General features: G+C 43.0%; 57 protein-coding genes and 1 riboswitch (1 of these 58 cut by a window edge). Of the genes, 25 read left to right on the plus strand and 32 right to left on the minus strand.

Annotation, left to right across the window (positions count from 1 at the left end; all coding sequences use genetic code 11):
• The 8 genes from KOLE_RS10685 to KOLE_RS10720 all read right to left on the minus strand — a co-directional run.
• Positions 1-614, minus strand: partial view of a formate--tetrahydrofolate ligase gene (locus KOLE_RS10685; protein ID WP_015869432.1) — the beginning only. It extends 1,057 nt beyond the left edge of the window; the window shows 614 of its 1,671 coding nt (coding positions 1-614); the start codon lies at positions 612-614; its stop codon lies off the left edge, out of view.
• 13 nt (positions 615-627) lie between these two features.
• Positions 628-1,074: a transcription antitermination factor NusB gene (gene nusB, locus KOLE_RS10690; protein WP_015869433.1), complete on the minus strand. Its 447-nt coding sequence runs from the start codon at positions 1,072-1,074 to the stop codon at positions 628-630.
• Positions 1,075-1,095: 21 nt separating this feature from the next.
• Complete coding sequence (locus KOLE_RS11275) at positions 1,096-1,506, minus strand: Asp23/Gls24 family envelope stress response protein (RefSeq protein ID WP_015869434.1); 411 nt, start codon at positions 1,504-1,506, stop codon at positions 1,096-1,098.
• 32 nt (positions 1,507-1,538) lie between these two features.
• Positions 1,539-2,096, minus strand: a complete 558-nt coding sequence (gene efp, locus KOLE_RS10700) for an elongation factor P (RefSeq protein ID WP_015869435.1) — start codon at positions 2,094-2,096, stop codon at positions 1,539-1,541.
• Between the two features lie 16 nt (positions 2,097-2,112).
• On the minus strand, positions 2,113-3,207 hold the full coding sequence (locus tag KOLE_RS10705) for a M24 family metallopeptidase (protein ID WP_015869436.1): 1,095 nt from the start codon (positions 3,205-3,207) through the stop codon (positions 2,113-2,115).
• A gap of 52 nt (positions 3,208-3,259) precedes the next feature.
• Positions 3,260-5,731 carry a DNA mismatch repair protein MutS gene (mutS, locus tag KOLE_RS10710; RefSeq protein ID WP_015869437.1) on the minus strand — a complete coding sequence of 824 codons (2,472 nt, stop codon included), beginning with the start codon at positions 5,729-5,731 and terminating at the stop codon, positions 3,260-3,262.
• Between the two features lie 66 nt (positions 5,732-5,797).
• Positions 5,798-6,406 carry an ATP-dependent Clp endopeptidase proteolytic subunit ClpP gene (gene clpP / locus KOLE_RS10715; RefSeq protein WP_041289054.1) on the minus strand — a complete coding sequence of 203 codons (609 nt, stop codon included), beginning with the start codon at positions 6,404-6,406 and terminating at the stop codon, positions 5,798-5,800.
• 31 nt (positions 6,407-6,437) lie between these two features.
• Entirely contained in the window at positions 6,438-6,689 is a 252-nt protein-coding gene (locus KOLE_RS10720) for a DUF370 domain-containing protein (RefSeq protein WP_015869439.1), read from the minus strand.
• A 61-nt stretch (positions 6,690-6,750) separates the two neighbouring features.
• Here KOLE_RS10720 and obgE point away from each other — a divergent pair, with 61 nt between their 5' ends.
• The 6 genes from obgE (at position 6,751) to KOLE_RS10750 (ending at position 12,933) form a co-directional block, all read left to right on the plus strand.
• Positions 6,751-8,064, plus strand: coding sequence for a GTPase ObgE (gene obgE, locus KOLE_RS10725; RefSeq protein ID WP_015869440.1), 1,314 nt, complete (start codon positions 6,751-6,753; stop codon positions 8,062-8,064).
• Positions 8,048-8,644 (plus strand): nicotinate (nicotinamide) nucleotide adenylyltransferase, encoded by a 597-nt coding sequence (gene nadD / locus KOLE_RS10730; protein ID WP_015869441.1) that lies wholly within the window; start codon positions 8,048-8,050, stop codon positions 8,642-8,644. Before obgE ends, nadD begins: the two co-directional genes overlap by 17 nt.
• The gene (locus tag KOLE_RS10735) at positions 8,631-9,575 is read left to right on the plus strand and encodes a tRNA dihydrouridine synthase (RefSeq protein ID WP_015869442.1); all 945 of its coding nucleotides are present in this window, start codon (positions 8,631-8,633) and stop codon (positions 9,573-9,575) included. Before nadD ends, KOLE_RS10735 begins: the two co-directional genes overlap by 14 nt.
• A gap of 113 nt (positions 9,576-9,688) precedes the next feature.
• Positions 9,689-10,732 carry an L-threonine 3-dehydrogenase gene (gene tdh, locus KOLE_RS10740; protein ID WP_041289055.1) on the plus strand — a complete coding sequence of 348 codons (1,044 nt, stop codon included), beginning with the start codon at positions 9,689-9,691 and terminating at the stop codon, positions 10,730-10,732.
• 2 nt (positions 10,733-10,734) lie between these two features.
• Entirely contained in the window at positions 10,735-11,916 is a 1,182-nt protein-coding gene (locus tag KOLE_RS10745; RefSeq protein ID WP_015869444.1) for a glycine C-acetyltransferase, read from the plus strand.
• A 66-nt stretch (positions 11,917-11,982) separates the two neighbouring features.
• Positions 11,983-12,933: a calcium/sodium antiporter gene (locus KOLE_RS10750; RefSeq protein WP_015869445.1), complete on the plus strand. Its 951-nt coding sequence runs from the start codon at positions 11,983-11,985 to the stop codon at positions 12,931-12,933.
• A gap of 94 nt (positions 12,934-13,027) precedes the next feature.
• Here the strand turns inward: KOLE_RS10750 and KOLE_RS10755 are convergent, their stop codons facing one another.
• Complete coding sequence (locus KOLE_RS10755) at positions 13,028-13,480, minus strand: ferritin-like domain-containing protein (protein WP_015869446.1); 453 nt, start codon at positions 13,478-13,480, stop codon at positions 13,028-13,030.
• A 448-nt stretch (positions 13,481-13,928) separates the two neighbouring features.
• On the opposite strand from KOLE_RS10755, the gene KOLE_RS10760 reads away from it, so the two are divergent.
• The 7 genes from KOLE_RS10760 to KOLE_RS10790 all read left to right on the plus strand — a co-directional run bounded on the left by KOLE_RS10760 (position 13,929) and on the right by KOLE_RS10790 (position 18,193).
• Complete coding sequence (locus tag KOLE_RS10760) at positions 13,929-14,273, plus strand: DUF1292 domain-containing protein (protein ID WP_015869447.1); 345 nt, start codon at positions 13,929-13,931, stop codon at positions 14,271-14,273.
• A 76-nt stretch (positions 14,274-14,349) separates the two neighbouring features.
• The gene (locus KOLE_RS10765) at positions 14,350-15,015 is read left to right on the plus strand and encodes a 5'-methylthioadenosine/S-adenosylhomocysteine nucleosidase (RefSeq protein WP_015869448.1); all 666 of its coding nucleotides are present in this window, start codon (positions 14,350-14,352) and stop codon (positions 15,013-15,015) included.
• 27 nt (positions 15,016-15,042) lie between these two features.
• Positions 15,043-15,381 (plus strand): histidine triad nucleotide-binding protein, encoded by a 339-nt coding sequence (locus KOLE_RS10770; protein ID WP_015869449.1) that lies wholly within the window; start codon positions 15,043-15,045, stop codon positions 15,379-15,381.
• A 4-nt stretch (positions 15,382-15,385) separates the two neighbouring features.
• Positions 15,386-16,000: a class I SAM-dependent methyltransferase gene (locus KOLE_RS10775; RefSeq protein ID WP_015869450.1), complete on the plus strand. Its 615-nt coding sequence runs from the start codon at positions 15,386-15,388 to the stop codon at positions 15,998-16,000.
• Positions 15,981-16,691: an energy-coupling factor ABC transporter ATP-binding protein gene (locus tag KOLE_RS10780; RefSeq protein WP_015869451.1), complete on the plus strand. Its 711-nt coding sequence runs from the start codon at positions 15,981-15,983 to the stop codon at positions 16,689-16,691. The genes KOLE_RS10775 and KOLE_RS10780 overlap by 20 nt, the downstream gene beginning before the upstream one ends.
• A gap of 2 nt (positions 16,692-16,693) precedes the next feature.
• Positions 16,694-17,515 (plus strand): energy-coupling factor ABC transporter ATP-binding protein, encoded by an 822-nt coding sequence (locus KOLE_RS10785; protein WP_049753284.1) that lies wholly within the window; start codon positions 16,694-16,696, stop codon positions 17,513-17,515.
• A 3-nt stretch (positions 17,516-17,518) separates the two neighbouring features.
• Complete coding sequence (locus KOLE_RS10790; protein ID WP_015869453.1) at positions 17,519-18,193, plus strand: DUF554 domain-containing protein; 675 nt, start codon at positions 17,519-17,521, stop codon at positions 18,191-18,193.
• On the opposite strand, the gene KOLE_RS10795 is transcribed toward KOLE_RS10790, so the two are convergent.
• From KOLE_RS10795 to KOLE_RS10815, 5 genes are all read right to left on the minus strand, one after another.
• Positions 18,186-19,037 carry a thiamine pyrophosphate-dependent enzyme gene (locus KOLE_RS10795; protein WP_015869454.1) on the minus strand — a complete coding sequence of 284 codons (852 nt, stop codon included), beginning with the start codon at positions 19,035-19,037 and terminating at the stop codon, positions 18,186-18,188. The two genes, KOLE_RS10790 and KOLE_RS10795, sit on opposite strands and share 8 nt — an antisense overlap.
• On the minus strand, positions 19,034-20,689 hold the full coding sequence (locus KOLE_RS10800) for a 2-oxoacid:acceptor oxidoreductase subunit alpha (protein WP_015869455.1): 1,656 nt from the start codon (positions 20,687-20,689) through the stop codon (positions 19,034-19,036). Before KOLE_RS10800 ends, KOLE_RS10795 begins: the two co-directional genes overlap by 4 nt.
• Before the next feature lie 61 nt (positions 20,690-20,750).
• A complete protein-coding gene (gene rd, locus KOLE_RS10805) occupies positions 20,751-20,912 on the minus strand; it encodes a rubredoxin (protein WP_015869456.1) in 162 nt (53 codons plus the stop codon).
• Between the two features lie 14 nt (positions 20,913-20,926).
• Positions 20,927-21,283, minus strand: coding sequence for a class II SORL domain-containing protein (locus KOLE_RS10810; protein WP_015869457.1), 357 nt, complete (start codon positions 21,281-21,283; stop codon positions 20,927-20,929).
• A gap of 119 nt (positions 21,284-21,402) precedes the next feature.
• The gene (locus KOLE_RS10815; protein ID WP_015869458.1) at positions 21,403-22,242 is read right to left on the minus strand and encodes a PHP domain-containing protein; all 840 of its coding nucleotides are present in this window, start codon (positions 22,240-22,242) and stop codon (positions 21,403-21,405) included.
• Positions 22,243-22,453: 211 nt separating this feature from the next.
• Between KOLE_RS10815 and KOLE_RS10820 the strand changes: the two genes are divergently transcribed.
• Genes KOLE_RS10820 through lnt form a run of 3 tightly spaced genes read left to right on the plus strand, consistent with a single transcriptional unit; the run spans position 22,454 to position 25,751 of the window.
• On the plus strand, positions 22,454-23,413 hold the full coding sequence (locus KOLE_RS10820) for an adenine nucleotide alpha-hydrolase family protein (RefSeq protein WP_015869459.1): 960 nt from the start codon (positions 22,454-22,456) through the stop codon (positions 23,411-23,413).
• 2 nt (positions 23,414-23,415) lie between these two features.
• A complete protein-coding gene (locus KOLE_RS10825) occupies positions 23,416-24,258 on the plus strand; it encodes a Cof-type HAD-IIB family hydrolase (protein ID WP_015869460.1) in 843 nt (280 codons plus the stop codon).
• Positions 24,255-25,751, plus strand: coding sequence for an apolipoprotein N-acyltransferase (gene lnt / locus KOLE_RS10830; RefSeq protein WP_015869461.1), 1,497 nt, complete (start codon positions 24,255-24,257; stop codon positions 25,749-25,751). Before KOLE_RS10825 ends, lnt begins: the two co-directional genes overlap by 4 nt.
• Positions 25,752-25,756: 5 nt before the next feature.
• On the opposite strand, the gene KOLE_RS10835 is transcribed toward lnt, so the two are convergent.
• The 7 genes from KOLE_RS10835 to KOLE_RS10865 all read right to left on the minus strand — a co-directional run bounded on the left by KOLE_RS10835 (position 25,757) and on the right by KOLE_RS10865 (position 32,481).
• Complete coding sequence (locus KOLE_RS10835) at positions 25,757-26,539, minus strand: inositol monophosphatase family protein (protein ID WP_015869462.1); 783 nt, start codon at positions 26,537-26,539, stop codon at positions 25,757-25,759.
• Entirely contained in the window at positions 26,532-28,892 is a 2,361-nt protein-coding gene (pheT, locus tag KOLE_RS10840) for a phenylalanine--tRNA ligase subunit beta (RefSeq protein ID WP_015869463.1), read from the minus strand. Before pheT ends, KOLE_RS10835 begins: the two co-directional genes overlap by 8 nt.
• A complete protein-coding gene (gene pheS, locus KOLE_RS10845) occupies positions 28,889-29,926 on the minus strand; it encodes a phenylalanine--tRNA ligase subunit alpha (protein ID WP_015869464.1) in 1,038 nt (345 codons plus the stop codon). Before pheS ends, pheT begins: the two co-directional genes overlap by 4 nt.
• A 32-nt stretch (positions 29,927-29,958) precedes the next feature.
• Positions 29,959-30,393, minus strand: a complete 435-nt coding sequence (locus tag KOLE_RS10850) for a Fur family transcriptional regulator (RefSeq protein WP_015869465.1) — start codon at positions 30,391-30,393, stop codon at positions 29,959-29,961.
• Positions 30,394-30,491: 98 nt separating this feature from the next.
• Complete coding sequence (locus KOLE_RS10855) at positions 30,492-31,379, minus strand: hypothetical protein (RefSeq protein ID WP_015869466.1); 888 nt, start codon at positions 31,377-31,379, stop codon at positions 30,492-30,494.
• Positions 31,380-31,394: 15 nt separating this feature from the next.
• Entirely contained in the window at positions 31,395-31,928 is a 534-nt protein-coding gene (locus tag KOLE_RS10860) for a hypothetical protein (protein WP_015869467.1), read from the minus strand.
• Positions 31,921-32,481, minus strand: a complete 561-nt coding sequence (locus KOLE_RS10865) for an RNA polymerase sigma factor (protein ID WP_015869468.1) — start codon at positions 32,479-32,481, stop codon at positions 31,921-31,923. The genes KOLE_RS10860 and KOLE_RS10865 overlap by 8 nt, the downstream gene beginning before the upstream one ends.
• Positions 32,482-32,586: 105 nt before the next feature.
• On the opposite strand from KOLE_RS10865, the gene KOLE_RS10870 reads away from it, so the two are divergent.
• Together KOLE_RS10870 and nth are read left to right on the plus strand one after the other, a co-directional pair.
• Entirely contained in the window at positions 32,587-33,993 is a 1,407-nt protein-coding gene (locus KOLE_RS10870) for an aminopeptidase (RefSeq protein WP_015869469.1), read from the plus strand.
• Entirely contained in the window at positions 33,986-34,618 is a 633-nt protein-coding gene (gene nth, locus KOLE_RS10875) for an endonuclease III (RefSeq protein ID WP_015869470.1), read from the plus strand. The genes KOLE_RS10870 and nth overlap by 8 nt, the downstream gene beginning before the upstream one ends.
• On the opposite strand, the gene KOLE_RS10880 is transcribed toward nth, so the two are convergent.
• The gene (locus KOLE_RS10880; protein WP_148208043.1) at positions 34,572-36,062 is read right to left on the minus strand and encodes an ABC transporter permease; all 1,491 of its coding nucleotides are present in this window, start codon (positions 36,060-36,062) and stop codon (positions 34,572-34,574) included. The two genes, nth and KOLE_RS10880, sit on opposite strands and share 47 nt — an antisense overlap.
• 97 nt (positions 36,063-36,159) lie before the next feature.
• Positions 36,160-37,146, minus strand: a complete 987-nt coding sequence (locus tag KOLE_RS10885; RefSeq protein ID WP_015869472.1) for a thiamine ABC transporter substrate-binding protein — start codon at positions 37,144-37,146, stop codon at positions 36,160-36,162.
• A gap of 37 nt (positions 37,147-37,183) precedes the next feature.
• A riboswitch (TPP riboswitch) is annotated at positions 37,184-37,286 on the minus strand.
• Positions 37,287-37,365: 79 nt separating this feature from the next.
• Here KOLE_RS10885 and mfd point away from each other — a divergent pair.
• The 3 genes from mfd to KOLE_RS10900 are packed head-to-tail and all read left to right on the plus strand — an operon-like array spanning position 37,366 to position 42,447.
• Positions 37,366-40,422 carry a transcription-repair coupling factor gene (gene mfd, locus KOLE_RS10890; protein WP_015869473.1) on the plus strand — a complete coding sequence of 1,019 codons (3,057 nt, stop codon included), beginning with the start codon at positions 37,366-37,368 and terminating at the stop codon, positions 40,420-40,422.
• The gene (mnmE, locus tag KOLE_RS10895; RefSeq protein WP_015869474.1) at positions 40,412-41,734 is read left to right on the plus strand and encodes a tRNA uridine-5-carboxymethylaminomethyl(34) synthesis GTPase MnmE; all 1,323 of its coding nucleotides are present in this window, start codon (positions 40,412-40,414) and stop codon (positions 41,732-41,734) included. The genes mfd and mnmE overlap by 11 nt, the downstream gene beginning before the upstream one ends.
• Positions 41,735-41,742: 8 nt before the next feature.
• Positions 41,743-42,447, plus strand: coding sequence for a hypothetical protein (locus KOLE_RS10900; protein WP_015869475.1), 705 nt, complete (start codon positions 41,743-41,745; stop codon positions 42,445-42,447).
• A 33-nt stretch (positions 42,448-42,480) separates the two neighbouring features.
• Here KOLE_RS10900 and KOLE_RS10905 read toward each other — a convergent pair whose 3' ends face one another.
• Genes KOLE_RS10905 through KOLE_RS10945 form a run of 9 tightly spaced genes read right to left on the minus strand, consistent with a single transcriptional unit; the run spans position 42,481 to position 50,053 of the window.
• The gene (locus KOLE_RS10905) at positions 42,481-43,023 is read right to left on the minus strand and encodes a 2-oxoacid:acceptor oxidoreductase family protein (RefSeq protein ID WP_015869476.1); all 543 of its coding nucleotides are present in this window, start codon (positions 43,021-43,023) and stop codon (positions 42,481-42,483) included.
• The gene (locus KOLE_RS10910) at positions 43,020-43,781 is read right to left on the minus strand and encodes a thiamine pyrophosphate-dependent enzyme (protein ID WP_041288748.1); all 762 of its coding nucleotides are present in this window, start codon (positions 43,779-43,781) and stop codon (positions 43,020-43,022) included. Before KOLE_RS10910 ends, KOLE_RS10905 begins: the two co-directional genes overlap by 4 nt.
• Positions 43,778-44,845: a 3-methyl-2-oxobutanoate dehydrogenase subunit VorB gene (locus KOLE_RS10915; protein ID WP_015869478.1), complete on the minus strand. Its 1,068-nt coding sequence runs from the start codon at positions 44,843-44,845 to the stop codon at positions 43,778-43,780. The genes KOLE_RS10910 and KOLE_RS10915 overlap by 4 nt, the downstream gene beginning before the upstream one ends.
• 13 nt (positions 44,846-44,858) lie before the next feature.
• Positions 44,859-45,086 carry a 4Fe-4S dicluster domain-containing protein gene (locus KOLE_RS10920; protein WP_041289064.1) on the minus strand — a complete coding sequence of 76 codons (228 nt, stop codon included), beginning with the start codon at positions 45,084-45,086 and terminating at the stop codon, positions 44,859-44,861.
• A gap of 4 nt (positions 45,087-45,090) precedes the next feature.
• Positions 45,091-45,768, minus strand: coding sequence for a cobyric acid synthase CobQ (locus tag KOLE_RS10925; RefSeq protein ID WP_015869480.1), 678 nt, complete (start codon positions 45,766-45,768; stop codon positions 45,091-45,093).
• Positions 45,746-46,837: a butyrate kinase gene (gene buk / locus KOLE_RS10930; protein ID WP_015869481.1), complete on the minus strand. Its 1,092-nt coding sequence runs from the start codon at positions 46,835-46,837 to the stop codon at positions 45,746-45,748. Before buk (KOLE_RS10930) ends, KOLE_RS10925 begins: the two co-directional genes overlap by 23 nt.
• A 2-nt stretch (positions 46,838-46,839) precedes the next feature.
• Positions 46,840-47,742: a bifunctional enoyl-CoA hydratase/phosphate acetyltransferase gene (locus KOLE_RS10935; RefSeq protein WP_015869482.1), complete on the minus strand. Its 903-nt coding sequence runs from the start codon at positions 47,740-47,742 to the stop codon at positions 46,840-46,842.
• Positions 47,739-48,809, minus strand: a complete 1,071-nt coding sequence (gene buk / locus KOLE_RS10940; protein ID WP_015869483.1) for a butyrate kinase — start codon at positions 48,807-48,809, stop codon at positions 47,739-47,741. Before buk (KOLE_RS10940) ends, KOLE_RS10935 begins: the two co-directional genes overlap by 4 nt.
• Before the next feature lie 11 nt (positions 48,810-48,820).
• Positions 48,821-50,053 carry an aminotransferase-like domain-containing protein gene (locus KOLE_RS10945; protein ID WP_015869484.1) on the minus strand — a complete coding sequence of 411 codons (1,233 nt, stop codon included), beginning with the start codon at positions 50,051-50,053 and terminating at the stop codon, positions 48,821-48,823.
• A gap of 343 nt (positions 50,054-50,396) precedes the next feature.
• On the opposite strand from KOLE_RS10945, the gene KOLE_RS10950 reads away from it, so the two are divergent.
• From KOLE_RS10950 to KOLE_RS10965, 4 genes are read left to right on the plus strand one after another with little or no spacing between them, the layout of a single operon-like run.
• On the plus strand, positions 50,397-51,767 hold the full coding sequence (locus tag KOLE_RS10950; RefSeq protein WP_015869485.1) for an ArsB/NhaD family transporter: 1,371 nt from the start codon (positions 50,397-50,399) through the stop codon (positions 51,765-51,767).
• Between the two features lie 13 nt (positions 51,768-51,780).
• Positions 51,781-52,923 (plus strand): pyridoxal-phosphate-dependent aminotransferase family protein, encoded by a 1,143-nt coding sequence (locus KOLE_RS10955; RefSeq protein ID WP_015869486.1) that lies wholly within the window; start codon positions 51,781-51,783, stop codon positions 52,921-52,923.
• Positions 52,923-53,846, plus strand: coding sequence for a D-2-hydroxyacid dehydrogenase (locus KOLE_RS10960; RefSeq protein WP_015869487.1), 924 nt, complete (start codon positions 52,923-52,925; stop codon positions 53,844-53,846). The genes KOLE_RS10955 and KOLE_RS10960 overlap by 1 nt, the downstream gene beginning before the upstream one ends.
• A 36-nt stretch (positions 53,847-53,882) precedes the next feature.
• Positions 53,883-54,062 carry a ferredoxin gene (locus KOLE_RS10965; RefSeq protein ID WP_015869488.1) on the plus strand — a complete coding sequence of 60 codons (180 nt, stop codon included), beginning with the start codon at positions 53,883-53,885 and terminating at the stop codon, positions 54,060-54,062.
• The last annotated feature ends 155 nt before the right edge of the window (positions 54,063-54,217 follow it).

Consider the following 54,217-nt stretch of genomic DNA (forward strand, 5'->3'; position numbering starts at 1 on the left):
ATCGCCATTATTTCAGACGCTGCGGTTATTATAAATTTATCTTCACGGGGATAGCCGTTGGCTTTTCCACCGAGGCCGACAACAATCTTTCTGAGAGCACGATCGTTCATATCCATGGCTCTTGGCCAGTATATCTGGGTAGAATCGATTTCTAGTTCGTTATCAAACTTCAAATGTGCATCTATTGCAGCAGAAAGCAAATTATGTGCTAGTGACACCGCATGAATATCCCCTGTGAAATGAAGGTTTATGTCCTCCATTGGAAGAACCTGCGAATAACCCCCACCAGCTGCCCCGCCTTTTATTCCCATAACGGGGCCAATTGAAGGCTCCCTGAGGGTGACGAATGATTTTTTCCCCAGGCGGTTTAACGCCATCGACAGCCCTATCGAAGTGGTCGTCTTTCCCTCGCCAGCGCTTGTTGGGGTTATCGCGGTAACCAGAATAAGGTTCCCATCTTCGCGTTGGGCCAGTTCTTCATAGATTCTGTGGGATACTTTTGCAATGTAATTCCCATAAGGCTTCAAATATTTACGTTCAATGCCCGCAAATTCTGCTATTTCATCAATGGGCTTTAATTTTGTGGCCTGAGCGATTGCTAGATCATCATTCATAACCTTCCACCTCTTAAAGGGCTCTCTTTTCTTCTGAAACCCTCTCTTTAGCTATCTTGTCCAGGACACCGTTGACGAACTTCCCCTCTTCTTGTGAACCGTATTTTTTTGTTATCTCTATAGCTTCGTTCAGTGTCACCTCGATAGGAACGTCATCTACATAAAGAAGCTCATAAGTTGCAAGCCTGAGAACACTCCTATCTATGGAAGCAAGTCGATCAAAGGTCCAATTCTTCAGATATGCGGTTATTATACTGTCAATTTCATCGAGGTGCTCGATTATTCCCATAAGATAACCTTTAGCTCTGTTTTTGCTTTCTTTGTCCAGGGAATAAAAGGCTGTTTCCCGCTCAAGATACTCCATAGCAGCAGGAAAATCCTTATGAAAATCGTACTGGAAAATCGACCTGAAAACAATTTCTCTTATTTTCCTTCTCTGACCGGTTCCGGGATTAGGCATTTTTTCAATCAATCCCTCGCATCAAGTATCGTTCTCTTCTTCCGGTTTTTCCAGTTCTTCTAGATGTTCTTCTTTTACCTCAGGAACTGGCTCTTCTTCGACAACTTCTACAACGTCTTCTATCGTGATCGATACTTCTTCGACCTTCAAACCGCTGAGATTTTCAACATCATTTTTGAGCTTCTCCTGAAGCTTCCTTGCGTAAGTAGGAATTGGTTCGCCGTATTTAACCTTGATTCTCGCAAATATTCTCACCAGCTTTTCGTCGCCTTCCTCTTCAACCTGGATGTTCACCATAGATTTTGCTTCTTTTTTTGCTTTCGGATCCTTTGGAGACATGTTCAAGAATTCAATTAGTGAATGTATAGCTATATCCCTGATGACAATATCAGATATTTCTATTTTGCCGAGATCAGATTCACCGTAATTCATTACGCTCCCTCCTTCCAAGGAAAAACAATTTTTTAGGCCCTTTCAATATATTCGCCTGTTCGTGTGTCCACTTTGATTTTCTGACCGGTTTCAACAAAGAATGGTACGATAACTTTCAGGCCGGTTTCACAGACGGCTGGTTTTCCACCGCCGGATACCGTATCGCCTTTGTAACTGGGGGCCGTTTCAACAACCTCAAGGATCACAGTATTTGGCAGTACTACACCAATTGGAGTACTATCATGGAACTGAAGGTCGAGTTCCATGTTCTCCTTCAAATAGTAGACAGCCTCACCAATAATGTCTTTATCTAAAGCATATTGTTCGTAAGTTTCCAGATCCATAAAATAGAAAAGGTCGCCGTCACGATATAGATACTGAACATGTCTCAGGCTTAGGCTGGCCTCTTCCACTTTTTCACCACTATTGAACTTGAATTCTCTAACATAACCTGTCCTTATATTCTTCATTTTTGTTCTGATAATTCCGCTCCCTCTTGCGGTAAAGTGCTTGTTTACATCAAGCACTATATAAATATCATTATCAATGATCAACGCCATTCCCTTTCTTATATCTCCTACCTCTACCACAAACCACACCTCCAGATTAAAGTGTTTTCAATTTTCTATCTAGAGTTGTTAGAATTACTGCTCCGTTATCCGTTAATAAAACATCATCCTCTATGCGAACACCAAATTTCTCCGGAATATATATGCCAGGCTCTATAGTAACGACAGCACCTGAAGGCAACGGATTCTCGTTTTTAAGACCCACTGCTGGAGCTTCGTGAACCTCCATTCCCAGGCCATGCCCCAATCCATGTCCAAAATATTCTCCGTAACCTGCATTGGTAATCATATCAACCGCCATCAGATGAAGTTCTTTTCCAACCATTCCTGCTTTTGCGGCTTCACGGCAGGTTTTTTGTGTATTATAAACAATTTCATACACCTTTACCATCTCATCTGAAGGCGTTCCAAGACAGAAAGTCCTCGTGATATCGGAACAATAACCATTCACCATGGCTCCATAATCGATAAGAATAAACTCTCCTTCTTTGACTTTTTTTTCTGAGGATCTACCGTGAACTATCGCACTACGATAACCTGAAGCTACTATAGTTTCGAATGCCGGGATACCGCCGCGCTTTCTCATCTCATATTCAAGAACGGCCGCGATTTTCTGTTCAGTTATTCCTGGTTTTATAATATTGAGAGTTTCCAGAAGGGCTTTCTCAGCTACGTCTATGGCTACTTTTATTTTTTCAATTTCTTCAGGGGATTTTACCGAACGAAGTCCCTTAATAGTTTCGTCTATCGAAAGGATCTCCACATTTTCAAGCCTGGAAAAAAGATCCTTATAATGTGCAAGAGTTATTCTCTCCTCTTCGATACCGAGTCGCTTGATGTTTTCCTCTTCCACAAATTTGATTATAGTTTCTTCCACTGTCTCCATGCCGTTTTTCAACGGAATAAGCTCAAAAGATGTTTGCATAGCAGCCTGTGTGTAATAACGTGAATCGGTTAGAATATACTCTTTCTTTTGACTTATAAGAAGTACAGCAAAAGAACCCGAAAAACCTGAAACGTACCACGTTGTGGCACGATTTCTATCTTCAAAGTTAAGAAGTATAACTCCATCTACATCATCTTTTACCATTTTTTCTCTCAACTTTGCCAGATTGTTTGCTCCCGCCATCATAAATGAACCTCCATAAAGAAAATTATAGCATTTCAAAATATTATAACTGATATTAGAATAGGGACATCTGATTCTTATGCATTTTTCCTTTCTTTTTCTTTCGTATTTCTTTAATTTCATCAGAGGAGAGAACTTTCACCGTCTTATCCAACGCACTGGTTTTAACTATAATCTTCAAAATCTCCCGTGCCCTTTGCAAAACTATGTCAGGCAATCCTGCCAATTTAGCTACATCGATTCCATGCGATTGGCTGGCAACTCCATCGACAACCTTATGTAGAAAGATAACGCCATCCTCGATCTCACGAACCTCGATAGTCTTATTATTTATCCCTTCGTACATCTGCGATAACTCCGTCAATTCAGTAAAATGTGTTGCAAAAATCGTATGACAGCCTATAGCTTCGTAAATATATTCAGAAACAGCCCACGCTATACTGATACCGTCAAAAGTGCTCGTCCCTCGCCCAACTTCATCTAAAACCACCAAACTATCCTCTGTAGCCTGAGATAAGATAGTCGCCGTTTCCATCATCTCCACAAGAAAAGTAGATTTTCCACCAGCCACATCATCCCGGGCACCTATACGGGTAAATATTCTGTCATAAACGGGGAGAATCGCACGTTTTGCAGGTACAAACGACCCAACCTGTGCCATCAAAGAAATTAAGGCGACCTGCCTTATGTAGGTGGATTTTCCGCTCATGTTAGGTCCGGTCAATATATAGAAAGAGTGTTTTTCATCGAATTGAATATCGTTAGGAACAAAATCTTTCACATAATGCTCCACAACAGGATGCCTCGCGGCTTCCACATACGAGGTGTGATTGCTTGAAAAAACCGGTCGGGTGTAACCACATTTTTTTGCCACGGTTGCAAAGGACTGAAGTACGTCCAACTCAGCAAGAAGCCCACCGGCTTTTCTGAATCTCTGCACGGAATTAGAGAGTTTTTGACAGATATCTTCGTACAACGCTCTTTCGAGAACGGCGACACGTTCACTGGCACTCAAAACCTTATCTTCAAACTCTTTTAGTTCGGGCGTAATATATCTTTCCGAGTTAACCAGCGTTTGTTTTCTTATGTAATCGTCAGGTACCCGTGAGACCTGGCCTTTCGATACTTCGATGAAGTAACCAAAGACCTTGTTATATTTGACCTTTAGATTGTTTATTCCCGTCTTTTGACGTTCTCTGAGTTCAAACTCTTTCATTTTGTCCTGTGAATGCTCAAGAAGATCCATCAGTTCGTCGAGCTCTTCACTATAACCCCTGCGTATTACCTTTCCCTCACCGGGTGCAGCAGCAGGTTCATCACTTATTGAAGCTTCTAAAAGTTTTCTTTCCTCTTCAAACAATTCTATATCTTCAGCGATTACAGAAAGAACGTCATTGGAATACAAGAGTTCTTTTATCAGGGGTAAAACCTGCAAGGTAGTTCTCAAAGCTTGAAGATCACGTGGAATCGCTCGACCGGTAGCCAGTCTCGATGATATTCTCTCAATATCGAATGCTTGACGGAGATACTCCCGGAGCTCTTCGAGCAGCAACGGATCAGAATAGAAAGCCTCAACGATATCAAGCCTTCTCTCAATTTTCCCCAAATCCTTCAAGGGATTAAGAAGCCATTCCTTCAGCTTCCTTCCACCCATAGAAGTTACAGTAGCTTTTAAGGTTTGATAGAGGGATCCTCTTCTTTCTGAAGGCAAAATAGAGAGATTCTCTATTGTTGAAGCATCAAGATACATGTACCCGGATCTTCTCAGTACTCGGGGAAGAGAAAGATGCTTCATGGGTTTGAATTGGGTCATCTCTATATATTTGAAAAGCGCACCAAGCACAATGATCTCAGCGGAAGAGATTTCAAGCGCATCGATAGAGGCAAGTTCGTAAAAACGTTTTACATATTCGACACTGGAAGAATACGCAAAATGCCACTCCTCAAGAAATTCCAAGAAAACATTGGAAAGTTCCCCCGTTATTTCCTTCTTCAACGGCTTTAACTTCTCGTTCATTATCAATTGAGAAGGTGCCGTTCTGTACAAAACATCTTTAAGATCTGAAAGGCTTTCGCAACTGGTTACCGCAACATCACCAGTGGATATATCTGCAATCACAAAGGGAAAAACTCCCTTTTCTTCAGATACTGCCGCTATGAAGTTATTTTCTTCAGACGATAAAAGATCATCTTCGATCAATGTACCAGGCGTGATCACTCTTGTTACTTCTCTTTTGACGAGTCCTTTAGCGGTTGCAGGATCCTCCACCTGGTCACAAATAGCAACCTTATATCCTGCAGAAATTAGCTTTTTCACGTACTGATCCAGTGCATGATATGGGACGCCGGCCATAGGATGGCCGTTTCGTGAAGTCAGGACAAGTTGAAGCTCTTCTGAAATAACCCTGGCATCTTCAAAAAATGTTTCATAAAAATCTCCGAGCCTAAAAAGAAGGATACAATCTTTATATTTCTCTTTTATTTCAAGATACTGTCTCATCATTGGTGTCAGACTTTTGTTCTTCATTGCTATCACTCCATATAAGCCTAAAAACCGGCGCTTAGCGCCGGCGATTTTTCAAAAAATGGATCGTCAAGCCTTCTTAGCAACCTTCAATTTTCTCGGCTCTATAACCTTATCTACCAGTCCATATTTCACGGCCTCTGCGGGGCTCATATAGAAATCTCTATCTGTGTCCTCTTCTATCTTTTCCTTCGGTTGATTGGTGTGATGACTGAGAATCTCGTTTATCTGATCCCTTATAAAGAGCAGTTCACGAGTTCTTATCTCAATATCTTTTGCTGTTCCTTCGGCTCCGCCCCATGGCTGATGAATCATTATTCTGGAATGTGGTAACGCAAATCGCTTTCCTTTGCTTCCGCCAGCGAGTATCACCGCAGCCATTGAAGCAGCCATACCAATACATATCGTGCTGACATCTGGTTTTATATACTGCATTGTGTCATAGATCGCCAGTCCTGAAGTTACAGAACCACCCGGGCTATTGATATAGATACTTATATCCTTATCCGGGTCTTGAGATTCTAAGAACAACAATTGGGCCACAACGATATTTGATATTTCATCGTCAAGTGGCCAGCCAAGAAATATTATCCTTTCGCTCAAAAGCTTTGTGAATATGTCGTATATCCTTTCACCTCTGCCTTTGTTTTCAACAACATAAGGTACAACAGGCATCATTTTAAAGTCCACGGTTATTTGCCCTCCTGTCTTATCTTTCTTCGCCATCAAAAAGTTTTTCGATAAGTTTCTCAACCGGAACAAATGAGAATATCAAATGGCCACTGTCCGTTATAATCACGGACCTGGTACACTTTCCAAAAGTCAGATTTATCGTCCTTCCGATTTCAACACTCATCTGCTTTAGCCTTTTAACTACTGAATTTTGCGCCGGCAAAACAGCCATAATCCTATCGGTTACCACAAAGGAGTCAAACCCTATGTTCACTATTCTTTCCATCATCACTTCCTCCTTTTGCTTAACAGTGTTATTATAACATATGAGAAGAATGCGGAGGTGTACCATGATACCCACAGGCGAGAGTTTAGTAGACACGGGAAAAATATTTGTAAAAGCCGGAAAAGGCGGCGATGGTGCTGTTTCTTTCCGACGTGAGAAGTACATACCTTTCGGCGGCCCAGATGGTGGCGATGGTGGCAACGGTGGTAATGTTTTCATTCGAGCGACCACAAGCAAGAATACATTGCTTGAATTCCAGAGCAAAAAGAAGTTCGAGGCAGAAGACGGTGAAAACGGGTCAGGAGGAAAAAAATACGGGAAAAAGGGAAAAGATGTCATAATCGAAGTTCCCGTAGGAACACTTGTTTACGACGCGGAAACCGGAGAATTACTCGCCGATCTATCTTCACCGGGAGACATTGTTTGTGTTGCAAGAGGCGGCAAAGGTGGACGTGGAAATGTTCACTTCGCAACCTCAGTTAATCAAGCACCAAGAGTAGCAGAAGCAGGAGAACCGGGCGAAGAACGCAAAATATATCTAGAGTTAAAACTTCTGGCAGACGTTGGCTTGATAGGTTTTCCAAATACGGGAAAATCCACGATCATTTCAAAGATCTCCAATTCGAAGCCAAAGATTGCTAACTACCATTTCACGACCCTTGTGCCAAACCTCGGGGTTGTGAAACTGTCTCCAGAACACGGGTTCATAGTCGCTGATGTTCCTGGACTCGTGAAAGGTGCCCACAAAGGAGCTGGCCTCGGGCACAATTTTTTGAAACATGTGGAGCGTTGCTACCTTCTCGTCCATGTGCTGGATATAGCAGAAACTGAAGATAGAGACTTCATTCAGGATTATTATGATATCCGCAAGGAACTGGAACTTCACAATGAGGAGCTGGCCAAAAAACCGGAAATTGTTGTCGGAAACAAAATCGATGTCCTCAGCGATGAAGAGATTGAAAAACGCGTAAAGCGGTTTTATGATCAAACCGGGAAAAAAATTCTACCTATATCGGCTATTCAGGGCAGAAATATAGACAAACTAAAATGGGAGATGTGGGAAAAGATAAAAACACAAAAAACATTTCTTAAAAAAACGGGTGTCGCTTCACAGAAAAAAACGCCAAAAGTAAAACCGGTATCGCGTGAAGCTCCGGATCCTTCCGAATTCTTCATACACAAAGATTCAAAAGGAAGGTATGTTGTCGAAGGACCTGCGGTTGATTACTACGCAGAAAAATTCAAGGTGGAAAATCAAGATAAATTCTTACTGGATAAGCTCGAAGCCGGAGGTCTTTCGGAGAGACTGAGAAAGATGGGAGCTCAGGAAGGTGATATCGTTGTGATCAGAGGGCGTGAATATGAATACATGGAATAAAAGATACGGCATCTTTGGGGGATCATTCGATCCGATACACGTTGGACACGTCATTATTGCGACGAGGGCCATTGAAGCCCTCTCGCTTGATAGATTATACATCGTTCCCGCGTATATTCCACCACATAAAACTTCATGTAATGCAGATTTCCAGACGCGTTTTAATTGGATAAAACGCGTTTTTAAAGGTGAGAATAAAATCTTCGTATCGGATTTTGAAGCCAGACGGGGCGATACCTCCTATTCCATCTTCACCATAAGGCATTTTGCAGCTCTTTATGGCGATAAACCTTTCTTTCTCATCGGTGAAGATAGTTTTTATGAGCTAGATGAATGGTACAGCTATCAGGCTATCCTGGAAGAAGCCATTCTCGTGGTTTATCCTCGGGTAAGGAAAAACGTCCCTGAAGGGAAACCTCCAATATCTCCTTCAGAAAGAAATGTGCATTTTCTCAAAGCACCTCTCATCGAGATTTCTTCAACTGAAATAAGAGAAAGGATCAAAGAAGGCAAAAGCATTCTGGGAATGGTTCCGTGTTCTATATCTGAGGAGGTAAGAGCATTTTATGCCAGAAAATGAAGTCGGTCTTGCACCCATGGCGGGCTATACGGATGAAGCAATGAGGGCCATCTCTCTCGAATGGGGAGCAGATTTTGTTTTCAGTGAAATGTTGAGCGTTGAAGGAGTTTTGAGAAATGATCGAACCACACAAAAAATCATTCCGGAAACCCCGTGCAGGATCCAGCTGTTCGGAAATGACATCGCGCGTCTTGCCATGGCTGCAAAAGCCGTTCTTGATAAAGCCACATGGTTTGACATTAACGCCGGTTGTCCAGTGAAGAAAGTTGTAAAACGGGGAGCGGGAGCTGCGCTTTTAAGAGAACCAGAAAAATTAAACGCCATGATTCAGACATTGAAAGGCATTTCAGATTTGCCAGTATCTGTGAAGATCAGGCTTGGGTGGGATAAAAACGAGGTGGTAAAGATCGTCGAAAGACTTGTTGAATCCAGACCTTTCGCGATAATGGTTCACGGCCGTACCGTCGTTCAAGGATATTCTGGTGTTGCAGATTGGGAATCAATCGGTAAAGTGGTAAAAATCTGCAAACCTCATGGAATAAAAGTTTATGGTTCGGGTGATGTCTTTTCTCCAGAAAAAATTGTAGAAGCTTTCGAAAAGTACGGAGTCGATGGAGTTTTAGTGGCACGCGGGGCAATTGGAAACCCGTGGATCTTCAGCCAATACAAAGAACTGAAGCAAAAGGGAAGTTACACAGTCCCGGATCCTCATGAACGCTTGAAGGTCTTTGCAAAACATCTCAAGAAGCTGATCGAATTAAAGGGAGAAGAAAGAGCGATAATCGAGTCGAGAAAACACTTTGTGGGTTATTGCAAGGGATTACTAAATGCAACAAAGATGCGAAGAGAATACATGAAATTGAAAAACAAAACGGATGTCGAGAATTTTCTTATGCAGTATGGATTAGATATAAAGAGCTTAAAACTATGAATCGCTCAAATAAGCAATTAGGGTGCTCTATTTGTTTTTTGAAAAGAATATTTCATAAGATAAACTAAAAATGAGAGATTATGAATAAGGAGGCTGGGGGCTTGAAAAAAACAATGAAAGCTATTGTCAAAGAAACATGTGGTCCCGGTTTTTCATTGAAAGAGGTTCCTGTTCCAGAGGAACTAGGGCCAAATGAGGTTCTTGTAAAAGTGGATAAAGCATCGATCTGCGGAACGGATGTTCACATCTATGAATGGAACGAGTGGTCTCAGCAAAGAATAAAACCGCCGCAAATAGCAGGGCATGAATTCACAGGAGAGGTTATAGAGGTTGGCGAAAATGTTTCCATGGTATCTGTTGGAGACAGAGTTGTTTCCGAAACGCACATCCCTTGTATGAAATGCTTACAGTGCAAAACCGGGAAAATGCACATCTGCAGAGACATGGAAATTCTCGGAGTTGACAGGGATGGTGTCTTTGCCAAATACGTAAAGGTACCTGAAATTGTTCTCTGGAAAGTGGATAAAGGGATTCCCGCAGAGTACGCTTCGATAATGGAACCCTTTGGAAATGCTGTACACACAGCTCTTGTAACAGATCTGACCGGTAAAAACGTTTTAATTACGGGTGCCGGGCCAATCGGCGTAATGGCTGCCGCCGTTGCGAAAGCCTCAGGAGCAGCCCGGGTCATAGTTACCGAACTAAAAGACTTCCGCAAATCACTTGCGAAAAAAATGGGAGCAGATGTCGTGCTCGATCCCAGGGAAATAGATGTTCCTTCAAAAGTAAAAGAACTAACTGAAGGTAACGGTGTGGATGTACTTCTCGAAATGTCCGGAAATGTCAACGCTCTTGTTCAGGGGCTTCAAAGCATAACCAACGGTGGAGTAGTTTCGCTCCTTGGAGTGTTCCCTGGCAGTATCAGCTTCGATATCAATTCCCTGATTATCTTCAAAGGCCTCACAGTTTTTGGAATCACTGGTCGTAAGATGTTTGAAACCTGGCAAATAGCAACCCAATTATTAAAAAACAACGTTGTGGATCTATCTCCTATTGTCACTCACATTGTAAAGATGGAAGACTGGGAAAAAGGCTTTGAAGCTATGATGAGTGGTAGTTCTGGTAAGGTAATAATAGATATTTCCGAGGGGGTGTAAGGATGTTCGATTATAACGAATTCTCAAAAGAGCTAAAAGAGCTCGAAGAAAAAGGTCTTCTCGTTAGAATTAGAACATTACAAAGTCCTCAGGGAGCCTGGTTAACGATCGACGGGAAAAAGGTTTTGAATCTTTGTTCCAACAACTATCTGGGTTTAGCGTTCAATGAAGAGCTTAAAAAGGCTGCCATTGAAGCAATAGAAAAATGGGGTGTCGGTCCTGGAGCAGTTAGAACGATAGCTGGAACACTCGAAATTCACGAGCTTCTTGAAAAGGAACTTGCTGAATTCAAGAAAGTAGAAGCAACCCTTGTACTTCAGTCAGGTTTCAACGCGAATCAAGCAGTTATTCCGGCAATAACCACAGCTGAAGATGCTATTCTCTCAGATGAACTGAACCATGCGAGTATAATCGACGGAGTCAGGCTTTCCAAAGCGAAACGCTACGTCTGGAAACACAGAGACGCTGAAGACCTTGAAGAGAAACTGAAGCAAGCCAAAGCTGAAGGTTCAAGAAGACTATTGGTAATCACTGATGGAGTCTTCTCAATGGATGGAGACCTCGCCCCGCTTCCCGAGATCGTCGAAAAATGTGAAAAATATGATGCTCTGCTCATGGTAGATGACGCTCACGGAGAAGGGGTACTCGGAAGTCATGGTCGTGGAATCGTCGATCATTTTGATCTTCATGGAAGAGTCGATATTGAAGTTGGAACCCTTTCCAAAGCCTTCGGAGTAGTTGGCGGATTTGTTGCCGGTAAAAAAGATCTCATAGATTATCTAAAACAAAAAGCACGTCCTTTCCTGTTCAGTAGTTCGCTATCACCAGCAGAAACTGGTGCCGCTCTTGCTGCCGTGAGAATGCTCAAAGCTTCCGATGAACTGGTTAAAAAGCTCTGGGATAATGCCAGTTATTTCAAAACGGAAATGCAGAAACTGGGATTCGATACAGGTCACAGTGAAACCCCAATAACTCCTGTCATGCTTTACGACGCCAAATTGTCATCTCAGTTCAGTAAAAAACTATTTGAAGAAGGAATATTCGCCCAATCTATCGGTTATCCAACCGTTCCAAAGGGTAAGGCAAGAATAAGAGTTATGATAAGTGCCGTCCACACGAAAGAAGATCTCGATTTTGCCCTTGGAAAATTCAAAAAAGTCGGTAAAGAACTTGGTGTGATATAATAATTACCAGTCGATACCATGGCGATGGTGGGATTTCCACCATCGCTTTTTATGGAGGCGAGCGTATTGCTAAACCTCTTGTTACTCGCGATTGGTATTTTTCTTCTATTAAAAGGAGCAAATTACCTCATAGATGGTTCGATTGCCCTGGCTAAAAGGCTTGGCGTCTCAGAACTGTTTATAGGTCTTACAATAGTAGCTTTTGGAACGAGCGCACCAGAGCTGGCCGTTAGCATACAGGCAGCCGTTAAAGGGTCAGGAATAGCCATTGGAAATGTTCTTGGCTCTAATATAGCAAATGTCGCTCTGGTTCTTGGAGCCAGCGCCCTGATCCGGAACATAAAAGTCTCGAAATCCACCATGCGCTCTGAGATTCCCTTTGTCATCCTCATATCTCTGGCCACGGGTGTGCTGCTGTTGAACGACGGATTCGTGATCAGCAGGTATGAAGGTATCGTTTTACTGTGTTTCTTCATCATCTTTATTGATTATGTATACGGTATGGCAAAAAAAGACATCTTCAACAAAGAAACCGTCGTTGAATCGAAAGTCGAAAATATCCTGGAGAAAAACATCGCGCTTGCGTGGCTCGCTACTCTTGGTGGGATGGCAGGTGTTGTTTTCGGTGGTGAGATGGTGGTCAAGTCAGGAATTGTACTCGCGAAAACTTTTGGTGTCAGCGAAACTTTGATTGGCGTTACCGTTGTTGCCGTGGGGACCTCTTTGCCCGAACTCGTTACCTCGATTGTTGCCGGTATCAAAAAACAGGCAGATTTAGCCGTTGGAAACATCGTTGGTTCAAATATTTTCAACCTTCTTGTGGTACTGGGCATATCCTCGCTCGTATCTCCAATAAAAGCGGACAGACCCGTAACACAGGACATAATTTTCACCATCGCAACGGTTACGATCCTTCCATTTCTTGCAGGAAAAAAGAGGACTCTGGGAAGATTCTCGGGAGTAATATTGCTCGCTATCTACGTTCTGTATCTTTGCATGAGCGTTATAGCAAAATAATATGTTCTGTCCAGCCCGGTCTTCACAGCAAAATCTGCTATTCCAACAACATCATAACAACATCATACTGATGTTATAGATGAAGAGCAAAACCTTACACATAATTACGGAATGCTTTCGAAAGTTCTTCCAGATGCCTTTCTTCCTCTCTGATTATCCTTTCCAAGAGTCTCTTTTTTGGAATGTATTCTACCAATCTCTTGTAAAATTCGATAGTGTCTTTTTCAATTTGCACGGCAGCTTTCACCGCTTTTTCCAGATCATCTATAACCTTTTCAGCGTCTTCAAAAGAGAAAATGGAAATCTCTGCGAGACTTTTTAAAAAATCAGCATTTTCAATCTCATAAGGCACAGCGTCCGTTTGTTCATCTTTGTATTCCTTCATCAAATCTCGGAACCATTCCACATGCTCCTTTTCCTGCCTGGCAAGACTTTCAAATAAGACTTTATTGTAACCAGGTGACCTATCCGCTAGCTTAGAATAGTAGGAATAACCTTTCTCTTCAATTTCAATTGCAATCTCCAGTAGTTCTGTAATACCTATCATAAAATCCCCCTTTTTTAGCCAGAATTATAACTACTTCCATTATACAAACTATGCTCATCACAACCAAAGCCTATGTACACCGCGGAACATTCAATCTAGAAGAAGAAAGCGAGATTGGATGTTGGAGATTGGAGAAAACTGCTTCGAAGCGGAAGTGCTGAGCTGCGCTCAGGAGGCTCACGACGTTGACGCTCACGAGGTTGAGGCTTGCGGACGCTGATAAAAGTCGAGATTCGAGAAGTTAAGTACTGTAGATCCTGAGTCAAGTTCAGGATGACGTATCAGCCTTTGCAAGCGTCGCTCCATCAATTGACAGCGTTGCAAGCCTCAACCTTGTGAGCGTCAACCGTGCAGCGGTTCTTTCTGTAACACATTCTTAATAGTCAATAATTGAACATCGTGTTAGTATCTCTTGGTCGGTATTTTTTGATTTACGGAGGTATTTAACATGGTTGATGGAACAAATGATTTTCAGGATTTTGTTGCGGGACACGATTCTAATGGTCACGAGCATCTTGAGATGTTCGCTATAACGGATGAGGCTGGTCAGGAGCACAATTTTGCCCTTATCGAACAGTTTGAGCACAATGGCGGCCTGTATTGGGTATGTCAGGAAGCTTTCTTTGAGGATGATGACAAGATAAGATTCGACGAAGAATCCTTTGTGGTATTCAAAGCCGAACAGGACGACGATGGGAATCTTTACCTGAACTCCCTGGAAGATGAGGAATTCGAGTCATTCCAAAAAGCCTGGGAAGCTAGCTTCGAAGAAGAAGAAGAAGAAGAGAACTAAATTTCAAAAAAAGATAATTGAGGGAGCGTAGCTCCCTCTTTTTTGTGGCGTTGTATAATTTAATAGGGGTGTTATTATGATTTTAGTGATGAGCGTTTTTAATCCTGAGGTCAAACCACTGCTTGAGGTAATGTTGAAAATCGAAGAAGGTGAGCTCCTTGGAAGGTCTTACACCAGAGGTCTCATCGGAAAAAATGAGGTAGTTGTGGCGAGCGGGTTCGTAGGAAAAGTGGAAACCGCAGCTCTGGCGCAGAAGTTCATCGATGAATTTTCACCAAGGTTGATCGTGATGACATCCGGTGCGGGCGCGATAGACAGTTCCATCGAACCGGGAACGGTTGTAATAGGGAGTGAATTTCTTGAGTATGACCTTTATTTGCCACTGCGTTCCGGACATATAAGCGTTCCCACAACTGCTTCGGTTGCCCTGGATCATATAAAACAGTTGATGCCCGATGCAACCTATGGAAGGATCATCACGGGGGATCAAATTCTGGCGGATACTAAAAAGCGCGATGAGTTGTTCAAACAGTATCACGCATGTTGCCTCGATATGGATTCAGCGGCTCTCGCGCGTGTTGCCAAAATGAACAGAGTACCCTTTCTGGTTATAAAGGTTATTCTGGACAAGTGCGATGAGAACAGTGAGAATGACTTCGGTATCAATTTCGAAAGATACGGGCAGAAACCGGCGAAGATTCTTGCTGAATTGCTGAGGACCCACGTTCTCGAAATTAAATGAATTTTCGATTTCGCAGGGAGGGATAAGATGAATTGTATTTTCTGTAAGATAATCGCTGGCGAGATACCAGCTGGCAAAGTTGCGGAAACGGAAAACTTCCTTGCTTTCAGAGACATCAATCCCGTTGCTCCTGCACACATTCTGGTTGTTCCAAAGAAACACATGGAAAAACCTGGTGAATTGGCTCTCCTAGACGGGGATATTCTCAAGGAACTTTTCAAACTCTTCCAGGATATAGCCGAAAAGGAAGGTATAGCGGAATCCGGGTTCCGCACTCTCGTGAATACCGGGCCTGATTCCGGCCAGGAGGTTAAGCACCTCCATTTTCATATAATTGGTGGAAGAAAACTCGGAAAGATAGGGTGAATAGATGAGTTTGGATAAGGATTTTGAGCATTATTATACATCGAAACCGACTTCACCTTTTAAGGTGAAGAAGGTTGTTCTTTCTTTGAAAAACGGGAGAATGTATAAATTCAAGACACCATCGGGAGTTTTTTCTTTTGGGCAGATTGACAAGGCGAGCAAGCTGCTTATTGAACATGCCATTATTGGTGAGACTGACAGGCTCCTTGATCTCGGCTGTGGTTACGGTGTTATTGGGATCACCCTGAAAAAAGAAAATCCTGATATCTCCCTTTGCATGAGCGATGTAAATGAAAGGGCTTTGGAGTTCGCAAAGATCAACGCTAAGAATAACAATATCGTTGCGGATATAAGGCTTGGAAATCTCTATGAACCGTGGAAAGACGAGATTTTTGACAACATTGTCTGTAATCCCCCTATCGCTGCGGGAAAGAAGGTCTGGGAAAAGATTATAGTTGAAGCACCGGATCATCTTTCAGCAAAGGGAAAACTCCAGTTGGTAGCTTATCATAACAAAGGCGGAGAAAGGCTCAAAAAAATCATGAAGTCCGTCTTTGGTAATGTGAGGGAAACGGTGAAATCAGGAGGAATAAGGGTTTATGTGTCCATCAAGCTCTGAGATTTTGCTAGAACTGGAAGATATTTCTTATGAAATAAATGGAAAAAAGGTACTCAATGGAATAGATTTGAGAATTTTTAAAGGGGAGTTCTTTGGGATTTTGGGATCAAACGGTTCGGGCAAGACGACTTTGCTCAGGGTTGTTCTCGACCTTATAAAATCTACAAAAGGTGAAGTTCGAAAAGCTAATACAGTTGATATTATCGGTTACATCTTTCAGAATCCTGATAATCAAATTGTTGGATCCAGTGTCGAGGAAGACATAATCTTTGGACTTGAGAATCTCGGGCTTACTGTTGAAGAGATTAAAACCCGTGTAGATGAGACACTCAAAACTATGGGATTGGAAGATTTAAGAGATGTTGATACCATCAGTCTTTCAGGAGGACAAAAACAGCTATTGTGCATCGCTTCCATCGTCGCTATGCGACCTGAAGTTATCCTGATGGATGAACCTTACAGTATGCTCGGCAGGGGAGAGCGGAGAAAGGTTAAGCCAGTTGTTGAAGGTCTGATAAATAAGGGAACTGCGATTGTTATGGCTTCGACCAGGCTGGAGGAACTCTGTAATTGTCATCGTGTTGCGCTTTTGGAATCAGGCCGTTTGGTTTTTCTTGGCCCTCCTGAAGAGCTCAGGAAAAAAACAGAACTTCTTGAAAGAACTGGAATCTACATTCCACTGGTGTGTTAGTTATGTTGAGATTTGAAGTGGTAACGCACATATACAATTTTGGAAGCCCTTACGAACGAAAAGCTCTCGAGGTTTTATCTTTTGAAATACCCAAAGGTGGTTTTTTGCTGGTTCTAGGGGGAAATGGATCCGGAAAGACCACCCTTCTCATGCTCGCTTCCGGACTTATGAAGCCAACTTTTGGGGAGATTTATGCTTTCAATGAAAAGTTAGAGAATGGGGGAAGCAAGAATCTCAGGAAAAGGATAGGGATACTGTTTCAGTTTCCTGAAAACCAGTTTTTTGCCGAAACCGTTGAAGAGGAAGTTAAATACGCGGGAAAGAACTTTGAAATACCTTCTCTAGAGAAACGCTTCGATGAAGTTATGCAAATGGTTGGGTTGCCTGCTGAAAAAATTGCCAACCTTTCCCCTTTCAAACTTTCCGGTGGGGAGATGCGAAGAGTTGCCTTTGCCAGCGTGTTGATATATTCACCGGAACTGCTGATTCTGGATGAGCCAACCGCATCGCTGGATTATATGGGAATAATTCAAATTAGAAAAATCCTTTCTAAGATTCATGAAAACAACGGAACGGTGGTTGTTTCAACACATTGGCCTGAATATTTTCTTGATATGGCTTCCCATGTTTTAGTCTTGAAAGAGGGGAGGAAAGTGTTTTTCGGAGGCGTGCGCGAATTTCTTTTGCATTCTGAGAAAAAACTGTTAGAATATGGATTAACACTCGACGGCGAGTTGGGGTTATTGAAGCATTTTTTTGAAAAGCATGGAAGATTGCCTGAAAAAAGGTCTGAGTTGACTAAATTCAATGGAGGGGAAAGGTGATACATGTTCAACATCTCTGTTTTAGTCAATACCGCAGCTATCATAATTGGTTCAATCCTCGGAATCTTCTCGGGTAAAAATCTCAGCGACAGATACAAAGATGTTCTTTTCAAGATTATAGGTTTGCTTACCCTTGGACTGGGGGTAAAGATGTTCCTTGATTACCATAATGCAATGGTTGTTCTTGGAAGCATGGTTATCGGCGGTTTGATTGGTGAAAAGTTTGATATAGAAACAAAGATAGGGCGTTTAACAGGGAATAAAAACAACCAACTTTACGTGAAAGGATTCATAACCGCAACGGTGCTTTTTCTTGCGGGCCCTATGACCGTTATAGGTTCGATACAGGCGGGGGTACAGGGAAACAATGAGATTATATTTATAAAATCCCTTATGGACGGTATATCTTCAGTGATGCTAGCGGCCTCTTTCGGTACGGGAGTTCTTCTCTCTGCGGTTTCTGTGTTTGTCGTACAGGGGACCCTGGTTTCCCTTGCAGGGTTTCTCGAATTTTTGCAACAACCCGCTTACATGGGGGATTTCTCCGGAGTCGGCGGCCTCATGCTCCTTGGCCTGGGGATTCGATTGCTGGAGATAAAAGAAATCAAGGTTGGAAACTTCTTACTGGCTCTGATCATATCCCCTCTTTTGACTTATCTCACACAGTTGTTCATTTGAAGCTTTCAAGCTCTTCAAGCACTTCTTCACTTTCCCTGATCTCAATGAGTTTCGTTCCGGATCTCAAAACCGGATGTAATTCGTGAAATGTGAGCTTTTTGTTGAGATAGATGATCCCCGTGGGGATTTTACCACCAAATTCAAGTGCCTTTTCAAAGGCTTTTAATCTATCGGTCGGGTCGTATGAAGGGTCTTTTTCGTTGACGTCATAAAGTCTTGATTTGTACCACGCAAAGGTATTCACTTTATTGAAGGAAACACAGGGATGCATAACGTCCACGATAGAGAATCCTTTATGTTCAATAGCCGCGGAAAGGGTCTTTTTGAAGTGGTCTTTATCACCAGACCATGTTCGTGCGACAAAGCTGGCGTTAAGGGCTATTCCCATAGCTATGGGATTTAAGGGTTCGTTTATTACTCCCCAGGGTTGAGCACTGGTGATCTGGTTTAATTCGGTGGTGGGCGATCCCTGCCCCTTTGTGAGACCGTAGATTCTATTGTCGTGAACGATAACCGTTATATCCACGTTCCTCCTGATTCCATGAATCATATGATTTCCACCCTCACCATACATGCACCCGTCACCGGATTCAGCGATGACCACAAGATCCGGGTTGGCAACCTTTGCAGCGAAGGCAACGGGAATACTCCTTCCATGAAGACCGTTGAAGAAGTTGACGTTCAGGTAATGGGGCATCTTTGCAGCCTGGCCGATTCCCGTTACCATAAGAACCTGATCTGGTTCGAGCCCCATATCCTCAAAGGTTTCAGCAAGGAATTGCCTTATCGGAAAATTACCACATCCCGGGCACCAGGCTGGAGAGCTGTCTTTCAGGAATTTCATATTTTGCCCACCTCCTCGAGTTTTTTGTCAAGCCAGTTTGCGGTAATTGGTCTGCCATCGTAGCGACCAATGTGTTCCACTTTACGGTAGAGCTTTGAGGCGAGCAATTCAGCGAATTGGCCGGTATAATTTCCTTCAACGGTTATAAGACGCTTGTTTTTGAGCTGGTCAAAAATATTTAAATTCAACGGGTAAAGTTCATTGTAATGGACATAACCCAGATTGCGTTTCCTTGCGAATTCATCGATGGCTCCCCAGGAGTCTCCCCATCCTACAAGAATCGTATCCGCCTCCAGGTTATACGTAAGGGGTGAAGCGATTTCCTTTTGCAGACTTTCAAGTTTTTTATTTCTTTTCTCTACCATTCCGGCGCGTATCTCCAGGTCTTCTGTGATGAATCCGTATTCATCGTGCTCATCGCTGTCAGCTCTAACTATGGCGTCACCACCCGGAATAGCTCTGGGAGAAACCCCATTTTTTGTTAGTTGATAGCGCTTGTATTCAAGACCCTCATCACTTTTAATGAGAAATCTCTTTGAATACTCAGACCTGTGGACAGGAGGTTCGATGGTAGCCTGAGAATCGACCAGCTGCTGGGAGAGAAGCACAAAGGCAGGTATTTGATATTTATCAGCAAGGTAGAAAGCTTTTTCAGTTAATTCAAAGGCTTCTTTGGAAGTTCGAGGAGCGCAAATATATCTTGGAAACTCACCGTGACCAGATTTAAGCACAAAATACAGGTCTTCCTGAGCCGTTCTTGTCGGCAAGCCGGTAGCAGGTGCCGGTCGTTGAGCATCAACAATTACCACCGGTGTTTCTGTCATTCCAGCGAGGCTTACTCCCTCCTGCATCAGAGCAAACCCACCACCGGAAGTGGTTACCATGGAACGTACACCCGCAAATGAAGCACCTATAGCCATGTTTATTGCTGCTATCTCATCTTCGGCTTGTTCCACTACGATAGAATATTTTTCCGCACGTTTTGCAAGAAAGAGCATGACACCTGTTCCGGGTGTCATTGGGTAAGCCGAGATGAATCTACAACCGGCAGCAATGGCTCCCAGACCGGTTCCTTCCGTCCCGTTGAGCAACAGCCTTTCATTTTCTCGATTCTTTGGAATTTTTTTAAAAGATAGATCGAGTGATATCTCGTAGCCATTTTTAAGAGCTTTGATGTTTGATTCCAAAAGCTGTTCGCTGCTGGTGAAATAATCCGTTATAAGTTGAATGGGGATTTCAACCGGAACGTCCAAAGCTTTAAGGATTGCCCCAACTATCACAGTATTCAAAGTTCTTGGATTTCCCGCTCCCTTCGCTCTCTCTTTGAATTTTATCCGAATAGGTTCGAACTTGTGCCCAACATCCTCTTTATCAGCCACAACGACTGTGTTCGAATGGATGTAACGCTCTAAGGTGTTTGTAGTGACTGAACTTAATGAAGCAACAAGATCAACTTCCTCACGCATAGCATAAACAGGGTATTCTGAAACACGGATTCTGTAAATGTATTCACCACCACGTATTCTTGAATGGTAACTTTTATCTGTAAATACATTATATCCGGCTCTAAAAAGAGCTTTAGCAGCTAAGTTGCCCGCGGTTTGAATACCTTGTCCCGCTTCGCCAGAAATGGCTATCACAAGCTCTTTCATGAGGGTTCACCTCCAAATAACCAACAAAAAAGGCGGGGAACAATCCCCGCCTTTTTTAAATTCAATCGACTGGTTCAAAATCATCTTTACCTGCGCCACAAAGTGGACACACCCAATCCTCGGGAATTTCTTCAAAAGGAGTTCCGGGTTCAACTCCGTTGTCGGGATCACCGGTTTCAGGATCGTAAATATACCCGCATATGAGACATCTGTACTTCTTCACGATGCTCTCTCCTTTCACTTAACCTCAATTTTTTTAGAACTTTCCCATAAACCATGAAGATTACAATAACTAGTTGCTATCAGCGTGCCGGATTTCTCCAGTTTGATTGTAAGCGTAGCTTTTGGTTCGGAAAGCACGGGAGTTAGTTCAATGTGGCCAAGGTGTACAAGGAATTGGCTGTCATCGTACTTAACATAAAGGTCCATCCATTTAATATGGTGTTCAACTGTGTTAGGGTGAGGAATTTCCTTTCCCACAGAGAGTTCAACGGTAAAAGCTTTTGCAGTTTCAACCTGTTCCGGTGCCTCAATGAGTGGTGCATGTTTTTCATTCTTCCAATCGGCTGTCTTCACAAATTCACCAATCTTCATTTTTTTACCCTCCTTAATAAACGGTCTGCTATTACATCAGACCATTTTTTCGAGCTACATTACAATCTTACACCACTCTATTATTCTGAAGAAAGCCAAGCAGAGACACTTATTGTATTTTAAAGTACCCTGCAAAGGAAATCTGAGACAAATCTATATGGTACGTACATTCCCAATTCAAACGGAACGTCCGTTTCTCCATTGAGTTTGAGCTCGTTATACCCATGATAATCGCTTCCGGCAGTGACAACAAGTTCATATTTTTTCGCGATGTTCAAATAAAACTCGATCTTTTCATCGGTGTGATAAGGATAAAAAACCTCGATACCAGCAAGGCCATGTCCTTTCAGTTCTTTGATTAGCCCCTCAAACTCTTCGTCCGGTAACCCTGTTTGATACGGATGAGCTATCACGGGGATCCCATCAGCTTCAAGAATCATTTCTATAGATTCTTTTGGAGAAAGCCGCTTTTTGTCCACGTAAAAAAGAGCACCCTTTTTGAGATATTTTTCGAAAGCTTCGTCGTAGGAATCAACATAGCCTTTCTTGATCATAAGGGAAGCGAAGTGAGGACGGCCGATTAAATCATCATTCCCGACTTCTTTTAGTTCTTCAAGGGTTATATCGAAGCCGTGGGATTTCATTTTTTCTATCATTATAAGGTTTCTTTTAAGCCTGTAATCCTGAAGCTCGGTTAATGTCTGATCTATCCTTTCGTTGTTTGGGTCCACACCATAACCGAGTATGTGGAGTACTCCGTTAAATTCGGCACTTATCTCAACACCTTTTATCACAATGACATCTTTGAAAACATTCGGAAGCTCTTTAACCCCATTTATTGTATCGTGATCTGTAATGGCAAGAACTTCAATCCCCTTATCGGCCGCTTCTTCCAATAATTCTTCCGGGGTACATGTTCCGTCTGACGCTGTGCTATGTACATGCAGGTCTATTAACATATATATATCTCACCTCTTTCTGCGTGTATTTAATTAATGATACAACAGATTTGACTTGCTTGAAATAACCGGATAAATCTACTTCGTTTCAAAAGGAAGACAAAATGAAGATTTAGCGTAAATACAGCTATGCTATACTATATATGCGGAAAAAATAACCCTGTAAAGAGCTTGCCTTCAGGGCTGCTCGCACGGTGGATGGGAGATTATAATGCGCAATCCAGGGGAACTGATTGATAAATCTATAGCTGAAATAAGGACTTTTGCGAACAAACTTGTTGTTGCTTTTTCTGGTGGCGAGGATAGTACGCTTGTAGCTCTTCTGGCACGTGAGGCTCTTGGAAAAGACAACGTGAAACTGATCAACGTTTGTTTCGGGCCGTACAGTTACAGCGCCGGACTTGAAATCGTTGCATCGTTAGCAGCTAAGCTGGGTCTCAGACTTGAGTTTACTCCTGGATACGAGGAACAGGAAAAGATATGGAGGCATGGGCCTTCATGTAATCGTTGTACGCGTTTCGCAAAATTCAATTCCGTACGGAAGGCAACGACAGCGTTGATTGCCACCGGTGCTAATCAATCTGACACGTGGGGACAGACTGGTATCGCTTTGAGCAAAGGGCTTTATTCACCGATAAGAGACTGGACAAAGGAAGAGATAAAAAAAGCTCTCAATTTTTTCGGTGTAGAGGTTCCAAGGATAGGTGAGGCCCCCGTTCGCGAAGGCTGTAAGCTCAAGCATCTGCTGAAGATGATGACCAATCCGGGATACCACGGCTACGCGGTTGCAGTGGCGAATGAGATACTGCTCGATAATTTAGGTGGTAGAAAACATGAACTCGCTAATGTGAAGATAATCGGGCCTCTTTCAAAAAATATTGCGCTGGTGAATGTTAGGCCTTTGCCACCTGAAAATGTCATTCAAAGGATCACAGAGAGGTTGACATCTGTAAATGCAATAGATGAGGTTCATTGGGTACAGAGACCAATAACACTTATAGTGACTGCCAATCCCGGAATATTTGGGGCAGAAAACTCTCGAAGGTGGATCTTAGAAGGTAGGTTACAGCCGGAAATAGCTGAAAAAATAGAAATTAAATGGATTAAATCTAAGAACAGAAGGCTGGCAACATTCCAGGTTGTCGGTTTTGAAGAGACGGAGGTGCACTAGATTTGATAAAGCTAATAGCTATTGACCTCGACGGGACATTATTGAATAACAAAAAAGAGATTTCCCTTGAGAATACAGCTGCTCTAACGGAAGCAATGGAGAAAGGACTACATGTATCTATCTTTACGGGAAGAAGCTACATCTCGGGAAGCGAATATGCGAAAAAGCTTGGTCTGCGTGTTCCGGTGGTCTATCAAAACGGTGCTTTGATAATAAACTCAGATGATGGAAACAAAGGCGTGATAAGGAAGGTCATACTTTCCGCAAAACGTGCCCGGGAAATAGTCGAAGCTGCTAAGAAATATGGGTTGACATACATTGTATTTACGAATTTTTTCGACCTGCCGGATATGTTCATGGAAAGGATACCTGAAAATTCTCCCTTTAAGGGATACTTTCGCGCCAATCTTTACAGAATCACTATTGTGAATGATCCCGCTGATTTCATCCGTGATGAAGGAATCGCAGAGGTGGCCGTTGAAGGTCCCGAAAATCGTATCCTCTCTATGGTTGAGGAGCTTGGTCAACCCATGAATGATCTTTCTATTGTAAAAAATAACAGGATTAATGAACACACTTTCTACGAGTTCTTCGGCCCGAATGTTGGGAAAAATCAGGCTTTAGATTATGTGATGCATCATTTAGCATTGACCCCGGATGAGATCGCCTATATCGGGGATAACTACAACGATGTTGAAATAATGAAGGTAGTGGGTCTTCCCATTGCCATGGCTAATGCACCGAAAGAGGTCAAAGATTTTGCGAGATATGTTACCACAAGAACGAACAATGAACATGGTGTTGCGGAAGCTGTTAGAAAGATAATAAGGGAGGAGATAAGGTGATAAATGTACTACTATCTGCAGTTTTAACTGCTCTATCTATGCCGGGAATGCTGTGGGGTGGTTTGATCTGGATAGCTTTAGTGCCTCTGTTTTTAGAACTCAATAGATCAAATCTTGTTTCAGGAACCTTGAAATCCTTTCTCTTTGGATATATCTATTTGCTTCTTGCTCATTACTGGGTTTTTCCGGTTTTATCTGTGAATGTTCCCGAAGTCCTGAATAGCTTTCCTCCTTTTGTAGGCGGTATGACCTTCTTTCTTATGGGATTGATAATGGCGGTTTCCTTTCTTGGCTTTGGATTTATTTACTCATTGTACAGTAAAAAGTTTCAGGATTCGCTTTTGCTGAAATCAGTTTTTGTGGCAACACTCTACACGATCTTCGAGTACTTGAGAGGACTTGGACCTCTCGGTTTCACAGGTGGGAGACTCTCGGATGCCCTGGTCGATCAAAAAGGCTTATTACAGCTTTCTTCTCTTGGCGGACCGCTTCTACTTATTTTCATTGTGGCTTTTGTAAATGCATTGATAGCAGCCAGAGTAGGCGAACGACGCAGGGGAAGGCCCATGTTTGTGGTTACATTGCTCCTCGCAATTTTTGTTATCAACGGAGCTGTTGAAAGGTTTATACCTGTGGTAGATTTTGATCCCGAATATTCAAAGGAGATAGTCGCTATCCAGACGAATTTTCCTCAATCCATAAAATACAACGGTTCTATTCAAGAAACGCTCAAGGTAGTTGAAGAGGCTCTTGAAGAGGTTCCCGATGGTTCTATTGTGGTGCTACCTGAGGCAACGTTTATGAATGATATCAGGCATAATTATGTTGGCAAAGAATTAATAGATATATGTGAAAGGAAGCAGATTGAACTCTTCATAGGGTTCCCGACTTTTAATGAAGGCACCCACAACCAGATACGCGTTGTTTCGGGTGATGGATTTTCTTCCGAATCTTACGCAAAAATCAAATTGACTCCATTTGCAGAGTTTCTACCCTGGCCAAGGCTTTTCGGCGTTTTTGGTTTTTTGCGTTTTCTTGATTTCTTTACCCCGGGTAATGAATACACTGTTTTCACTCTGAATGACCAGCGTATAGGGACACAGATATGTTTCGATTCATATTACTCATCGATTTCACGTGGTCTTACCAAAAATGGGAGTTTCATTCTGATTACCTCTACAAACGACGGCTGGTTTTCCTTTGATTCTGGCCTGAATTATCATCTATCGAAAAGCGTTATCCGAGCTGTGGAAAACAGAAGATTCGTGCTTCAGGTATCGAATACAGGAATAACGGCTTTAATAGATCCTTATGGGAGAATCATAAAAAGCTTGCCAACTGCCAAAGAAAAGAATGTGGATTTTCTGGTATCCACCTTTGAATATTTACCTCTTGCAGGCCAGAGTTTCTATACCAGGCACGGAGATTGGTTGTTCTATATCTTGCTTATAGTCGCACTGATAATGATTGTCTTCGGTGGTATATTGTTCTGAGATTTTTATAGTATTTTGTCCGTAAACTCCATGATTAGCTTTTTGTTTCCGTTATAAGCAAGAATGTCTGGCGCGAAGATATCAAATGTCTCTCCAGTGCAACTTTGTATATCTCCGCCTGCTTCTTTTACAAGCAGTATACCAGCGGCAACATCCCAGGGGTTTAACGCTTCCTCCCAGAATACATCTGCTCTGCCACTTGCAACGTAGCAAAGATCCAGGGCGGCGCTGCCAGTTATCCTCAGGGCTCTGCTGTGTTTTACCGCTTTTGATATTCTTTCAACAACTCTGGTATATGCGGTGTCTGAGGAATACTGAAGACCTGTATGAATGGAAGCTTCTTTCAATTCCGAAGTGCTGCTTACCTTCAATTTTTTTCCGTTAAGGTAAGAGCCTTTTCCGTTGACGGCCCAGAAGGTTTCCCGGGTATTCGGATCATATACAACCCCAAGAATGACGCTGTCTTTCTTCATAAGCGCCACCGAGGTACAAAAGTGAGGTGTCCCCCGGGAGAAATTCGTGGTTCCATCTATGGGATCAACAACCCACATCATCTCTTTGTTTGTAATACCGACAGTTTCCTCTCCAAGATAACCTGCATCAGAAAGGAGCTTACCGAGAAACTCTTTGAGTTCCTCTTCTATTTCTATGTCTATTGTTGTAACAATATCTCTAAAACTGGATTTTCTGTCGACTTTGAAACGGCGGGAAAACAACTTTTCCCGCCATATTTCGTACAACTTCTTTTTAACTTCGTCAACGATTTTCTCCAGAGAACCATTATCCACGTAACTTCACTCCAATTTCTTCCAGGGAGCTAATAATATTGTTTATCGCTGAATTGATCTCATCTTCCTTCAGCGTTTCTGTAAAAGACTCGAAGGTAAGAGAGATTGTAATGCTCCTAAATCCCTTGGGGATTCCTTTTCCACGATATATGTCGGTAACCCTGATATCCGTCAGATATTTGCTGCCGGCTTTCTGAATTGTCTCTTTTATTTTTTCATAGGTGATTTCAGGGCTTATGAGGATCGAAAGATCTCTGAATACCCTCGGGAACGGAGACATATTTACATTAATACACCTTTTCGTTTCTTTTTCCAGTAGGCTTTCAAGGTCGAGTTCAGCGATGAAGACCTCAGCGTTCTTTATTTCGTAGAGCCTATCAGCTAGACTGCTATCGAAGACTCCGAAAAAGCCTATTTTCTTTTCGCCTATATAAATATCCGCAGAAGCGCGTTTTTCCAGCCAGCTCTCTTCTGGTTCTTTGAAGGTAACGGAAACGCCGTAAGATTCAAGGACATCTTCAACAACTCCTTTGAAGGTGTAGAAAGAAACCATGCGTTTGTCTGTGTAATCCTCCTTGTTCTCTTTCCCCATGGCCAAAAATCCGAGAGACAGCGATTCAGGCTTTTTTGGATCCACCGAGAAAATCTTTCCCACTTCAAATATTTTGAGATCTCTATTTTGCCTGCGATAGTTGTATGAAGCCACCTCAAGAAGCCCAAAAAGGAGAGAGGGTCTTAGCGCACTCATCTCGATTGAAAGAGGATTTTTCAGTAAGGTGTATTTGAGATTCTTGTCCAGCGAGGTGATACTATCCGGATTAATAAAACTGTATGTGATAACTTCGTCATATCCCAGGGAAGTCATGATATTTTTTACCCTTTTTATGGTTTTTACCTCTGAAGATTGTGAGCAGCCACCTGGAGTAATTCGCGGAAGCTCGCTTTCAATCTTGTCGTAACCATAGATACGGCCGATTTCTTCCACAAGATCGATCTCCTGATCGATATCGTGCCTGTGAGATGGTGGGGTAACATTCCAGCCATCACCGGATTCTTTGAGCGAAAATCCTAGAGATAGCAATATTTCTTCTACGTCTTTTATAGGAACCACAGTTCCAAGAACCTTATCCACAAACCATTTTCGCAGATGAATGGTTCCTGGTTCTGAAGATTGCCCAACGTCGATTATTCCGCTGGCTATCTCGGCAGAAGCGAGTTGTTGCAACAGGGTGGCAAGCCTTTTGATGACATACAGCGAATCCTTTGCGTCTATCCCTCTTTCGAAGCGGTAAGAGCTATCAGTAGATATACCCAATCTCCTGGCCGTTTTTCTTATTCTGACAGGATCAAAGACTGCTACCTCTAATAGGACATCGGTGGTCTCTTCTGAGATCCCCGAATTCGCTCCTCCCATAATACCGGCCAGCGCAAGCGGTGTTTCTCCATCCGTTATCAGCAGATCCGTGTCAAGAAGCTCGATAACCTTACCATCAAGCAGTGTCATTTTTTCTCCCTGCGAAGCATTCCTAACCACGATTTTTTTGTTCGGGATTTTGGCCAGATCAAAAGCGTGAACCGGGTGGCCAGTTTCTAATAAGACATAGTTGGTGATGTCAACAACGTTGTTTAAGGGTCTCAATCCTGCAGCGATGAGGCGTCTCTTCAACCACAGTGGTGATTCTTTAACCCTGACGTTTTTCATCACAAGTGCTGTGTATCTTTGACATCCCTCATCTTCAATTCTTATTTCTACCGGTTTATCTGTTCCTTTGACTTCGTTAATCTCCGGGATTTTGAGAGGACGTTTGTATATAGCCCGCAACTCTCGCGCAATACCGATCATTGACAGACAATCACCTCTATTGGGTGTCAACTCCACCTCTATTACAGGATAGTTCAGTTTCAGGATATCTTTAACGTCTTTTCCCAGTGGTACCGCTTCGGAGAATCTGAGGATGTGTGTTGATTTTTCCTCGAGCCTTAACTCTTCAAATGAAAGGAACATCCCTTCAGACATCACTCCGCGAAAGTTCCTCTTTCTTATCTCCAGATCCCATAGCCTGCCACCTTCAGGAAGCACAGCCACGTATTCTTCAGGTTTGACGCTGAGATCAGCAGTAACTACCGTTAAAAGTTTGTCCCCTATATTCACCTCGGTGACAACGAGCTTATCTGCATTCGGATGGGGGATAACCTTTTCAATTTTTCCCGTTACCGCTCCTTCAAGATAATCCCAGGGATATTCAACACCTTCAACCGCTGTACCGCTGAGTGAAAGCGCACTGGTTAACTCCTGAACATCTTTATCTGATAGATCTATTATCTCATTCAACCATTCGACGGGTATTCTCATGCATTCACCCCCATGAACTTTTTGAGGAATCTTCGATCATTTCTGAGAAGGTCTCTGATATCCCCGAGGTTGTATTTGAGCATCGCGATCCTTTCGACACCCGTACCGAGTGCGAATCCAGACCAGATCTCGGGATCGTAACCAACATTTCTGAAAACATTGGGATGAACCATTCCTGATCCGAGGATTTCCAGCCAGCCGGTACCACCGCAGCTACGGCAACCGGTACCACCACAAATTCCGCAAGACACGTCAACCTCAAAGCTCGGTTCAGTAAAGGGGAAGAAACTTGGTCCCAATCGGATTTTTCTGTTTTCACCAAACATCCTTTTCACGAAAACCTCAAGAACACCTTTCAAATGCGCCACTGAGACGTGCCTATCGACATACAAAACCTCAAATTGATGGAACATTGGCAGATGAGTACTGTCCGGGGTATCCTTGCGGTAACATTTCCCGGGTGAAAAGATCGCCAGAGGCGGCTTTCGCGACTCCATAACCCTTATTTGAACTGGAGAGGTATGGGTTCTGAGGAGCCAACGTTCATCGAGGTAAAAAGTATCATGCATATCTCTTGCAGGATGCCATTCCGGAGTATTCAATGCTTCGAAGTTGTAGTAAACCTCCTCAATTTCCGGACCAAGCACAACCTCAAATCCCATGCTGCTCCAGATTTCCTGAACCTCTTCCATAACCTGCGTGAGAAGATGTAATGCACCTCTGTCGCGTCTAGCTCCAGGCAAGGAAACATCGTACCTGTCCTCAAGTTCCCTGATTTTTCGCGCTTCCATTTCGAGAACTCTTCGTTTTTCAGAGATTTTCTCTTCAAGGGTCCTTTTGAACTGGTTAACCATCTTCCCGTAGCCCTTTCGCTCCTCTGGAGGGAGTTCCCGAATCTTTTTAAGCATGGAAGTCACGAGCCCTTGTTTTCCTAAATAGCGAGCTTTGATTACCTGAAGCTCGGCTGAGTTCGTAGCTTCAGAAATCTCTTTTAAGGCCTTTTCTAAATCAAATTCTCTGATATCTGACACCATAAGCACCCCCAGAAACGGCAAGTTGTTTATCTTCACGATGTTTGTTGTTGTGCACAGCGTTTACATATACCAAAAAAAGAGATATTGATTTGTTTAACTTCTGAACTATCCTCAGGTACAAAGAAAAGAAGTCCCTTAGAAAGGTTTTGAGAAAGTTCAACATCGAAAATTCTATTGCATCTTTCACATACGAAATGAGCGTGGAGTTCAGTGTTTGGATCGTATCTCCGTGTTCCATCCGGTGTCTGGAGCACCACTATGAATCCCTCTTTTTCTAGCATCTCCAGGACATTGTAAACGGTTGCTATCGAAACATTGGATTGCAGCTTCATGGTTTTTCTATGGATCTCTTCAGCGGTAGGGTGTTCCGTGTTGTTATGTAAAACGCGTAACACGGCAACTCTCTGTGGAGTAATACGATACCCTTTGCCTTTAAGCATACTTATGGCAGACTTAACATCAAACATATTTTGATGCCTCCATTATCATTTTCTTGATTATACAATGAAACAAAGGTTTTTTGTGAATATCGTACATGTCAGAAGACGGTTTGAGGGGCGGCGCATCAATGAGCAGCAATTAGATGCGAAAGAATATTCCTTAGTTCTTCAGAATCCCTGGAACCAATTATAATCAGAGATATTGAAGAGCCAAAAAGTTCATAATAATAGTTTAAGCCATTGGCAGCACATACATCTAATATCATTTTTAAGAGCGGATCAGGGTTGGCATTGAATAAAAGAAAAACTACGATTCTTCCTGAAATCTCTGAGTCAAGATATAGTGTATATAGCAGGTGACCGTCTTTGCCGTAGCTGAAGTCCATGGCATGCCACTGGAAATTCTCGTTCAGATAACTTTCGGATAACTGAATAGGCGGTCTGATGATGTTTACACCATTCAAAGCGTTCGATACCTTATCCGCGTCCTCCTGGGTAATCTTACGGTAATTGTTGTATTTAACCAGCACTATGTATGGTCCGAACCTTTTTACCAATTTTGTAAGCCTGAGCTTGTCATCAAAGGTTATCTCGTAGTTAATACCATCATTGCTAATAATGTATTTATGTCCGTAGGGTAAGTCGAGCACTAACCGTACATCGTAAACTCCGTTCTTGATGATATCTATCAATTTATCCTCCACATCCCTGATGGGTAGCAAAGGTTCGAAGGCATTCTTACCGAGAATAACAAATTCTCCCTGTGAATTTTTTACCCAAGTGTAACCGCCTCTGGATGAATGAACCTCCACAAGTCTATATGGACCTACATTTATAACGGATTCGCTCCTGTAAACGGTTTCAAAAAAACCTTTTTCAGTTACCATTCTCTCTACCTTGTAGGAGGATGAGGATAATTTTTCTACAAGATCCAAAAGTATTTCTTGAGCTTTTTGGGCAAAGCTTATGGACAAAAGCAAACACACGAAAATGACTGTGAGTATTCTCTTCATTCGACTCACTCCTGGTTAGAAGTTTGTATTAACCACGACAACATCGATGTTTTCAGCGGGTACTTTCTTTATGAAATCAACACTTTTCAACATTTTTTCCTGCAAATCGGTATCTGCCTGTGCGGAGGGTTCTGCGGAAATTGCTTTTTCTACACCGCCAGTCGTTGATAGTGCTAAATTCGGAAAGTCTCCAAGACCCTGTCTGGCATTGAGAACATTGATGTTGTATTCAAGAGGTGTTCTCCCTTCAGTGACAACAATAGGAAAATTTTTTCGGTGAATGTCGATGCTATTCTTTGAAAAGAAATCAATACCAATAAAAACGGCAATAAAACAGGCAGCCAGAGATATGTAGAGTCTGTATGGAAGCACTTTTTTCCTTCTGATGGCTTCCAGAGTTTTTCTTTTCAATTTTTCACCTGGATTATAGGCAGTTCTTTCTTTAAAGACCAAAAGTGCTCTAACATATTTCACCACGGCTTCTTTATCTTTTTCATTCAGAGCTTCTTTTGGAATTTCACCGTCAAGGAATCTGTCAAAATTACTCATTGTAACCTCCCTCCTCAAGGAGATGCCTGAGACGTTTCCGGGCATAGTGTAATCGGCTCTTTATTGTTCCGTTTGGCTTCCCGAGAATCTGGGCTATCTCTTCATATGAAAGCCCCTCAATATCTCTAAGCTTTATCAACAACCTATCTTCTTCAGGGAGTTTTGCGATTATATTTGTCAGTTCTTCATAGCTCAGCTCGTTCATTACTTCCCTGAACACATCGTTGGGCGCTGGAGGTTCGAGAAATGGTTTCTCGTCGTTTTCCTGGAAGTCCGTCAAGTACTCCCGGTTTCTCTTCCGTTTTGCAATAATGTCATTACACACGTTGATTGCGACCCTATAAAGCCATGTAGATAGTTTCGCTTCGCCACGGAACTTTTTTATATTTTTAAACACCTTTATAAAAGTCTCCTGAAGGACGTCATCAACATCATCTGTGCCGAGGTAGGAACGAATAACACTCCCCAATCGAGGAGCGTATTTGTCGTACAGTACCTCATAAGCCCACATTTCTTTCTTTTTCAGTCCTTCGATCAATTTTTTCTCGTCCAAGGGAATCCCCCTGTCATGAATTTTGACACCACTTTTGCTGTTACGGTTCATACTAATTATACTATAAAGAATTCTTATCCTCTGATAGAATATTACCGGGGAGGTGTGAATGTGAATAGTAAAGACGAGCTCGTATTTAAACACAAAACAGCATGGAAAGATTTAAAAAGAGCTTCTATTGAGGAGTATTCTGGAGAATATCTTGCCTTCTTAAAGGAAGGATTAACCGAAAGAAAGGTTGTGAATTATTTAGTTGAATACCTTAGAGATAGAGGCTTTCTTTCGTTGGATGAACTTGAAGAAAAACCAGAAAAACTCTCTGGCGTTACCGGGGTTTATAACTCAAGGTCGGGCAAAACCCTGGTTGCGTTGCGCCTCGCTGAGGATTTTGAGAACGGATTCAGATTTGTGGGAGCTCATGCCGACGCACCAAGACTTGATTTGAAACCATTACCGGTGGTTGAAAAACAGGGACTTGTCCTTCTAAAAACCCACTATTACGGCGGCGTCAAAAAATATCAGTGGTTGAATATTCCTCTTGCGCTTGTTGGGGTCGTGGTGAAATCGAATGGCGATGTTGTAGAGATTTCTATAGGAACAGAACCGGGTGACCCGGTGTTCGTTATAAGTGATCTTTTGCCTCATCTTGATAGGCGAAAAGGCGATATAAATGATGTTTTCAAAGGAAAGGATTTAAACGCGTTAGCTGCTTCCATACCGATAGATCTGGATAAGGATTCGAAAGAATCTGTGAAACTCCATTTTCTAAAACTCTTAAACAACAAATATGGTTTAACCGAGGAAGATTTTATCAGTGCCGAACTCCAGTTGGTTCCAGCCATTGAGCCGAGGGAAATTGGGCTGGACAGGTCCATGATTGCTGGATACGGCCACGACGATAGGGTTTGTTCATTTGCAGCAATCACAGCTCTGGCTGATTCGAAGGAATTAAGAAAGAATGCCTGTGTCCTTATCTTCGATAAAGAAGAGATAGGAAGCGACGGTTTAACGGGAGCTAAAGGAAGTTTCTGGATAAACACCCTCGTTAGAGTGGCGAGGTTGTTGAAAGCGTCTGATCCAGTTATGACGGTAAATTTAGCCCTTGAAAAGTCCTATATGTTATCCGGAGATGTTTCTGCTGCCATTAATCCAATGTTTGCAGATGTTCACGATGTGGAAAACGCTCCACGGCTGGGTTATGGAATAGTTCTGATGAAATATACAGGACGCGGCGGAAAATATGGTACCAGTGACGCCAGTGCTGAATTCGTCGCAAAGGTGAGAAAGATACTAAACGAAAATGAAATTCACTGGCAAACAGCGATTCTCGGTGAAGTAGATCAGGGTGGCGGTGGAACGATTGCCAAATTTTTTGCAGAAAAAGGTATAGAGGTCATTGATGCAGGCCCGGCGGTTCTTGGAATGCATTCACCCTTTGAAATAATCTCAAAAGCTGATCTCTATGAAACATACAGAGCGTACAAAGCCTTTCTGGAGGGAAAGGATGAATAATTGTAAACCGGAAGTTGTAGCGGCAAAAATAATCGAGCTTTTTCCGCGGATTCATCAGGACAGCGATCCTTACAGGGTCCTGGTTTCCACTGTGTTGAGTCAGAGGACGCGGGATGAAAACACAGAGGTGGCATCAAAAAAACTTTTCTCGGTCTACCCTGATGTTTTTGCTATAGCAAAAGCAAAACCTGAGGATCTTTACAATCTGATTAAAGCGGCCGGGATGTATCGACAAAAGGCAGAAAGGATAGTCGAAATCTCAAAGATTATTGTTGAGACATACAACGGGAAAGTTCCGGATACCCTTGAAGAATTAACCAAATTGCCCGGAGTAGGAAGGAAAACCGCGAATATCGTTCTCAACGTTTCTTTTGGGAAAGCAGCACTTGCTGTTGATACACATGTTCATAGGATCTCAAACAGGCTCGGGTGGATAAAGACAAAACAGCCGGAACAGTCTGAATTTGAGCTTCAGAAGATTTTACCGGAGGAATTGTGGGGACCTTTGAATGGTTCTATGGTGGAATTCGGCCGAAGGGTGTGCAAGCCTGTAAATCCACAATGCAATGAGTGTCCCATCAATTCCTGCTGCCGGTATTTCTCAGATGTTCAGAAAAAGAGGTGAAGAAACCGCCTATCAGTGCCAGTGAGACCAGAACGACAATCACCAGCAAAGAGCTCAGAAATCTCGCTTCGATGAGATGGCGGCTGGACATCAACCGATATATGGCAACGGTTATTGTGGGATAGCTATCTCCACCGAGGATTAGAGACCCGCTGAATTCGCCCATAGATATCGCAAAGATCACACTGAAGGATGCGATAAGCACCTTTCTGAAAAGAGGAACGATAATATGCCACAGAATTTGCAATGAGCTGGCACCATCTATTTTTGCCGCTTCTATTGCCGTTACGCTCACACCAGCGGTTCCAGCGTGGATCAGGTTCAGATTGATTGGAAGGGATACCACAAGGTAGAGCAGAATCATGGCCAGCGGTGGTGCAATAAACTTAAAAGAAGTGCTGTAAGATAGAGCAAGTATAGCCGGGGTTATTGATATACTTAGAAGAGAAATACCTCTTAAAATAAAGCTTCCACGAGGTGTATCTCTTAATCCCCAGATCATAGAAAAACCGAGAACCATTCCTATTAAGGCTGTGGTTGCTGACAATAGCAGCGATCTTAAAATTGCCTCCGGGATGGTAGAACCCACGATAGGAATCTGCGATGATGTAAAGATGGTCACTATCCTGTCAAAGAGAAATTCTTTCCTTCGAAAATCGTAAACCGATCCAGCAAAACCCGCTATAACCGGCGCGCTTTCAAAAATCAGAAAGAGAACGGAGTAAACCTTCAGGTATTTTCTTTTTTCAATGTACCGTTCTCCATATTGAAAGCTCTCTCTCTTTTCGAAGAAAGAAAGAAAAAATCCAAAGGCAAATATGAAAAGAAATTGGAGTATTGCCAGAGAAATCGCGATATTTGGTTTGGCAAGTAGTTTGAGGTACATGTAAATCGCAACCTCCAGGGTCGCGTACTGCGAGCCACCGAGAATCAAAACAACAGCAAAGGAAGTGAAGCAGTAAGAAAAAATGAGAATAGTTCCGGCCACTAATGCAGGAAGAACCAGAGGAAATTCAATCTTCCAGAATATCTTCCATTTATTCGCACCATCAGACAGTGCGTTTTCTATCTGTTCTTTTGGGATTCCTGCAAGTGCATCACCGAGAACTCTAACAAGTATCGGGGCGTTGTAAAAAATATGTCCAAGCAAGATCGCGGTGAAGGTGTAAAGAATCTGAAGCTTGATCCCAAAAATCCCCAGGAAGGAATTGAGTATACCATTTCTTCCGTACATTATCAGAAAACCTACAACCGCTGATATCCCCGGTAAAAAAAACGGAATGAACGTCGTTATGTAAAGGAGTTTCGCTAGAGTATCATTGTGGTGGGCATAGTAATAAGCAGCCGGAAATCCAACAAGAACAGCCAGCAGCGTGCTTATTGTTGCCTGAAACACAGTAAATTTCAAAATCTTCTGAATTGTATTGCTTCTTATTATTGTCAAAACTTCGCTTCCTCTGGCGGAGCCAAAGGAAGCGAACAATGGATAAAGTATAAAGAGAACCGCGATTGCTAACGTCAAAAAAAGAGCCAGATAGAATTTATTCGTAGATAACACTCTCCCAGAGGGCAATAATTTTTTCAATATCGATATTTTCAGGAACAGAGAGAAGTTCGGTAGGTTTCACCGCGTAGTTAAACGCTTCTGGCAGATCAATTTCTATAACCGGGAACATCCACTGATTCAGCGGAATGCTGTTCTGGCATTCCGGGGAAATAAGAAAATCGATGAATTTTTGAGCAGCCTCTAAATTATCCGTCCATTTGCAGATTCCGGCTCCCTCGATTTGAACGTAACCTTTTCCACCTGGAATGATGGCTCCATAATATACCTTTCCATAATAGTGGTAGGAGTACGCTCCGTCGGTTGCATAGCTAACCATCATGGGTGCTTCTCCGGCTTCAAACTTTTCAAAAGCATCATCCCAACCAAAGGTAATTGTAAGTATAGAATCCTTTAAATTTCGCCAGAATTCGACAAAATCCTCATCTTCCTGGTGTAATAGGTATGTCCACATTACAAAGGACAACCCTGTACTGGAAGTTCTTGGATCCTGAATGATGAGGCTTCTTCTGAATCGTTTTTCGGTTAGCTGGTCAAGAGATTCGATATCGAGTTTGCCATATTCTGCGTGGTCATAGATTATTGCAATCGCTCCGTAGTCATAAGGTGTCAGTCGCCACTGGGGGTCAAAAATCAGGGACTTATCGACAATCGAATCTGCATTCTTTGGTTTGTAGCTAAGGAAGATATCCTCTTCAAAGGCTCTCTTTGCCAGTAGGTTGTCGATACCTATGACCACATCAACATCTGACTTTTCCCTCTCCGCAATGACCTTTGACAAAACCGCTCCGGCGTCACCGTAGGTTCTCACCACAACCTCTATCCCGGTGAGCTCTTCAAATTTTGGAAAGGCTTCTCGCGCGAGAGGAAGCAGACTGTCGTAGGTGTAAACCACCAGTTTTTCAGATAAAACCAGTGAAGACACAAGGAACATCAGAAGAATCAGCAACACAGTCCTTTTCATTTTAAATCCCTCCCTAAAAAAAATGACCGTCCGGGGGACGGTTCGAAAACGCCCTCCCTTCGCCGGTATTACCCGGATCAGGTTCAAGGGGTCTGCGCCGAACGCACTCTCAGCCTGTACAGGCTCCCCCGGCAGTTCCATTATAACAGTTTTATTGTTATCATGGAAGTGATAGAATCTATACTCAGGCTTTGAGGTAGTATCAAAGGAGCGTTCAACTTGAATGAGAAAGAACTGATAATAACAAAGGATCCATTTCTCTGGGTAATCGAAAATCTCGAAAGAATCCCCGAAAGTTCTGTAATCATTTTCCCTTCGGAAAGGGAATTGCAAAGATTCCTATCCTTTCATTCACCATCAGGAGATGAAGGGATTTTCTTTTCACATGATGTTTTTCCCTTTGAAGACGTCAGGGTTTCCGCATATGTGAGAAATCATCGTATGAGCTGCTTGAGCAACCTTCAGAATAAAAACATCAAAAGGATCTACACCAGTCTGGATGCGATTCTGAGGAAAACGCTTCCTCCTGAAGCAATGAAAGGAAGTACGAAAAAGATTAGAATTGACGATCCTTTTGGATTTCATCCAGACAAACTCGTCGAGATGGGTTACGAAAGGGTTTTTACCGTTGTTGAACCCGGGCAGTTTTCCTGGAAAGGCGAAGTCGTTGATATTTTTGTTCCAGGCAGCGTTTTACCGTATAGATTGATTCTCTTCGATGACATAGTCGAGGAGATAAAGCTTTTTGACCCGGGAAACCAAAGAAGCGTAAAACACATTAGTGAAATTGAGATCTTTCCAGCTGGTGAAGTACTTACAATTGAAGAAAACGTCTCTTTGGCAAAACTCAGAATAGAAAACGCGGAAAAAGCTACCGGAAAAAGGTTTTCCATCAGCCCTCTCAACTGGCAAAGGATGGATACAGTGGTGGGGCTTTTTTACAGGCAGCAGGCCTGGCTGGGAGATTATCTTGGCGATGACTGCTTTTTCCTTTTTGTAGATCCCGAAGAAGGACTGAAAGACTTTGAACTCAGGGAAAGAGAAACCCTAGAAATTCTCTCGAACAAAGAAGTCGAAAAATTCATATATAGGAGGTTCGGAACCTTTTCACCTACTCTGCTGTATTCGGTGAAAAAGTATGGATTGATTTCTAAGAGAGAGGTTGAGACTTTCGAGTGGACATCTTTAAAGTACGAAGATGTTAAAGCAACCAGGAAAAATCTGCCGAGAAAACAAGAAAAATACGTTCCCAAGGCCCCTGTTTTTGACTGGAGCGAGCTTGAAGAAGGTGATTTTGTCGTTCATATTGAGTACGGCATTGGAAAGTTTCTTGGAATAAGAAAGATTAACGGCGTTCTGGGAACCCGGGAATACCTCACTATTGAATATCGCGAAGGTTCGAAGATTTACGTTCCGATAGAACGCCTCGACCGTGTCCATAAGTATGTTGGGGATACGGATAATATACAGTTGAATTCATTAAGAGGGAACGCCTGGAAGAAACGAAAGAAACGGGTTGAGAAAGAGGTAAAGGAAAGGATAAAAGAACTGGCGTTGCTGTACGGTACGAGGGAGCATTTAAGGGGATTGAGCTTGAAAGGAGATCCCACCCTGGAGGATGCGTTCAAGAGAAGTTTTCCCCATCTTGAGACAGAAGATCAGGCAAAGGCTATAGAAGAGGTACTGGACGACCTTGCTGACGAAAAACCAATGGACAGGCTTGTTAGCGGCGATGCGGGTTATGGCAAAACAGAGGTTGCTTTGAGAGCAGCTTTTCGAGCGGTGGTTTCAGGAAAGCAAGTTTCGATTCTCGTTCCGACGACAGTTTTGGCGCGTCAGCATTATGAAACCTTCAAAAACAGGCTTGAACCCTTTGGAGTTAACGTAGATATACTCGATAGATACCGCACACCGAAAGAAAGACAGAAGATACTTCGTGAGTTGAAGAATGGAAAAATCGACGTAATAATTGGTACTCACAGCCTGCTCTCTAAAGACGTGCGTTTCGCTGATCTGGGGCTGGTAATAATCGATGAAGAGCAGCTCTTCGGGGTAATGCAGAAGGAACATTTGAAGAAACTCAGGCTTGAGGTCAACGTTTTGACCATGAGTGCCACACCAATTCCCAGAACACTTTACATGGCACTTTCAGGGCTCAGAGAACTTTCCATGATCGCGACTCCACCCATTGGGAGAACCATGCCGGAAACGTATGTCGGTCCCGTCAACGACAGGTTGATCAGAACGGCTGTTTTGAGAGAGATCAATCGTGGGGGTCAGGTTATATACGTCCATAACAGGGTAAACGAGCTCAACAAACTCGAAAATAAGATCAGAACATTGCTTCCTGAGGTTGAAATTGGAGTGGCGCATGGCCAGATGCCCAAAAGGCTTTTCGAAAAAAATGTGGGTGATTTCTACTCTGGCAAGCTTCAGATGCTGTTATGCACAACCATCATAGAAAGCGGTGTTGACATTCCCAATGCGAACACCCTTATAGTTGATGATTCTCAGAGATATGGGCTGGCTCAACTTTATCAATTGAGAGGAAGGGTAGGCAGAAGCACCAGAAGAGCATTTGCGTACTTTTTGTACAATCCTAAACGTCTGACGCCAAAAGCAAAAGAACGTTTGAAGGCTTTGAGGGAATTTTCCGGACCAGGGAGCGGAATGAAACTCGCCATAAAGGATATGGAAATAAGGGGATTCGGAGAATTACTTGGCAAAGAACAGCACGGAAATATTTCCTCCATCGGGTTGTACCTGTACAAAGAGATGGTGGAGAGAGCTGTAGCTGAAGCCAGAGGCATAAAGGAACTCGAACCACTGGAAGAAAAATTCATAGATACCGAATTGCACAATATACCCTATGATATGGTAATCCCTGAGGAATACATCAACGATTCTTTTGAAAGGATGAAGATTTATAGGCGGATAGCAATGAGCAGGTCCGTTGAAGAGATCACAGAAATCGAGGAAGAATTGAAGGATAGGTTTGGCACTTTACCCGATGAAGTAAGATCTCTTCTCGATGCTGCGAGAATAAGAATAGCCGCTTATAACCTATCAATAAAGTTCATAGAATACGACCCGCATTCTGAAGCGGTTATTATCGGATTGAAGGAAAGCGGGAAGAAAAATGTAAAGATATTCGATGGTTTAAGAAACATTTTCAACGAGAAGGAGTCAAAGGTTATCCTGTACAATATCAAGGAAGAAAAACTCCTTGATACAATAAAAGCTATCTTTCTTGGAGATGATAAAGATGATTCATGACCCTATTTGTGCCATTGCCACATCTCCCGGCATTTCTGCGTTGGGAATAATAAGGTGTTCCGGTGAAGGAAGCTGGGAAAAGCTACTTCCCTTTGTCAATGTCACCGATCCCAAACCGTGGCGGCTGTATCTCACCCCCTTTACGATCAATGGTGAGATGATAGATGAAGTGATGATTGCGTTTTATAAGTCGCCAAAGTCCTACACTGGCGAGGATATGGTCGAGCTTATTTCACACGGGAGCCCCCTTATTCTGAGAATCATTCTGCAGGAGCTCATCAAAGTGGGGTTCAGGCAGGCGCTTCCGGGAGAGTTCACAAAACGGGCCGTACTCAATGGCAAAATGGATTTGATAAAAGCAGAGTCAATAGAGACCCTTGTAAGTGCCCACAGCAAAAAGGCATTGAAAGCTGCTTTATCAAATTATTCTGGCAGACTTAGCCAGACTATAAATAGGATAAGAGAAACTCTTTTGGAACTACTCGCAAAAGTTGAGGTAGAGCTCAATTATCCTGACGAAATTGAGGGCTCCGATGATGAAATAATTCGGGAATTGGAAAAGACCCTGAGCAGGGTGAAGAAGCTGATCAGACACGGAGAAAACGGTATTGTGGCTGTCAACGGTGTAAAAACAGTCATCGCGGGTAGAACGAATGTAGGGAAATCGACTTTGCTGAACGCTTTACTGAGACGAGACAGGGCAATTGTTACCGATATTCCCGGAACAACCCGCGACACCATCGAAGAAGACATAAGTATCAACGGTATATACTTTCGATTGGTTGATACGGCGGGGATTCGTGAGTCATCGGATAAAGTCGAAAGAATCGGTATTGAAAGAAGCTTAAAACAGATAAAGGAGGCCGACCTTGTTCTTTTTATGGTCGATCTGATCGAACCCGAAAATGATCTAGAACTGTACGAGAAGCTGAGGAAAGAATTCAGGCACAGTATATTGATAGGCAACAAACTCGATATGGTCGAAAAATGCCCGGATGGATTCGATGTGTGTATAAGTGCAAAAACAGGAAGAGGGATCGATAAACTTGAAAATCTCATGGTAGAAAGAACTCAGGATATCACTGAACTCTATCCAGATGAGGTCTTTGTCACCGAAAGGCAACTTGCGCTTGTGCAGAGATCTGTGGAAATGATTGAAGAAATTCTTGAAGCCTTAAAGTCAGGTATTACTCCCGACGTTGTTGGATCATATCTTCAACAAATCATCTTTATCTACGATGAATTGACGGGACGATACTCCGCTGAAGATTTGCTGGACAAAATCTTCGGAAACTTTTGTGTAGGAAAGTAGGTGCGAAAATGATTTTAGGAATAGCTCTTCTGATAGCTGCCATGGTTTCCAGGTTTTTCCTTTCCCCGTTGTGGTACTTTCTCGTGGCTGAAGCCCTTACGGTGGTTTTTGTAACCCTCAGGAAAAGGTTCGAGTACCCTGTTATCGTTTTTTCAACCGTGGCACTACTGGTAGCGGAAGCGGTGGCCATATTCTTCAATATCGGTTCGGCCGGTCATCTCTTCGGGACCATTGTCGGAACGATTACCGCTCTCCTGGGATTTGCGGAAGAACGTTCGAAAGAGAGATTTATACAAAGCCTTGGTCTCGAAGGAAAAGAATACAGAAAACAGGTAAAATCCTTTCTCTACACCTTCGGCGAGGTCGAGAGGATAGAAAAGATTCGAATGACCCAGTGTTATGCCATCCTGTTCAAGAGAAAACTTCACTTACTGATAGAGACCTTTCAGGGTGGCAAGGTTCCGGTTGAGCTTAAGATGAAAGATATAGTTGAAACAGGCGTTCATCAGGCGATTTCAGAGAATCCTTTATATTATCCGAGGCTAAGAGATCTCTTTCTTCCCATTAAAAACTTCCGAACCATTGGAAAACCTAAAGAGAAGGACTACTTTCTTGTAATAAGAACGGGCGACGGTATCTGGACTTTTTTCGAAGAGCCCGATAAACTTTTAGAATTCAGGGAGGAAATAGAAAAAGCGCGGAACAGCTCATGAGCTCCCGCGCTTTCTAATTTTTATTCCTTTTTCTCAATCTTTTACCGCTCTCATTCCGGCCTCAATGGCTTTGAGGTTCAAATCGATCAATTCGACCTTTTTCCCGGTGAGCTTTTTCCTCAGTGCTTTTTCGATACTTCCGGTTGAAACAGCTCCGGTCATTGCGAGATAAGCGCCAAGAGCAACCATGTTCGCTATTTTCAGATTGCCGATTTCTTCGGCGATTTTGTTGGCATCGACTTTTGCGACCTTTATATCCGTCCTGGTTGGTTCTCTGTCTACGACGGAGGTATTGAGAATCATGATACCTGAGGGTGTCAGGTTTTTTTCGAATTTCAACAGTGATGGGATGTTCATTATTATTAGTTCATTCGGGGTATCAGAAATCGGCGATGCGATGAATTCATCGCTGATAACCACCGTACAGTTTGCTGTTCCTCCGCGCATTTCAGGACCATAAGAGGGTAACCAGGTGCTGTGTTTGTCTTCAAACATGGCCGCTGTTGCCAGTACCTGTCCAAGAAGCATTACACCCTGACCGCCAAATCCGGCTGCTATCAGTATGTGTTCGCTCATTTCACGTCACCAACCTTATCCACGAATACTCCCATTGGATACTCTTTTTTCATGTTCTCATTTAGCCATTTTATGGATTCTATCGGGCTCATTCCCCAGTTGGTTGGACATGTAGAGAGAACCTCTACCAGAGAGAATCCCAGTCCTTTTATCTGTGCGATAAACGCTTTTTTAATCGCTTGTTTGGCTTTTCTAACCTCGGCCGGGGAGCTTACAGCAACCCTTTCAAGATAAACAACTCCTGCAGCTTCCTTCAGAATCTCTGACACGTGTATCGGGTATCCTTCCCTTTCTGATGTTCTGCCGTATGGGGAGGTTGTTGTCTTCATGCCGAGAAGTGTGGTTGGAGCCATTTGACCTCCGGTCATACCGTAAATGGCGTTGTTTATGAAGATAGTGGTTATCTTTTCGCCACGATTGGCCGCATGGATTATCTCGGCAGTACCTATGGCAGCAAGATCACCGTCTCCCTGATAGGTAAAAACAACCCTATCCGGCATTGCTCGTTTCATACCGGTAGCCACCGCGGGCGCTCTTCCGTGTGGGGCGACCGTACCGTCAACATCAAAGAATTCATATGCAAAAACCGAACATCCAACAGGAGCCACCATTATCGTTTTTCCCTGAATACCGAGTTCGTCTATCACTTCGGCAATCAGTCTATGAACGATCCCGTGATGGCATCCAGGACAGTATGTAAAATCTCTTTTTGCTAAGGATTTAGGGCGCTGAAATAGAGTAACTTTCGCCACCTTCATTCACCTCTTTCAACGATTTTCTTGAGTTCACCGAAGACTTCCTGCGGTGTCGGTACAACTCCTCCGGTGCGTCCGTAGAAATGTACAGGAACGTTTCCCTCTACAGCAAGCCGCACATCTTCAACCATTTGCCCGGCAGACATTTCAACGGTTAGCACAGCTTTCTTTCCCTTCGCCGCTTCTTTGAGTTCTCTATAAGGATAAGGCCAGAGAGTGATTGGCCTGAACAGGCCGGCCTTTATTCCCATTTCTCTGGCTTTTCTTACAACGTTTCCAAGAATTCTTCCCATGGTTCCGTAAGCAACAAGAAGATATTCAGCGTCATCAACCATTTCTGTTAAATAACGAACCTCATTTTTCTCAATCTCTCTATATTTTTTCTGATAACCTAGGTTCATTTCTTCAAGACAGTGAGGATCGATGTTAAATGAAGTTACTTTATGGGGTTCTCTTCCTTCACATCCCTGCAACGCCCATGAGCTGTGATCAGGCAAGGTGCTTAAATCACGGAATTCAGGGAATGAAACAGGTTCCATCATCTGGCCAAGCATACCGTCTGCGAGAATAAGCACGGGGTTTCGATATTTATCAGCCAGATCGAATGCTAGCACCACAAGATCAACAGCTTCCTGAATTGAACCCGGTGAAAGAACTATCAATTTGTAATCCCCATGTCCGCCGCCCTTTGTGGCCTGGAAATAATCGCTCTGGGCCGGTTGAATGTCACCGAGGCCCGGGCCGCCGCGAACAACATTTATGAAGACTGCCGGAAGCTCCGCACCAGCAATGTAGGAAACACCTTCCTGCATCAAACTGAATCCGGGGCTTGAGGTTGAAGTCATAACGCGAGTTCCCGTGCTGGCAGCACCGTAAATCATATTGACAGCAGCTACCTCACTCTCAGATTGCAGGAATGTCCCTCCAACCTCCGGAAGGCGTCTGGCCATATACTCAGTTAATTCGGATTGGGGAGTTATGGGATAACCGAAATAAAGTCTACATCCTGCCCTTACTGCCGCTTCCCCCATAGCTTCGTTGCCTTTAACCATCACTTTTTCTTCCATCGCAACTCCTCCCTTATTTTGAAACCTCAGCTGTTTCACGATAGACGGTTATAGCAGTGTCAGGACACATCATATAACAGAAGCCACAACCTATACAGTTGTCCGGATCATGCTGTTGGGCTGGGTGATAACCTTTGCTATTGAATTTCTTAGAAAAACTCAATACCTTCTTAGGACAGGCATTTATACACAGTCCACAGCCCTTGCAGCGTTCTTCATCGATAACAACGTAATTCATCATCATCTCATACCTCCCATGGGGTTTTCAGATGTTTTTTCAAATTAAAAACCGGGAATTGTAATTTTTCTTCCTTTAATCCGTCAATAACGATAGTCATTGCCACCGGAATTTCCGTGGCCTTTGAAACTTCCTTGATGAATTTCTCACCATATTTCACATTTTCTGGTGTTGTTTCATTTCCAAGATTAGCATTGTTGATGAGATAATCAATTTTCATTCGGGCTTTTGATGATAGCCTTTCGATATGCTCGACTGTTTTCTGGACGGTGTCTGTGAAAGGTCTGAAAGGATTGATAACAAAAAACGTGGAGACATTCACTTTCTTCAACAAATAACTCAATGAACCAAGAACCACAGCACCGTCATCGTTACCTCCAACATCAAGAACGAGGCGATATTCATTGTTTTCAATAAAGCCGCGAACTGCAGGAGAAATGATGGGTAAATCTGCATGCATAAGCTGTCCAGGAGGTGTGATCACTTTTATTCCCTTCTTTTCAAGTTCAGCAGTGTGGTCACGTGAACGAAAATAGGGACTTATTACGTCGATATCTGCAATGGCAACTTTTTCAAAACTTTCTTTAAGATGAAAGGCTACGTTCAGTGCGATCTCCGTCTTACCGCTCCCGAACATTCCCATGAATATTAAAATCCTGTTTTCAAACCATGGCAACAGTTTCATAAATCTTCGCCTCTTCCTCTCCATTCAAAACCCTTAATGCAGCAATTGCGAGAGCCTCTTCCTCATTTCCGCCAGCCACTACCTCTATCGGAGCGATGAAGGAAACCTTTTCCTCGATCCACTTCACCATGAATTCATCATCGTAAGCGATTCCACCTGTAAGAACGATAGCGTCCACATCACCCTTTAGTACAGCTGCCATTTTTCCGATCCACTTTATAATTTGATATGCCATACCGCGGTAGTAGAATTCCCATTCTTTGTTTCCGTCGCTAATGGCGTCCTGTATCTTTCTACAATCATTTATGCCTGTGTAGGCTACCAGGCCACCCTTTCCTTTGATGAGTTTCTTTATCTCGGCTTTTGAGTATTTTCCACTGTAACAGAGTTTTATGAGCCCGGTCAATGGAAGCGTTCCAGCGCGTTCAGGGGTAAATGGTCCATCGCCGTTGAGTGCGTTGTTCACATCTACTACCCTTCCCTTCCGATGGGCACCTATCGAGATTCCACCACCCATATGAACGACGATAAGGTTCATTTCTTCATATTTTTTACCGTGTTTTGCTGCGACATATCTTGCGACGGCTTTTTGATTGAGTGCATGAAATATAGATTTTCTAGTGAAGTCCGGATGCCCGGAAAGTCTCGCCACTTCCTGCATTTCATCGACAACAACAGGATCGGCTATATATGCCGGGATCTCCTTCTTCGATTCCATAGATAACTCTTTTGCTAATATTCCACCAAGGTTGGAAGCGTGTTCACCATACTTCGCTTCCTTCAAGTCCTGTATCATTCTTTCTGTTACCAGATAGGTTCCACCGGGAATAGGAGCTAAAAGACCTCCTCTACCCACGAAAGCGTCGAAATCTTCAAGGCAATAACCGGAATCCTTCAGAAAGTTTATTATCAAATTTTTCCGAAAATCCTTTTGTTCGTACAAACTGTTGAAGGGAGATAATTCTTCAACCGAATGCCGGATAGTTTTGTCAACAACGGCGCGTGCATCTTCAAAGATAGCCAATTTTGTCGATGTGGATCCAGGATTTATCACGAGAATTCTCTTCATTGTCATCCCTCCGAAAGAAGAACGTTGAGAGCGATGGAATAGAGTTTTGTTCTGTCGGAATCTGCTCGCGAAGTCAGAATTATCGGGATTTTACCACCGACGATACTGCTTGCAACCTCGGCTTTGCCCAGGAAAACCATGGCCTTATAAAAGATATTACCGGCTTCAATGTCTGGCATTATGAGAATATCAGCTTGTCCGGCCACAGGACTTTCTATACCTTTGTGTTTGGCTGCTTCTATCGATACCGCATTATCCAGTGCAAAGGGACCGTCAACGACAACCTTGCCGAGCTGACCTCTCTGGGACATTTTGGAAAGAATGGCCGCATCCAGCGTTGCCGGCATCTTTTCGTTAACAACCTCTATTGCACCAAGCACAGCGACTTTCGGAGGTTCTATCCCTAAGGCCCTGGCAACGATAGAAGCATTGACAATTGAATCGGCTTTTTGCTTCAGATCCGGAGCTATAACCATACCTGCATCAGTAACCACAAGTAAACGAGAATATTCAGGAATCTCAAATACACTGACAAGGTTCATGGTTCTGCCCGTTCTGAGCCCATACTCCTCTTTAAGATAGACACTTAACAAATCTCCAGTTTTTACTTTACCTTTCATCAGCAGACTGGCTTCCCCTTTTGCAACGGCTTCCACTGCTTTTTTGACAGCGTCAGCGTTGCTCTGTGTTCCTACAATTTTGTAGCCGTGATCAAGCCCGATTTCTCCGGCAATTTCTTCGATTTTTCTCTGATTTCCGAAAAGAAGAAATTCGGCAATTTCTTCGTTAACAGCCGCTTTTATCGCTTTTAAAACAACGACATCTTCAGCTACAGCAACAGCCACAATCCCCTTTCTTCCACGAACACGTTCAACTATCTCTGAAAGAGTCCTTATTGTACTCATATAGTTTCACCCACCTTGAAACGCTTTGGGTTCTCTTTCCCTGTTAAAACACGTTTAGCACCTTCAGCTAACGCAAGGAGTTCATTTTCTCCAGGCTCAACGACCACCAACGCAAAACGGGCAACGTAGCTCTTGATTTTCTCCACGAAGTCCGAGTTATAAGCCATACTACCCGTAAGAATTATCGCGTCAATATTTCCACCGGCTACCGCACACATTCCACCGATCTCTTTGGCAATTTGATAAGCCATTCCTTCAATTACAAGCTCTGCCTTAGGATCATTTGCAGCAAGTTTCATCGCTTTTCTCAAGTCGTCTGTTCCCAGATAAGCCAGAAGCCCTCCCTGCTTGGTGTATCTTTTCAGAAGCTCCTTTTCGGTATATTTTCCACTAAAAGCCAGCTCTACTACATCGCCAACAGGAAGCTCTCCAGTCCTGTTAGGACTAAAGGGGCCTTCATCGTTTGCATTATTTACATCCACCATTTTTCCTTTAACCTGAAGCCCTACGGAGATCCCGCCGCCGAGATGAGCTATCACAAAATTCATTTCTTCCAGAGGCTTTCCCATTTCTTCTGCTACCTTCCTTGCAACCGCTTTCATATTAAGGGCATGAAAGAGGCTCCGGCGCTCTATTTGCGGAATCCCTGAAAGCCTTGCTTCATCCCAAAACTCGTCTACTGAAACCGGATCGGTTATGTAGACGGGGATATTTCCTCTGGAAAGCAATCTTCCAATTGGCGCTGCCAGGTTTGAAGGGTGGTCAACACCTGTTTTGTGAAGCAAATAGTCAACCATTTCTTCATCTACCTCATAGGTCCCACTTTCTAGCGGCGGGAGTATGCCGCCTCTACAGGCTATAGCATCAAATTCTTCTATTTTGAACCCCTCTTTTGACAGAAGACCTTCGATTTCCTTTGCTCGAATTTTCACCCTTTCCTCGGGTGTCAATAAATCTTCAGTGTGAGCGGAATGTTCAAAATTCTCTTTCCAGATGATCTCATCGTTTTCATAGATACCAAGTTTCGTTGAAGTGGAACCCGGGTTTATAATCAATATTCTGGGCATAAAATCACCTCTTACAGTAAACCTTTCATTTTTCCGTATTCGAGAACAGTTTTCTTAAGCCTGGCAACTCCTTCTATGATTTCCTTCTCAGGAGGCAAACAGAAAGAGAGTCTCATGCAGTTTTCACAGGAGTTATCTATCGTAAAAGCCACACCGGGTATAAAGAGGACACCGTTTTTCTTACCGTATTCCATCATTTCAAGTGTATTGAAGCCCTCTGGTAAACAGAGCCAGATGAAAAGGCCGCCGGAAGGTTTTGTCCATTTAACTCCCGGTATATCTGAGAAGTCCTTTTCAAGTTCATCAAGCATAAGCTTCATCTTCTTTTTATACAAGGCGATGGTGGGTTTGAGTGATTCTCTGAGGTCATATTGTTCAAGATATCGTCCGGCGATTCTCTGAGTGAGACTTGGTGAACAAAGATCGGCTGCTTGCTTTGCCTGGGTAACCTTTCTCACAAGATTCTCGTGGCCTACCACCAGACCTATTCTCATTCCAGGGGACAAAACCTTACTGAAGGTTCTGAACATCAGGACCCTTTCTTTACCGGCGAGTTTGAACAACGAGGGGATATGTTCACCTTCATAGCGAAGTTCACCGTATGGATCATCTTCAATTATTAAAAGATCGTATTTTTCAGCTATCTCGATCAACCTTTTCCTTTTCTCAAGGCTTAGACTAACGCCGGCTGGATTGTGGAAGTTTGGAATGACGTATATGAATTTAACTTTGTCCATCTCTCCGGCCTTTTCAATTTCGGCTAACCGCTTTTCTAATCTATCCAGATCGATCCCATCGTCTTGAAGTTCAAGATCTTCGTGATTCAATGACCGCAGTGCAAAAGCGCTTGCAGCTCCCAGATATATTGGTTTTGAAACAAAATATATGCTATCCTCGTCAAGAAGGATTTCAGAGATTAGATGCAAGGCGCTTTGAGATCCCACCGTGACTATAATGTTATCGAGATTCAACCCTGTAATTCCCTCTGCCCTTTCGAGATATTTGAGATAGGCCTCTCTTAAGACAGAATCTCCTTCTGTAGGGCAATATTGAAGAGAGTGGCTATATTCCTCTCTTATCACTTTATCGGCAACCTTTGCAAGTTCTTCGCGTGGAAAGGTTTCAGGATCAGGAACCCCCCCGCCAAAAGAAATCATTCCCGGGTTCATGGCTTCCTTTAAGAGTTCACGGATAATGGATGACTTCATTCGCAGCGCTGTACTCGAAAATTTATAATCTTTCATGTACTCACCCCCTAAAATATTATTATTATTGGCACAATGATTCATATAATAGTAAAGCAATTCAATGCCATCTTGAAAAAAACAAGGTATAACCTTCAAAGCGCTGTACTCGAAAATTTATAATCTTTCATGTACTCACCCCCTAAAATATTATTATTATTATTGGCACAATGATTCATATAATAGTAAAGCAATTCAATGCCATCTTGAAAAAAACAAGGTATAACCTTCAAAAGGGGGATTTTAAACCCATTCAGAGTATCGCGGAAAAACATATATGAAATTTCGTGCATGCAAGTATTTGCAAAGATGAAAATACCTTCATATTAGAGGAGTGGTTATAGTGGCTTTTGTCTACGGAGCAATTGTATTGTTCTTGATGGGTATTGTGTATTACTTCCTGATCAGTAACAAGATGGACAAAGCCGCGAGCGCTTTTGCCGCTGGAGCGATCCTTCTGTTTTTGACCGCTATTTTTACAAACACTTATCCTGAACTCGTCCCGGAGGCTATCAAGAAAATTAGTCTCGATGAGCTTAGCGAATTTGTGGACTTTAAAACCCTTGGATTGTTGCTTGGTATGATGATAATACTCCCTTTCATAGAAGAATCCGGATTTTTCCAGTTCGTTGCGATAACCGTTGTGAAGTTAAGCCGAGGAAATTTTCGCCTGCTTTTTGTGGTTACTTCGGTTATTGTTGCCATCTCTTCCGCTTTTTTGAACAATGTCAGCACCGTTATGGTTTTTGTCCCTGTGGTTCTTGCAGTTACCGAGACCATTGGCAAGAACCCTTTCCCCTATCTCGTAATGATAATCCTTTCTGCGAATCTCGGAGGTGCTGCAACCCTGATTGGTGATCCACCTAACATGCTTGTGGGTTTTGCAGCTGAAAAGAGTTTTAACGATTTTCTGGTAAATGTAGCTCCCGTAGTAGGAATAACAATCTTTACTGTGATTATTCTGCTATTGTGGAAAGAGGGAAAATATTTTAAACTGGATGCAGAAGAAAAAGTTATTCTGAGAAGGTTTTCTCAGACCAATCCTAAAAGTCAGATTCGTGATAAGAAATTGATGGCAAAATCTCTGCTGGTCTTTGTTGGTGCTTTAATAGGATTCATGCTTCCACCGTCTCTGGGAATAGATCCGGCACTTGTATCACTCCTGGCTGCAGCTGTACTTCTCTTCTTGCTCAGGGTTGACTCCGAGACGATGGAGAAAGTGTTTAAGAAAATAGAATGGGGAACTATTTTCTTTTTCCTTGGAATGTTCACCCTTGTCTACGGTCTGGAAGCTGTGGGGGTTATGGAGTATCTCGTGAATGGACTTGTTCATCTGTTTCCATCGCCGATTTTCCTGTTACTTTTTGTTCTATGGTTCCCGCTATTGATGGCTGGATTGGTTAGCGCTGTACCAATGGTGATGATAATGATACCAATCGTCGAAAACATAATCCATAATAGTAGTCTTATTTTTTCAACGAACACCGGCCTGGCAGATACTTTGTGGTGGGCTCTCGTTCTTGGAGCATGTTACGGTGGAAATGGTACAATCGTTGGAGCAGCAGCAAATATAGTGGTAAGCGGAATGAGTCAGAAACTCGAGAGAGGAAAACTTACTTTTTCAGAGTATTTCAGATACAGCTTCCCCATAGTCATCGTTACAGGAGTGATAGCGAGTTTGTATGTTTTATTCAGATACTATATTGCGCTATAAGGAGGTGCTTGAATTGTCAAAATTAGTAAAGAAAAATTATCTTCTCGCTCCCGGCCCTACACCCGTGCCAATTGATCTTTTGCTGGAAGGAGCTCGGGACACGATTCACCACAGAACTCCCCAGTTTAAAAAGATCATGGATGAGGCAATTGAAGGAACTAAATATGTTTTCCAGACCACAAATGATCTCTTTCTTCTTTCTTCTTCGGGGACCGGTGCCATGGAGATGGCTGTTGCAAACCTCGTTTCTCCCGGTGAAAAGGTTATTGTTGTGGTTGGCGGTAAGTTTGGCGAACGTTGGGAAAAGATATGTAAGGTTTACGGCGCCCAGGTAGTACCGATCAAGATTGAGTACGGTGACTATGCCACCCCTGAAATGATCGATGATGCTTTACAGGCGAATCCGGATACAGTTGCAGTTTTCACAACCCTCAGTGAAACCTCTACCGGAACGGTAATGGACATTGAAGGGTTCAGTAAAGTTGTCAAGAAACACGGTAAGTTGATCGTTGTTGACGCCATCAGCGGTTTGATTGCCCAACCTCTCAAGACCGACGAATGGAACCTTGACGTCGTTGTAGCCGGTTCTCAGAAAGGATTCATGTTGCCTCCGGGTCTTGGATTCATTACATTCAGCGAAGATGCATGGAAAAAGGTTGAAACCACAACAACTCCACGTTTCTATTTCGATGCCCGCGCATACAAAAAGAATCCAGCTCCTTATACACCCGCTGTCAATCTCATTTATCAGCTGAAAAAGGCTGTTGAAATGCTGAAAGAAGAAGGTATGGAAAACGTCTGGGAACGCCATAGAATCCTTGCGGATGCCACCAGGGCAGCTATAAAAGCGCTTGGTTTGGAGTTCTTCTCCAAAAATCCAGGAAATGTTTTGACTGCGGTTAGAGTGCCTGAAGGCGTTGATGGCTTGAAACTCGTTTCTATCATGAGAGATGAGTACGGAGTTACTATCGCAGGTGGTCAGGGAGACATGAAGGGTAAGATATTCAGAGTGGCTCATCTCGGTTACATGAGCAAATTCGATGTGATTATTGCCGTCTCCGCTCTTGAAATGGTATTGAGAAAACTCGGATACAACATAGAATACGGCTCAGGTGTGAAAGCAGCAGAAGAGATCTTTGAGAAGGAGGGGGTTTGATGTTCAGGCTTCATGCTAATGATCCCCTGGCTCCAAAAGCAATGAATATGTTAGAGGAATCTGGACTTTTTGAAGTAACTCAGGAGCACCTGGACAAAGAAGAATTGCTGAAGATCATTCCAGATATCGAATTCCTCGTTGTCAGGAGTGCCACGAAGGTCACAGCAGATATTTTGAAAGCTGGAACAAAACTCAAAGTAGTAGGAAGAGCTGGCGTAGGGCTTGACAATGTTGACGTTTCCACTGCGAAAGAACTTGGAATCAGGGTTTACAATACACCAGGTGCAAATGCGATTTCAGCTGCTGAACTTACCATCGGTCTTTTAATCGCTCTCATGAGGCAAATCCCCAGAGGAACCAATGGTTTGAAAGAAGGTAAGTGGGAAAAGAAGAAGCTTAAAGGGCATGAAATTTACGGAAAAACCCTTGGACTCATAGGATTCGGTGCGATTGGCAGGGAAGTTGCAAAGAGAGCGTTAGCTTTTGGAATGCATGTTGTTGCTTTTGATCCCTACGTTGAGAACACAGACTTAGATGTAGAACTCACCAAATCGGTTGACGATGTTCTTGCAAAAGCTGATGTTGTCTCGCTTCATGTTCCATTGACTCCCCGAACATTGCACATCCTCGGAGAAAAGGAGATAGAAAAAATGAAAGATGGAGCTGTTATAATCAATGCAGCCAGAGGTGGAGTACTAGATGAACAGGCTCTTTATGATGCTTTAATTGCAGGAAAGTTAGCGGGTGCGGCTCTCGATGTCTTTGAGGTTGAACCGCCCGTTGATGAGCTTCGCAGAAAGTTGCTGGGATTACCCAATGTTGTAGCCACACCTCATATTGGCGCAAGCACCTATGAAGGTCAGGAACGCGTTGGAATTGAAATGGCCAAAAAGCTCATTGAGGTTGCAAAAGAAATAGAATAAAATCTTATCAACCATTTCACTTTAGGAGGTGTTAGTGTGAAAGTTTACGTCGACAAGGACACTTGCATCGGTTGTGGCGTTTGTGAAGGTCTCTGTCCAGAGGTTTTTAAGATGAATGACGAGGGCAAGGCTGAGGTTATCGTTCCTGAAACCGAAGCCAGCTGTGCTCAGGACGCAGCCGATTCCTGTCCGGTTCAGGCTATAAAGGTAGAATAATTGTATTTAAATCGTAACCAGCACATTTAGTGGGGGGAGGTTAAACCTCCCCCTTTTTATAGTGGCACACAAAATTTGTCTATTTGATCTGCAGAGAAAATCTGGTATCATATCTATGACTTTCTTCGAAGGGGTCTTTTACTTACTTTCTTTCT

Source organism: Kosmotoga olearia TBF 19.5.1, assembly GCF_000023325.1.
Lineage (GTDB): Bacteria > Thermotogota > Thermotogae > Petrotogales > Kosmotogaceae > Kosmotoga > Kosmotoga olearia.

What these genes read in the sequence shown, in the direction of transcription:
- nusB (WP_015869433.1), bottom strand. Translation starts at nt 1,074, where the DNA reads ATGCCTAATCCCGGAACCGGTCAGAGAAGGAAAATAAGAGAAATTGTT.
- KOLE_RS11275 (WP_015869434.1), bottom strand. Translation starts at nt 1,506, where the DNA reads ATGAATTACGGTGAATCTGATCTCGGCAAAATAGAAATATCTGATATT.
- KOLE_RS10705 (WP_015869436.1), bottom strand. Translation starts at nt 3,207, where the DNA reads ATGATGGCGGGAGCAAACAATCTGGCAAAGTTGAGAGAAAAAATGGTA.
- mutS (WP_015869437.1), bottom strand. Translation starts at nt 5,731, where the DNA reads ATGAAGAACAAAAGTCTGACACCAATGATGAGACAGTATCTTGAAATA.
- clpP (WP_041289054.1), bottom strand. Translation starts at nt 6,406, where the DNA reads ATGATGCCTGTTGTACCTTATGTTGTTGAAAACAAAGGCAGAGGTGAA.
- KOLE_RS10720 (WP_015869439.1), bottom strand. Translation starts at nt 6,689, where the DNA reads ATGATGGAAAGAATAGTGAACATAGGGTTTGACTCCTTTGTGGTAACC.
- obgE (WP_015869440.1), top strand. Translation starts at nt 6,751, where the DNA reads ATGATACCCACAGGCGAGAGTTTAGTAGACACGGGAAAAATATTTGTA.
- nadD (WP_015869441.1), top strand. Translation starts at nt 8,048, where the DNA reads ATGAATACATGGAATAAAAGATACGGCATCTTTGGGGGATCATTCGAT.
- KOLE_RS10735 (WP_015869442.1), top strand. Translation starts at nt 8,631, where the DNA reads ATGCCAGAAAATGAAGTCGGTCTTGCACCCATGGCGGGCTATACGGAT.
- tdh (WP_041289055.1), top strand. Translation starts at nt 9,689, where the DNA reads ATGAAAGCTATTGTCAAAGAAACATGTGGTCCCGGTTTTTCATTGAAA.
- KOLE_RS10745 (WP_015869444.1), top strand. Translation starts at nt 10,735, where the DNA reads ATGTTCGATTATAACGAATTCTCAAAAGAGCTAAAAGAGCTCGAAGAA.
- KOLE_RS10755 (WP_015869446.1), bottom strand. Translation starts at nt 13,480, where the DNA reads ATGATAGGTATTACAGAACTACTGGAGATTGCAATTGAAATTGAAGAG.
- KOLE_RS10760 (WP_015869447.1), top strand. Translation starts at nt 13,929, where the DNA reads ATGGTTGATGGAACAAATGATTTTCAGGATTTTGTTGCGGGACACGAT.
- KOLE_RS10765 (WP_015869448.1), top strand. Translation starts at nt 14,350, where the DNA reads ATGATTTTAGTGATGAGCGTTTTTAATCCTGAGGTCAAACCACTGCTT.
- KOLE_RS10770 (WP_015869449.1), top strand. Translation starts at nt 15,043, where the DNA reads ATGAATTGTATTTTCTGTAAGATAATCGCTGGCGAGATACCAGCTGGC.
- KOLE_RS10775 (WP_015869450.1), top strand. Translation starts at nt 15,386, where the DNA reads ATGAGTTTGGATAAGGATTTTGAGCATTATTATACATCGAAACCGACT.
- KOLE_RS10780 (WP_015869451.1), top strand. Translation starts at nt 15,981, where the DNA reads ATGTGTCCATCAAGCTCTGAGATTTTGCTAGAACTGGAAGATATTTCT.
- KOLE_RS10785 (WP_049753284.1), top strand. Translation starts at nt 16,694, where the DNA reads ATGTTGAGATTTGAAGTGGTAACGCACATATACAATTTTGGAAGCCCT.
- KOLE_RS10790 (WP_015869453.1), top strand. Translation starts at nt 17,519, where the DNA reads ATGTTCAACATCTCTGTTTTAGTCAATACCGCAGCTATCATAATTGGT.
- KOLE_RS10795 (WP_015869454.1), bottom strand. Translation starts at nt 19,037, where the DNA reads ATGAAATTCCTGAAAGACAGCTCTCCAGCCTGGTGCCCGGGATGTGGT.
- KOLE_RS10800 (WP_015869455.1), bottom strand. Translation starts at nt 20,689, where the DNA reads ATGAAAGAGCTTGTGATAGCCATTTCTGGCGAAGCGGGACAAGGTATT.
- KOLE_RS10810 (WP_015869457.1), bottom strand. Translation starts at nt 21,283, where the DNA reads ATGAAGATTGGTGAATTTGTGAAGACAGCCGATTGGAAGAATGAAAAA.
- KOLE_RS10815 (WP_015869458.1), bottom strand. Translation starts at nt 22,242, where the DNA reads ATGTTAATAGACCTGCATGTACATAGCACAGCGTCAGACGGAACATGT.
- KOLE_RS10820 (WP_015869459.1), top strand. Translation starts at nt 22,454, where the DNA reads ATGCGCAATCCAGGGGAACTGATTGATAAATCTATAGCTGAAATAAGG.
- pheT (WP_015869463.1), bottom strand. Translation starts at nt 28,892, where the DNA reads ATGAGAATACCCGTCGAATGGTTGAATGAGATAATAGATCTATCAGAT.
- pheS (WP_015869464.1), bottom strand. Translation starts at nt 29,926, where the DNA reads ATGGTGTCAGATATCAGAGAATTTGATTTAGAAAAGGCCTTAAAAGAG.
- KOLE_RS10850 (WP_015869465.1), bottom strand. Translation starts at nt 30,393, where the DNA reads ATGTTTGATGTTAAGTCTGCCATAAGTATGCTTAAAGGCAAAGGGTAT.
- KOLE_RS10855 (WP_015869466.1), bottom strand. Translation starts at nt 31,379, where the DNA reads ATGAAGAGAATACTCACAGTCATTTTCGTGTGTTTGCTTTTGTCCATA.
- KOLE_RS10860 (WP_015869467.1), bottom strand. Translation starts at nt 31,928, where the DNA reads ATGAGTAATTTTGACAGATTCCTTGACGGTGAAATTCCAAAAGAAGCT.
- nth (WP_015869470.1), top strand. Translation starts at nt 33,986, where the DNA reads ATGAATAATTGTAAACCGGAAGTTGTAGCGGCAAAAATAATCGAGCTT.
- KOLE_RS10885 (WP_015869472.1), bottom strand. Translation starts at nt 37,146, where the DNA reads ATGAAAAGGACTGTGTTGCTGATTCTTCTGATGTTCCTTGTGTCTTCA.
- mnmE (WP_015869474.1), top strand. Translation starts at nt 40,412, where the DNA reads ATGATTCATGACCCTATTTGTGCCATTGCCACATCTCCCGGCATTTCT.
- KOLE_RS10900 (WP_015869475.1), top strand. Translation starts at nt 41,743, where the DNA reads ATGATTTTAGGAATAGCTCTTCTGATAGCTGCCATGGTTTCCAGGTTT.
- KOLE_RS10905 (WP_015869476.1), bottom strand. Translation starts at nt 43,023, where the DNA reads ATGAGCGAACACATACTGATAGCAGCCGGATTTGGCGGTCAGGGTGTA.
- KOLE_RS10910 (WP_041288748.1), bottom strand. Translation starts at nt 43,781, where the DNA reads ATGAAGGTGGCGAAAGTTACTCTATTTCAGCGCCCTAAATCCTTAGCA.
- KOLE_RS10915 (WP_015869478.1), bottom strand. Translation starts at nt 44,845, where the DNA reads ATGGAAGAAAAAGTGATGGTTAAAGGCAACGAAGCTATGGGGGAAGCG.
- KOLE_RS10920 (WP_041289064.1), bottom strand. Translation starts at nt 45,086, where the DNA reads ATGATGAATTACGTTGTTATCGATGAAGAACGCTGCAAGGGCTGTGGA.
- KOLE_RS10925 (WP_015869480.1), bottom strand. Translation starts at nt 45,768, where the DNA reads ATGAAACTGTTGCCATGGTTTGAAAACAGGATTTTAATATTCATGGGA.
- buk (WP_015869481.1), bottom strand. Translation starts at nt 46,837, where the DNA reads ATGAAGAGAATTCTCGTGATAAATCCTGGATCCACATCGACAAAATTG.
- KOLE_RS10935 (WP_015869482.1), bottom strand. Translation starts at nt 47,742, where the DNA reads ATGAGTACAATAAGGACTCTTTCAGAGATAGTTGAACGTGTTCGTGGA.
- buk (WP_015869483.1), bottom strand. Translation starts at nt 48,809, where the DNA reads ATGCCCAGAATATTGATTATAAACCCGGGTTCCACTTCAACGAAACTT.
- KOLE_RS10945 (WP_015869484.1), bottom strand. Translation starts at nt 50,053, where the DNA reads ATGAAAGATTATAAATTTTCGAGTACAGCGCTGCGAATGAAGTCATCC.
- KOLE_RS10960 (WP_015869487.1), top strand. Translation starts at nt 52,923, where the DNA reads ATGTTCAGGCTTCATGCTAATGATCCCCTGGCTCCAAAAGCAATGAAT.